Source organism: Bradyrhizobium sp. CSA207 (assembly GCF_029051685.1).
Lineage (GTDB): Bacteria > Pseudomonadota > Alphaproteobacteria > Rhizobiales > Xanthobacteraceae > Bradyrhizobium.
In genome coordinates this window covers 166676-217684 of record NZ_JAACFT010000013.1, presented here as the reverse complement: position 1 = coordinate 217684, position 51009 = coordinate 166676, and the positions used below count along the sequence as shown (strand labels likewise).

Here is a 51009-nt window from a genome sequence, read left to right as displayed (position 1 = left end):
GCAAAGGTCGGATCGATCGAGGACTTCTTCGAGCCGGGTCCGTTCGAGCTCGGTCAGATACCCGCAACGGCGAAGTCTTGAGGAATGAGGTTACGTCATGCGACGTTCGACTCTGGCAGACAGCGTTGCTCTATGAACCTCTGCGCAAGTCATCAGCGGCCGCTCCAGCGGCGGAGCCACACTGGCCGCAGGCAGACCTGCTGAAGGTCAGCTAAGGGTCAAGCGCGTCGATCTTACCGATGCTCGGTCAGGTCCGGTTTACCCTCGGCAGCCGACTCGCGGACGAACGCTGGGTTTCGTCGGTATGGGCCACTTGCAGCCATCGAACGAGCGGGCTCTCAAGTCGCCTTCGGGCCATGCGCAGAGCTTTCAGCGCGCCAAGCGAACTACCTGCGTACAATCAATCTGCGGATTAGGACACCTGTTATCCAGCCAACACCCAAGCCGCCAATTCCGATATATAGAAGCAATGTCGAACCGATCTCAGAGCTGGTCATAGTGGCGCCGGTATGGACACTCCAACTTAGCCAGTATGAGATGGCTGGCAAATTCAACAGTAAGGCTAGGCTTCCATCGAGCCATCGTCTTGAAGACAGCAGTGAGCTCAGTGCCATTGCCAATATAAATCCGACTATGCCGGGCGGACTGAAAACGCTAACTGCAAAGAGGAAAGCTGCTTCACGCATGGACCGGCTATGTTCGCTCAAAGATAGCAAAGGATTGATGACCCGACACTCGCGAGCGACGAAGCGGTCTTCGGCGACGGAGTTATCGTTTCCGGTTAGCGAGGCATTAACGGGCGGTTCCGTTCGTCGGAGGCGGCGGTCTGCTTTGGGTCATTCGCGTCGATTTGCCCGCGTCTTCTCGATGTCCGCTCTGGCCCCGACTGCCGACGTTCCGGACGCGATGGCGATCTTCGCCTTGGGGCCAGGAGCGATCGTTTGACCGCACGCATGGCTCATGTGCTGCGAACCCTGAGACCGGTTGACGATCCGATTCCTTTGATCACCAGCCGTCGGAACATCTCGTCGACCGCAGTCGGCGCCAGCTCGGGCTTCCGCTCGAGCCACCACGTCAGCACGGTAAGAAATGCGCTCACGATGAATTGTAGTGCAAGTTCCCGCGGGATTGCACCATTCCGCTCCACGGTCGACAGTTCTTGTCTCACGAATTCGGACAACACACGGCGGATCTCGCTCACCGCGACGGCGCCGCCACGTCGCCCCACGAGAGCGCGGTAGACATCTTTATAGCCGTCCGCGTGCTGAAACATCGCAAGGCTGAATACTAGAGGCTCGCTCCGCCGCGCCCTCCGACGAGGAGAGTAACTGTCTCGCGCCTCCGTCAAGTCGGTGCGAAGTCTTTCAAAGCCGCCACGCAGGAGGTCCTCCTTGCCCGTATAGTGGGCATAGAAGGTCGAGCGGCCGACATCCGCCTCGTCAATAATGTCCTGGATTGTCGTGGCTTCGTAGCCTTTGCGCAGGATCAGCGAAATCATCGCATCATGAAGCGCCCGCCGTGTACGGGCCGCACGGCGATCTATCGCTTTTTTCATCGGTCCTCCCGCTATTTCCGAACAAATGGGACCAATCGTCCGGTAGTGAACATCTCAGCCCTTATTGTCCTTTGGTCCCGAACATCCTGTTCCCTATCTTATGTCAAGTTCTCTGGCGCACCGATAGGAAGGCGGGTGCCGCGCGAACATGGCGATCGAGAGCCATCGAGGTTCCGCCATTAGCGGGCGCAGTTGCATAGGAGATGGCTATGCTCGACCTTATCGCCACAATTTTTGCTACAGCACTGTACGCGACAGTAGTGGGGGTGCTGATCGGCTTATCGCCGGCTCGAGCCATGACTAGGCTCGTCATCTTTGCGGCCGCCGCCGCGTGGCTCGCACTCATTTCCGCCGCCGCTGCCTTCGGCAGTTTGGCACCAGGTGCACTCGGCCCGCTTCCAGCAACGTTATTGCCGTTCACGGGATTGCTCGTGCTGCTGTTTGGAAGCTGGTATTTTTCGCAAGTCCGTAGCGCGCTTTTGTCGGTGTCCCTACCGGCCCTCGTGGCGGTGCATGCCGGGCGCCTGGGTGGCCTTTTCTTCCTACTACTTTATTGGGATGGACGATTGTCGGCGCCATTTGCGCCGTCCGCTGGTATAGGGGACATGATCACGGGTGCTTTGGCGCTTCCGCTTGCGGCGATGCTTGCGTTAGGCTTCCAGATTCCTAAGCCATGGATTGTTCTTTGGAACGCGTTCGGCACCCTCGATCTGGTCGTGGCGATCGTGCTCGGCCTGCTCTCGGCGCCAGGTACACCGTTCCGCGTTTTCACTGAGGGGCCAGGCACGCTGGCAATGTCTACGTTGCCATGGGCCTTCGTGCCGTCGATGCTCGTTCCGATCTATCTCTTCATTCACTTTGCGATTGCAGTGAAGCTCAAATCGTTGCCGGGCGCGGCTCAAGCCACAGCTATGGGCGCACTGAGGTAAGGCCAAGGACCGATAATCGTCGGTTGGCGTCCGCGCGACCCACATCGGTGGCGGTGGCGAAGGAGAAAGCATGGCCGCAGCGTTGGCGATCCACATTCTGGCGGCCATTATCTGGCTTGGTGGCCTTTTCTTGTTGTGTGTCGTGCTGCAGCCAAGTGTCCGTCCGCTGGACCCGGCGACCGCGCTGTCATTGTGGCATCGCGTTCTGTCACGCTTCCTTGTCTGGGGTTGGATTAGTCTTGTGTTGATCCTCACCACTGGCATCACCATGGTGTTCCTGGAGTTCGGCGGATTCGCTAACATTCCGAGCATTCATCGCGCGAATATGGTGATCGGGATCCCTGCAATTGCGCTCTACGGCTACCTCTATTTCGCACCGTGGCAACGCTTTCGCCGTGCGCTGTCGAGTAATGGTTTGATGGCCACGGAAGGAAGCATCAGGCAAGTCCGAATCCTCATGGCGACGATCCTGGCTCTTGGCCTAGTCGCCTCGGTCGTTTCCGCAGGAGCGCGCTATTACGGATAGATGTCCGGATGGGCGAAACGTGTGCCCGCACGATCGAGAGAGATCCTCATCAGGGCTCCTGAATGTCCGGAAGGGGTCAGAAGGAGCGGTAGATGCCAGGCTGAACTTCCTTCCGGTTTGCTACCGACAGCCGACATTACGCCGGTTCAAGAGATCTTCGCCTTGGGGCCACTTACGGACCAAATGACTACCTCGTCTGCATGCGCGGAAATGCCGGGCATCGAGTCCCGGTGGGACGAATTCCTAGACGCCCGCTTCGCGTAGAGTGCGCGCATCATCGCGTGGAACGCACCGATCGTGATCCGCGGCATTAATCGCGCATCATTGTTCGAAGATCGCCGCAGCGTTTGCCGCAAGCCGGAAATTGGAACTCCCTACGGTGTTACCCATACGCATTTTGCAATTGTGTCTCGTGGCGCTTGGATTTAGTCGTCAATGATCCTGCAAGATAAAAACTCGCCTCGCGGTCGCGTGTGTTTGGAGCTTTATTTTTGAGATTGAGAGCTTCCGCAGCTGAATTGGATTTCGAAGCGCGAAGCGTAGGTGGATTTAAACAAAGTTTGAAGCTGCCGCCCTATGCCGCTCGAAATGCGATGCGGCGGATGTTTCGCGGGGGGCTACAGTGACGCTTCCCAGCGGAATTGGTAACCGACTTCTGGCGGCACTACCGCCGGCAGACCTCGATCTGCTGGCACCCGAGCTCGAGATCGTCGCGCTCGATCGGGACGCGGTCGTCTCGCGGGCGGGTGACCAGACCGAGCACGTCCTCTTTCCTCACAGTGGCGCCATTTCGGTCATGATCGACATGGCGAACGGGCAGACGGTCGCCAGCGCCGCAATAGGGCGCGAGGGAGCCGTAGGCACTCTTTCCGTGCTGGGGCCGTCCCCTGCGGCCGTTACCGCCATCGTTCGTGCCGCGGGCACCGCCTCGCGGATTCCCGCATCGCGATTCCACGCCGCTTTCAACCAGAGCCCCGCGATCCGCCATGCAATCCAGATTCACTTCAAGGCCATGGTGATTCAGTTTCAAGTCGGCGGGGCCTGCAATGCGCTGCATCCGGTCCAAGCCCGCATGGCACGCTGGCTGCTCCATCTTCGCGACCGCGTCGACCACGACGTCCTCCCGCTCACCCAGGAGGCGCTTTCGCAAATACTGGGAGTGCGACGAACGACGGTGACGCTCCTGATGCGCAATCTGCGCGCTTCCGGAGCGATCAAATCTGAACGGCGATGTGAAATCGAGATCGACCCATCGCGGCTCGCAGCGGTGGCGTGCGAATGCCGCGAGACCATGCGTTCCGAAGTCGAGGAGATCTTCTCTAGGAATGTAGCCCCACCTCGTGCTTTGGTTCTGCCGACGCAGTAACGAAACGGGCGATGCTAGTCGTTTCGGCACGGCCCAGTTAAGCAACCACGACGGTGCTGAAATCACTCCGAATTACGGTGACAGTGCATTCAATCCAAGCGGCACCGCGGCCAGGGAGCGAAAAGTCAATAAGTGCACTGTCACTGTAATTCTGTAATTCCTACTCGAACCGCGTGAATCCATCGTCGCTCCAACCCTCGCTGCCGACGCCATGATGGACGAAGAAAAGCCCGTCGGGGTCGTAGCGGCGCTTGATCGCGAGCAGCCGCGCGTAATTGTCGCCCCAGAACGCTTTCTGCCAATCTGTTTGGAAGTAATCGCATTCGTTGACGTAACAGCCGGTTTCGGGCGCGGCCGAGCGCAAACGCGCCATGGCCTCCTTGACGTGCGCGCGGTGATCGATGCCCCCGGGAAGGTTCGGCGCCGGCAAGCCGTCGAAGGCCGGAGGCCCGGCGGCCGCAATGATCGCGAGCGCAAAAGCATCGGTCACATCGGCGTTCATAGGAGAGTCCTTCGCCGCCGCGATCGCTTCGCTCGGCGCGCCGGCGAGCCCCTTGTTGAAGTGGAACGCGACCGCCCACTGCCGACTTGCCGCAAACCAGGCGTCGAGGAGGCGCGGCCGGTTCTCCGGCCCGAGCAGCGAAAACGGAAGCCATGCCGAGGTGTAGGCCTGCCAGAAGGCGCCGACCTGCTCGCCGTCGCCGGCCCACCAGAAGTCGGTCCATGACGCTTGCCGCCGGCTATCGAAATTGACAACTGATCGCGCGAACAGGCGATAAAGCCAGCCGTTCCAGAAATAGCGCGCCGGCACGCTCGCGACGGCGAATGAGGTTTGGCCCTCGTAGTCGGCAGGATTGGCGTCGGCGAAGTCGAGCAATGGCTTGAAAGCCGCCCGGGCCTCGTCCTTGGTGATGCCCTGAAAGGTCATCGCCACCTGGAGGCGATTGTCCGGACGCGCGCGCACCTGCTCACCCCAATGTGGATTGCAAAGCGCGCTCGCATAGAGCTCGAGGAAGCGCCCAAGCAGCCGACGGTAGGCCTCGTCGGAATGGGCACGTAGGGTGAGGCTCACGGCGCCGACCGTGTCGGGGAGCGGATGGGTCGCAAGCGTCAGGCGCGTCACGACACCGAACGTGCCGCCGCCTCCACCCTTCAGGGCCCAGAACAGGTCGGGTTCGCGCTCGGCATTGACGGTGCGGACGGCGCCGTCCGCCGTCACGATCTCGGCCTCGAGAAGGCTCGTGGCTGCCGTCCCGAATTTCTTGGAAAAGCTGCCGAACCCGCCACCTTGAACGAGCCCTGCCACGCCCACGGTGGTGCAGCCGCCGCCCTGCACATAACGTGCCGCGCCGCCAGTCACCGCCTGGTAGACGTGCAGCCACATGGCACCGGCGCCGACCGAGACCGCGGGGACGGCCGCAGCGCCCGATCCGGCCGGGCTAAAGGCGTCGTGGACGGTGATGTTGTCCATCCCGCGCGTCCAGAGCAGGAGGGAATCCGGCGCGCACGATGCTCCGAAATAGCTGTGGCCGCGCCCCTTAACGACGAGACGCAAATTGTGGGCGGCAGCAAAGCGCACGGCGGCGGCCACGTCGGCTGCGGTCTCGGCCGCCACCATGTAGGCACTGGGGGCTGATCGCCACGCATCGAGCCAGCCGGAACTTTGGGTCAAGCCGGCTTGGTCGCCGATCGCGAAGGGGTTTGCGAGCAGCTCTTTACCGTCCGGCCCATCCAGCCTCGGCATCACGACCTTCGATAGCCGGCCTCCGGTGGCCGTGTTCAGCGTGGCCCAGTCGGAATCGCCAGGCCAACCAGGCATTCCCGGCCGGACGCGACCCGGCGTCACATTCGCAATGGCCCTGCGCGGGAACCACGGCTGGAGGTCGGTTTGAAGTGCAATCATCGTCGCAATCCCGCCCTGTAGCAGACGTCTTCGGTGCATGCGTCATCTCCTTAAGGTCTGCGCGCGGTCCGCAACGATCAGCCGAGTGCCAATCCGAGAGATCGACTTGTCCGGACCCGCCGACACCGGAAGTCTGCCCGACACGTTCTGCCGCCGGAAAGCACGTCGTGACGGGAGGTGAAGTGTCGGGGATCAATGGCGACGGGGTGGGACGAACGGCAAGACCCCAGGGACGAGTCGCCTGGCACACGCGGCCGTTCGGCTGCACGGTGACGGCGGCAGGAGCCGTCGCCGCTCCGTCTGACGCATTTGACAACCGTATCAAGACACAACCGTATCAAGGCTTGGGACGACGCAGGCGCACGATCTTCGGCTTAGGGCGTGTACTCATAAATCTGACCAGACTGCGAGTAGTCCATGTCCGTTTTGCATTTAAGACCGGAGATGCCTGGTTCGCCCTAGCGGGTCAGCCATGGGGCCACTGACGGACGTGATCCCGCTGTGTGCGCATCCTCTAGTCAGAAGCGCCGAGTCGCAAGAGACGCTGGGTCTGATTATTTCTTGCGCGGATCGTCCGCTGGGTTGATGTAATCGATGCCTCCGGGACCGACGAACTGAACTTGGAGAATCCCCTCCTCATTTCCGGTCCAAGCGAAGTGAGAGTGCTTTGCTGGATAGACCCATAACGAGCCCGGCTTTAACAATTCGCCCTTTTTCTCAAATTTGTCGCCGTGGCTAGTCCCGATGTTGCCGCTGATGATAGTCACAACTTCGGAATAGGGATGAGTGTGCGGTGGCATTTGAAAGTTAGGAGGAAACTTTATCCGTAAGACGACCACATCCCCTGCTTTCGTCGGGTCGCCGACGAGAGTTGCAATTTGGACGCCCTTCGGAAAAGCCGGGTTCTCCGCCCACGCAAGTGCCTCCGGCGTGACTCGCGTCGGCGTGTCTTGTGCAGTCGCCGGGAGTGAGAATGCGAGCAAGCCTGCTATCACCAAGAGTTCTCTCATGTGAGTTCCTCCTATCGTGATGTGGAGCAAGACACATATTAGAGCTCTATGAGTTACCGGAGTCTAGCTAATACCTAGCGCGGCGAGACGACTATCAGGCAGTTGATTTCATTCGTGAACGGCAAGGTCAAAAGATAGGGCAGCGGTTCAGTCGCTCGCCACATGACAGCTCTAGCCCGCAATGGGTCACATGCGGTCATGGCGGAAAAGAGCGACGACGTTCGCTTCGCATTGAACGGCCGACGTCGGACTTATGGCGCGACAGAGTCTGCGGACTTTTGGGGGGAGGATCCGAACCTGAGCAGGCTGCACCCAGCAAGCCAGCCGGCGCCGCATGCGGCGCCGGCTGTCCCCTGCTCCTACTGCGAGCGGTCCGAGGTCCAACCCTTGTACTCCTTGACGTTGTCGCGCGTCACGAGTTTCGACGGCAGCAGTTCGACGGTGGATGCCGACTTCTGGCCGTTGAGGATGCCGACGCCGACCTGCACGGCGCGGCGGGCCATGAAGAACGGGTCCTGCGAGGCGGAGGCCTGAATCTGCGCAGACTGCGCGTCCTTCAGGGCGGCTTCGATGTCGGGCGCGCCGTCGACGGCGGTGATGATGATGCCGGTGCGCTGCTGCTGGCGCGCCGCAAGATCGGTGCCGATCGCCTGCGGATCGTTGATGGCGAAGACGGCGTCGATCTTGGCAAAGCGGGTCAGATAGCCCTGCGCCACCGTCAGGCCGCCTTCGCGCGAGCCCTTGCCGTCCTGGTCGTTGGACAAGACCTTGATGCCGGGGTTCTTGCCGAGCACGTTCTTGCAGCCGACGACGCGGTCGATCACCGCGGAGACCTGCGGGCCGTTCTCGATGATCACATCGCCTTTGCCGCCCAGCTTGTCGACGATGTACTGGCAGGAGATCTCGCCGGCCTGGACGTTGTTGGTGGTCACCGTGGCGTCGGCGCCTTCGGCGGCGGTGTCGACCGCCACGACGACGATGCCGGCGGCTTGCGCCTTCTTGATCGCAGGGCCAACCGCCTTGGGATCGCCGGGATTGAGCAGGATCAGGTCGACGCCGGCGGCAATGAAATTGTCGATCTGCGTGACCTGCTTGCCGAGGTCATACTCGAAGCCGACGGTGGTGATCTTGACGTTGGGGTTGGTCTTCCTGGCCTCGAACTCCGCGCCCTTCGACAGCGCGACGAAGAACGGATTGCCGAGCGAGCCCAGCGAAATGCCGATCGACTTGAGCTCCTTGGCTGAGGTCGGTGCTGAGCTCAGGACGAGCGCCATCGCGGCGCCGGCAAACGAGATCGTCTTCAACATTGGCTTCCTCCCTGGTCTGTTTGAATCTCCGCCACGGCGACCAGTTGCCGTGACGGAATAGATATGACGGCGCCGCGCGTTTCTTCGCGCTTCTTATTTGAGCATGATCTTTTCGGAAAACCGCTTCACACTTTTCCGGATCATGCTTTCAAGTCCGCGCCGAGCCCTGCAGCCGATAGCGGTCCAGCGCCACCGCGCCGATGATCACCAGGCCCTTGATGACATATTGCCAGACATCGGACACGCCGATCAGGATCAGGCCGTTCGACAACACCGCAATGATCAGCGCGCCGACCAGCGTTCCCCAGATCGAGCCGATGCCGCCGACAAAAGAAGTGCCGCCCAGGATCACGGCGGTGATGGCGTCGAGCTCGTAGGACTGGCCGAGCTGCAGGCCATTGGCCGCGTAGAGACGTGCCGCCTGCATGGCGCCGCCGAGGCCCGCGAGCAGGCCGGAGACGCCGTAGACGAAGATCAGCACGGCCCAGACCTTGATGCCGGCCAGCCGCGCCGCGCTCTCGTTGCCGCCGACCGCATAGATGTGGACCCCGAGCACGGTGCGCTTGAGCACCAGCCACGATACCAGGATGACCAGCAGCGCGATCACCCAGAGCCAGGGAATCGAGACGACGCCGGGAATAAGCGTCAGCGCGCCGTTGCCGATGAAGGCATAGGGTATCGACGGATTGAACACCGTGGTGTCGGCGCCGAGCAGGCGCGCGGCGCCGCGCACCGCGGTCAACGACCCCAGCGTGACGATGAAGGGTGGCAGCCGCAACAGTGCGATCAAGGCGCCATTGAGGATGCCGAACACCGCGCCGGTGAGCACCGCGACCGGCAGCCACAGCGCCCCGAGATCGGGGAATTTGGAGATGATCAGCCCGGCCATCGCCGAGGCCGCGAGGATGGAGCCGACCGACAGATCGATGCCGCCAGTGAGGATGACGAAGGTCATGCCTGCGGCCAGCACGGTGTTGACCGCGGACTGCTGCACCACGATGCCGATGTTCTGGCCGGTGAAGAAGCGGCCGTCCGACAGGACATGAAAGCCGATGCACAGCAGCAGCAGCACCGGCAGCATGCCGACCGCACGAATGATCATCCGCGTGCGCTGCCGCTTGGTCTCCTGTGCGGCCGCAAGGCCGGACCCGGCGGGGGCGGCCTTGGCGGGGGCGGCTTTGGCGGAAGCGCCGTTCTCAGGCATCGAGCTGCTCCGTTCCGGTGGCAAGTGCCATGATCTCCTCCTGGCTGAGCGGCGTCGCACCGCGCCGCATCTGGCCGGCAATGTGCCCTGCGCGCATCACGATGACGCGGTCGCAGATGCCGATGATCTCGGGCAGGTCTGACGAGATGACGAGCACCGCGGTGCCTGCTTTTGCGAGGTTGTCGATGATCGAGTAGATCTCGGACTTGGCGCCGACGTCGACGCCGCGCGTCGGCTCGTCCAGGATCAGGATTTTCGGGCCGATCGCCAGCAGCCGCGACAGCAGCACCTTCTGCTGGTTGCCGCCGGAGAGCCCGCCGGCGGGAACGCCGACATTCGCCGCGCGGATGCCGAGCCCAGCGAACGCGCGCTTGGCGCGCTCGCGCGCCTTGTCGCGGTCGAGGATGCCGCCAAACTTCGCATCGCGGCCGAGCACCGCCAGATTGATGTTGTCGAGGCAGGACATGTCGAGGAACAGGCCGAGCGCCTTCCTGTCCTCGGTGAGGTAGGCGATGCCCGCGTCCAGCGCCTCGCCGGGCGTGCGAATCAAGATCGTGCGGCCCTCGATCTCGACATGGCCGGAGGTCATGGGCGCGGCGCCGATGATGAGATGTGCAAGCTCGGTGCGGCCGGCGCCGATCAGGCCGGCAAGGCCGACGACCTCGCCCGCATGCACCGTCAGCGAACATCCCTTGACGCGCCGCCCGTCGCCGATGTCGACGGCCGCGAGCACCGGCGCGCCCGGTCGCGCCTGGGGATCATGATCCTTCTTGTAGAAGGACGAGACGTCGCGTCCCACCATCATCCGCACGATGGCGTCGGCGCGGATCTCGCCCTTGTCGAGCGAGCCGACCAGCGTGCCATCGCGCAGCACCGTGACGCGGTCGCCGAGCGCGTAGACCTCGTCCATGCGATGCGAGATATAGATGATGGCAAGACCTTCGGCGCGCAGCTGGCGGATCAGGGCGAACAGCCGTTCGCTCTCGCCGGCCGACAGCGCCGTGGTCGGCTCGTCCATGATCAGGATTCTTGAGCGGGCGTGCAGCGCACGGGCGATCTCGACCAGCTGGCGCTGGCCCATCGAGAGATTGGCAACCAGCGTCTGCGGCGTGAAATCGGCACCAAGCCGCGCCAGGATCGGACCGACGCCGGCCTGCATCGCCTCGCGCGCCAGCAAGCCGCCGCGGGAGACCTCGCGGCCGAGGTAAATATTCTCGGCGACGCTCAGATTGGGGGCGAGCGAGAGCTCCTGATAGATGATCGCAATCCCGGCGGCGCGGCCGCCGTGCGGGCCGTTGATCTGCACCGGCTGGCCGTCGATGCGGATTTCGCTGCCGGGATCGGGCCGGTAGGCGCCCGACAGGATCTTCATCAGCGTGGATTTGCCGGCGCCGTTCTCGCCCATCAAGGCATGGATCTCGCCCGGATAGACGGTGAGGTCGACGTCGCGCAACGCCTTGATGCTGAAGAAAGACTTGGAGACCCGGCGCATCTCGAGGATGGGCTCGCTCATCACACCTCCCCGACGCGCCGACGGCGGCATCGCATCTCACCCGCGTCTCGTTCTGTCCCTGGCGCGAGTGCGCGCATTAAACAAAAGGCTGCGGCGCAGGGCAATAGCTCTCGCGAGCCGACCAACGGTCGGGGGCGGATTTATCTTTGTCGGACGGAACCGATCTTCGGACGTCATGCCTTTTCTTCGCCACATCGTCGCGCACCATCCTTGCGCCCGATCGCGATGCTTTGCGTATCGCGGTCAGTGCGGCGGCCGGTACAGGCGGCGCCATTGCGCAAGCCGCGCCGCATAGGCTTGCGCGAGCGCGGGCTCGGGCTGGAACGTCTCGACGCGCTGCGGCGCGGTGCAGATGGCCTCGATCGCCTCCCCGGTGACCGCGAGCCGCCCGAGCCTCGCTGCGCCGAACGCGGCGCCGGTCTCGCCCTCGGCAAAGCGATGCACGGGGATGTTCAGGACATTGGCCAGCACCGCAAGCCAGAACCGCGACCGCGAGCCGCCGCCGATGACATCCGCCTCCGCGATCGCAAGGTCAGTCTCGGCAAGCACGTCGCGGCAATCCGCAAGCGCGAAGGCAACGCCTTCGAGCACGGCTTGCACGATCACGTCACGATCGGTGGCGTGACTGAGCCCGTCGAGCATGCCGCGTACATCCGGGTCATCATGCGGGGTGCGTTCGCCCGCGAGATAAGGCAGGAAGCTGACGGGCGACGGCGCCTTCGGGCACAGCCCGAGCGGCGCCAGCAGGTCAGATTCGGACGCTCGCAGCAGCCGCGCGATCCAGGCCAGGCACGAGGCCGCCGAGAGGATCGCGCCGGCTTGTATCCACCTGCCCGGGACGGCGTGACAAAAGGTGTGGACGACCCGCTCCGGATTGGCCGCGATCGTCTCGCTCGGCACCAGCAGCGCGCCGGAGGTTCCGAGCGAAATGAAGGCTGCGCTGCGGCTGATGGCGCCGATACCGATCGCTCCCGCCGGATTGTCGCCAGCGCCGCCGGCGATCATCGGCCGCCGCCTCATGCCCCAGCGCTGCGCCATTTCGCTGCGCAGCCGTGCCGCCGGCGCGCAGCCCTCGACCAGACGCGGCATCTGGCGGCGCGACAGCGCGGTTGCGGCAAGCCCCTCGTCCGACCAATCGCGCCTGATAACATCGAGCCACAATGATCCCGAGGCATCCGAGACATCCTCGATCGCCTCGCCGGTCAGCACCAGGCGCAGATAGGCCTTGGGTTGCAGCACAAGCGTCGTGGCGGCGAAGATCTCCGGCTCGTGCCTGGCGACCCACAGCAGTTTTGGCGCGGTGAATCCCGGCATCGCCTTGTTGCCTGTGGTCGCCCGCAATGCTGGCCAGAGCCGCTCCAGCTCGGCGCATTCGGCGACAGAGCGTCCGTCATTCCAGAGAATGCAGGGCCGTAGCGGCCTCTGACCGGCATCCAGCAGCGTTGCGCCGTGCATCTGGCCCGACAGGCCGATGCCCTCGACCTCGGCCAGTTCGCGCGCGTGATCGGCCTTGAGTGCATCCAGTGCCGCGAATGTGGCCTCGATCCACTGCGCCGGGTCCTGCTCGCAATGGCCGGGATGTGGCGAAGAGACCGTCAGCGGCCGGCTGCGGCTCGCCACCACGCGCTGGGCGTCGTCGACGAGAACGATCTTGACGGCAGACGTGCCGAGGTCAATGCCGAGATACATGATGCCGCTTGATGCCACTTGCGCTTTCCGCGCCGGCGACATTGCGAGCATCGCGCGATCATTTCAAGCCTTCGCTTCTAGGGATTCCAGCCGCCGCTTCCATAGGGACGCGTGATGATTTCGAGCAGGTGTCCGTTCAGATCCTCGAAGTAGAGACCGCGGCCGCCGTCATGATGGTTGATTTCGCCGGCCTTCTGCCGACCGGGATCGGCCCAGTAGCGCAGGTTCCTGTCTCGAATCCGATTGAAGATCGCGTCGAACTCGGCGTCACCGACCAGGAAGGCGTAGTGCTGATGCGCAATGTCGCCTTTGGTCTCCATGTAGTCGAGATTGGCGTCATTGTCGGTCTTGACCATGTGGAACGGTCCCCAACACCGCGGCGCCGGCAACCCCAGCATCTCGGCAAGGAAGTCAGCCGAGGCCTTGCTGTCGTGCGCGGACAAAATCGTATGATTGAAGTCGACGGTCATGGCGGCATCTCCTCGCAGCAGGGATCGGCACTTTCGCGGCGCATTTGCCAAACGAGATTAGGCCAAACAAGGTTGCACGCCGCACGTTCCAATCAGAACGCTCGCGTCACTTTCGCACACGCGCTTGCTGTCGCCCATGCCTGGCCTGTCGGAACGACAGGAACTGGTCCGACCTCCATCCGCTGTGCGGCGAGCGACCGCCTCCGCCTATGCCATGGAGCCCAACTGTGCGTCGTTGACGAGCCCGAAGAGCCCGCTGCAACTGGCGAGCTCTCGGGGTCGACGCTGAGGGCCAGCATGGCGCGGGATCAACCCTTCCCGAACATCGGATGCGCGTGGTTGCACGCTTCGACCGCCGCGTCGTTTATCTTGCGATCATTGCGATACTGCGGCAGCAGCTGCGAGTGCACATTGCGGATGCACTTCGTATATTCGGGGTTCATGTGATTGAGGAAGCTCAAGTCGATCGCCGCAGCCGGGCGCGTGCCGACGACAGAGCCGAGCCCAACGACGAGGACGGAGGCAAGAAGAGTGGTGCGATAGGCAGACATGGCGATGTCCCTTTTTCCGGCTGCCCAATCGCAGCGTGGAGGCACCATGCATGAACCCGCGAATAGGGTCGGTGACGGAGATCACAGGGCGGTTTGAGGTCGCTAATACCGCCTTCAGCATGGCGGCGGCGCGAACCAAGGACGCGAGGTTCTGCGACCATGCGTGGATAGCAACGCAACGCCGCGATTCATGCGTTGAGGCAGCCTTGCGAAACAACCTACAGCAGGAGATGCTGACACGTACCGTGCATCACAAGGAACAACTCATGCCCGTCGACACCAAAGCCGCCACCGACCGCCTCATGCGCTTTCTCGCCGTCGAGGGCATCACCGGACAGGAGGCGGCGATCGGGCGCGAGCTTTCGGCCGCGCTGACGGAGGTCGGCGTGCCGGCGGGCGCAATCCGGCTCGACGACGCCAACACGCGCATTCCCGTGCCGACCGAAACCGGCAACCTCATTGTCGACCTGCCCGGCCGCGGCGCGCTGCACAACCAGCCGCGCATCATGTTCATGACCCACATGGACACCGTGCCGCTATGCGCCGGCGCGAGGCCGAAACTCTCCGGGCGCAAGGTCGTCAACGAGGCCAAGACCGCGCTCGGCGGCGACAACCGCACCGGCTGCGGCGTGCTGGTGACGCTGGCGGCCGAGCTTGCCAAGCAGAAGCTCGATCATCCGCCGATCACGCTGCTGTTCTGCGTGCGCGAGGAGAGCGGGCTCTATGGCGCGCGCCACGTCAATACCGATGAGCTCGGCTCGCCGGTGATGGCCTTCAACTATGACGGCGGCTCCGCCTCCAACGTCATCATCGGCGCCGTCGGCGCGGATCGCTGGACTGTCGAGATCTTCGGCCGCGCCTCGCACGCCGGCGTCGCGCCGGAGCGCGGCATCTCCTCGACCATGATCCTCGCGCTTGCACTCGCCGAGGTGAAGGCCGGCGGCTGGTTCGGCAAGGTCGTGAAGGGCAAGCGGCAGGGCACCAGCAATGTCGGTCCCGTCACCGGCGGCGAGGGCCGCCCCGCGGGCGACGCCACCAACGTCGTCACCGACTACGTGCACGTGCGCGGCGAAAGCCGCAGTCACGACGGAAAGTTCTTCAAGGAGATCACCAAGGCCTACAAGGCCGCTTTCGAGAAAGCGGCCAGGAAGGTCACCAACGCGCAAGGAAAATCCGGCCGAGTCAAGTTCAAGGCCGAGACCGACTATTTTCCATTCCGCATGAAGGACAATCTGCCGGTGGTCAAACGCGCCATCGAAGCGGTCTCCGCCGTCGGCGGAACGCCGAACGTCCGCGCCGCCAATGGCGGCCTCGATGCGAACTGGATGGTCCGCCACGGGGTTCCGACCGTGACCTTCGGCGCCGGCCAGAACGAGGCGCACACCATCGACGAATGGATCAATCTCGACGAATATGAGCGCGGCTGCGCGCTGGCATTGCAGCTTGCAACGATGCGGTGAGCTGTCGAGATGCACTCGTAGGGTGGGGTTAGCCGAAGGCGTAACCCACCACTTTGGTTGCCGCGAGGCGAGAAGTGGTGGGTTACGCTTCGCTAACCACCCTACGAATTCGCTCGCGAAAGAGGAGTCAGGGTTGCCGCAAACGCGGTTGCCGAGCGACACCCCGCGGCCTAGCCTGCAAAGAAAAAGCAGGAAGGAAACATGCCACGCATCGCGACCATCGAGACCGGATTCTACCGGATCCCCCTCCCCGTCACGCTCTCCGACTCGACCCATGGCGCGATCGCGGCGTTCGAGCTGATCACCTGCCGCATTCGCGATGCCGATGGCACCGAAGGCGTGGGCTACACCTACACCGTCGGCCGCAATGGCGGCGCTGTCGCCGACATCCTCACGCGCGAGATTCCGCCGCTGGTCGAGGGACGCGAGGCCGGCGACACCGAGGCGATCTGGCATCATGTCTGGTGGGGCCTGCATTATGGCGGGCGCGGCGGGCCTGTGGTGCTGGCGCTCTCTGCGCTCGACATCGCGCTGTGGGATTTGAAGGCGCGGTGCGCGGGGCTGCCGCTGTTCCGGCTGCTCGGCGGCTACGATTCGCGCGTGCCCTGCTATGCCGGCGGCATCGACCTCGATCTCTCGGTGGAGGCGCTTCTGAAGCAGACCGACGGCAATCTCGCAAAGGGCTTTCGCGCCATCAAGATGAAGGTCGGCCGGCCCGACCTCAAATCCGATGCTACGCGTGTCGCTGCCATGCGAAAACATCTCGGCGACGGCTTTCCGCTGATGGCGGATGCCAACATGAAGTGGACGGTCGAGGAAGCCATCCGCGCCGCCCGTGCGTTCGTGCCGTTCGACCTCACCTGGCTCGAGGAGCCGATCATTCCCGACGACGTCGCGGGACACGCGCGCATCATGCAGGCCGGCGGCGTGCCGATCGCGGCCGGCGAGAATTTGCGCTCGCTGTGGGAGTTCAAGAACTACATCGCCAGTGGCGCGGTGTCCTATCCCGAGCCCGACGTCACCAATTGCGGCGGCGTCACCGCCTTCATGAAGATCGCGCGGCTCGCCGAAGCGTTCAACCTGCCCGTCACCAGCCACGGCGCGCACGACATCACCGTGCATTTGCTCGCTGCGTGTCCGAACCGTTCCTATCTGGAGGCCCACGGCTTCGGGCTCGACACCTATATCGAGCACCCGCTGGTGCTCGAAGACGGCATGGCACTCGCCCCCGTGTGGCCGGGCCACGGCATCAGCTTCGACTGGAAGGGGCTGGCGAAGCTGGCGCCGTAGCGCGTGGCCTCCTCCTTACCTCTTCCGCTTGCGCGAGGGCTATCGCATTTGAGAGCGGCATCCCTGCGGCTCATCCTTCGAGACGCCCGCTTTAGGCGGGCTCCGCAGGATGAGGACGGAGTGCGCGGCAGCAGTATTCAACGAGCACCAATGCCGCTAAGCCTCATCCTGAGGAGACCGCAGAGCGGTCGTCTCGAAGGACGAGGCGCGCGCTCAGGCTGCGCCAAAAGGCCATATGTGATTGCCCTGCCGTTGGGAGGGGAGCGACCCTCGTGGCAGCTATCACGGGGCGCATATTCCGCTATGGTGGCGAGAACCGACACCAGAGGTTCAAAACCTTGACACCCGAACTGCACCAGAAACTGACCACGTGGCGCCGGCATTTGCATGCGCATCCCGAACTCTCGCTCCAGGAGAAGGCCACCGCCGCCTTCGTGCAGGAGAAGCTGACCGAGCTCGGCATTCCCTTCGAGGCCGGCATCGGCGGGCACGGCATCGTCGCGACGCTGACGCGCGGGTCTGCGCAGGGCCGCGTTGGCCTGCGCGCCGACATGGACGCCCTGCCGATCACCGAAGACACCGGCCTGCCCCATGCCTCACGCCATCCCGGCGTGATGCATGCCTGCGGGCATGACGGGCATACGGCCTCGCTGCTCGGCGCGGCGGCGCTGCTGGTGGACGACACGGACTGGAGCGGCACCGTCGATTTCATCTTCCAGCCCGCCGAGGAAGGCTTTGGCGGCTCGCGCGCGATGGTCGCAGCCGGCCTGTTCGAGCGCTTTCCGATGGACCGGGTGTTCGGCTTTCACAACTGGCCGGGGCTCGAGGCCGGCACCATCGCGGTCCATGACGGCGTCGTCATGGCCTCCGGCGGACGCGTCACCATCACCATCGACGGCCATGCCGGACACGCCGGCATGCCGCATTTGACGCGCGATCCGGTGATGGCGGCCGGCCACCTCATCGTCGCGCTGCAATCGATCGTTTCGCGCAGCGTCGATCCGCTCGACACCGCCGTGCTCTCGCTGTCCACGATCGAGGGCGGCACGGCGGCGAACCAGATCGCCGGGCGTGTGGTGATCCGCGGCACGCTGCGGTTTCATCGCGACGGCGTCAAGGACGTCATCCTGAGCGGAATCGAACGGACCTGCGCCGGCATCGCGACGAGCTTTGGCGTCAAGGTCACGCCCGAGATCGTCATGGGTGTCGGCGTCGTCATCAACACGCCGGCCGAAGCGGCCCTCGCGCGGATGGCTGCGGAGAAAGTGCAAGCCGAAGTGCGGCGCGATCTCGCGCCCAGCATGGCCGGCGAGGACTTTGCCTTCTACCTCCAGCAGCGGCCCGGCGCCTTCGTCTGGATCGGCAACGGGGAATTGCGCGACGGCGCCGAGCTGCACGGCCCGCGCTACGATTTCAACGATGCGATTTTGCCGGTCGCATCCACCTGGATGGCCGAGGTCGCAAAGACGGCGCTGTCGGCGAATAATCAATGATGAAACAAGTTCGGTCGGCTGTCCGCGGTTCACCTCTCCCCAGCGGGAAGAGGTCGGATTGCGCCTGGCGATGCGAAGCATCGTCCAGTGCAATCCGGGTGAGGGGCCGCAGCGCTCAGTGAGGCCGTAACCCCTCACCCGGATCGCATCTTTCGATGCGATCCGACCTCTCCCTACGGGAGAGGTGATTCGCCGCGCCCGCATCGATTCAGCCAAAACTTATCCCGCTCTAACAAATGTGCGCCAGCACTCGAAGCCGCTCACGATATCTCGCGGGGCAGCTTCCAGTCCGGCCGCGGCTCGCAGACCTCGTCCACCCGCTCGACGTGATAGCCGGCCGGGAGAAGCCGACCGCCCTCCTCGTCCGCAACGGGAACGTCGGTCACCAGTCCTTCGATCAGCGCCGCCTCCCACACCTCTTTCTCGGAGGAAAACGGACTGCCGATCTGCTTGTTGCCTTCGAACAGCGCATACATCGATTGGCTCCTGGGTTGGTTCCTGCCTGCATGTCCATCCCGACAAGAAACGTATCCGCCCCATGGACGTTCCCCTTCCGGGAAAGCGCGGCCTACCCGAGTAGCGCAACCAGTGACGGCAACGGACGGGCACGTGAAAAATGGCGCGCGTTCTGATCGGCACCTCCGGCTGGCACTACGCATCCTGGCGCGGCCCGTTCTTTCCCGAGGGCTTACGGCTCAAGGAGCAGCTTCGCTATTACGCCAGCCAATTCGATACCACCGAGCTGAACGGCGTATTCTATCGCACACCGACGCCGGAGGCCGTCAAAGGATGGCGCGAGCAGACCGGCGGCGACTTCGTCTTCGCCTGGAAGGCGTCGAAATTCATCACCCATTGGAAGCGTCTGTCCGACCGCTCCGTCAACAGCCTCGAACTGCTGGAGGACCGCATTTCGTTGCTGCGCGGCAAGGTCGGGCCGATCCTGTTCCAGCTGCCGCCGCAATTCGAGGCGGACGCCGACCGCCTCGCCTCGTTCTTCAAGCTGCTGTCGAAGAAGCGCCGCTACAGTTTCGAATTCCGCCATCCGAGCTGGTATCAGCCCCGCATCCTGCGGATGCTGGCCGACGAGAACATCTCGCTCTGCCTGTCGGACCACCATGACGCGCCGGCGCCGTGGAAGCGCACGGCAGAATTCGTCTATGTTCGCGGCCATGGCCCCGGCGGCCGCTATCACGGCCACTATTCGCGGCCGACGCTCGCGCAGTGGGCGCGCCGCATCAAGTCGTGGAAACGACAGGGTTGCGACGTCTATGTCTATTTCGACAACGACCAGAAGAGCGCAGCGCCGGCCGACGCGCTGAAGCTGAAAGCCCTGCTTTAATTCTGCTGCGTCAACCCACTCTTCTCCTCATCCTGGGGAGCGCGGAACGCGCGTCTCGAGGGATGGCCCCGGGTGAGATCCGGGCCTGCATGGTTCGCCCGGCGATGCGAAGCATCGTCCGGAGACGCGCGGAGCCTGTCATCGGGCCGCGCTTTGCGCGGACCCGGTGGCGCTCCTCACCATGAGGGTCTTATGACGCAGCAAGATGAGAACGCGCTACGGCCCGCCGGCAACCGAGCCCGCGATCACCATGACCAGAACGGCAAGATCGATCTTGCCGTTGACGACCAACTCTTCCGAGGAGCCTTCGACCTTCAGCGATTGTGGCCTGTTGGCGGCCTGCCGCTTCAGCTCGCCGATGATGGCTTCCTTGAGTTTCTCTTCCAGCATCTACTGTCCTTTCACGCCGGTCATTTGGGGTTGGGATCTTCGAGGTCTGCGCCAGGCTCATGCAGCCGTCCGCATCCCGACCAACCGGGGGCACTGCGTGCGGTTCCCGAGCGCGAAGAAGTCGCGGTGCGGTCTCCGCTGCGCGTCCTATCCCGCTGCCGCCATCACGTGTCGTCGAGAAGGTCGAGCAATTCCTCGACCCGCTCGAACGAGGCATCCCGCATCGGACTGTGGTAGACGACGCGATCGCCATCGCGCTGCAGCGATCGTCCCCTGGATTTCCGTAACCGTCCCGGCAGGAACGTCGCGGCCACCGCCTCGGGGCCGACATCAAGACGGACGATGCCTCTGCGCTTGCATTCAAGCCTCAGCCTGGCTGCTGCAAAGAAGTCGCGCGCCATCGGCGGCAGCGGCCCGAAACGGCGGGAGGTTTCCTCCTCCAGATCGTCGACATCGTCCTCGCTCAGGCACCTTGCGGCACGGGCATAGAGTTCGAGCCGCACGGGCTCCGACTGCACATAGGTTTCCGGAAGCATGTCGGCGACCGGCAGATTGAGGTCGGGCACCCACATCTCGATTCGTCCGTCATCGGCCTTTTCCGATGCCATTTTCAGGAGGTGGCTGTAGAGCACGGGTCCGAAGACCTGGACATGGCCGGATTGCGCTTCCGAAAACAGATCCCCCGCACCTCGCAGATCCAGATCGCGCTCGCTGATGGCAAAGCCCGCGCCCGGCCGGCTGAACTCCTCGAGAACTGCAAGCCGTTTCTCGGACTGACCGGACGCCGTCTCGGTCAGCAAATATGCGAAGGCGCGTATGCCGCTGCGGCCCACCCGCCCGCGCAACTGGTGAAGCTGGGCAAGACCGAATTTTTCAGGCCAGCACACCACGATCGTGTTCGCGCGCGGGATATCGAGGCCGCTCTCCACGATGTTGGTCGCAAGCAAAACGTCGGCTCCCCCTTCGACGAAGCTCATCATCCGGTCGTCGATCTCGTCGGCAGGCAATCTGCCATGGAGGCAGACGATGCGAAGATCGGGCGCCACCGCCTGCACGCGTGCCAGCAGTGGATCGAGATCCTGGATGCGTGGACAGATCAGGAAGCTCTGCCCGTGGCGCCTTTGCTCGCGCAGCAACGCCGAGGCGATGGCGGCATCCGACAACGGAGCGATTCTGGTTGCGACCGGAAGCCGATGAACCGGAGGCGAGGCGATGATGCTCAAATCCCTGAAGCCGGCAAGACCGGCGGCGAGAGTCCGCGGGATCGGCGTCGCGCTCATCCAAAGCGCGTGGAGATTCTTGGCCAGTGCCGACAGCTTCGCTTTCTCGGCTGCGCCAAAATGCTGCTCCTCGTCGACGATGACGAGGCCAAGATCGTCGAACTTCACGTCCTTCGAAGCGAGCGCCTGCGTGCCGACCACGATATTCATCCGGCCGCTGCGCAAGCGCTCTTTCGTCGCCCGCACCTCCGCGCCTGACGCGGCCCGCGATAGGCTGCCCACTTCGATGCCGAACGGAGCGAAGCGCTTGCTGAACGTTGCGACGTGCTGCCGTGCCAGCACGGTCGTCGGCACCGCAATCGCCACCTGCTTGCCCGACAGCACCACGGCGGCCGCCGCCCGCAGCGCCACCTCGGTCTTGCCGAATCCCACGTCGCCGCAAACCACGCGGTCCATCGGGTGGCCGGATGCAAGATCATCCAGCACATCGCGGATGGCTGCCGCCTGGCCGCTCGTCGTGAAATAGGGAAAGCGCGCGACGAATTTCTCGTAGACGGGGCCCGGCGGAACCAGCTTCGCAGCGCGCCGCCGGCGGCGCTGACTGATGTGCTTGGCGAGCACCTTGCCGGCGATCTGAATCTCCCGCTCAGCCTCGGTGCGGCGAGCCCACCACGTGCTGCCATCCGCCTTGTCGAGAGCCACTTTGCCGCGCTCGGCCGCATAGGGCCACATCAAGGCCAGATCAGGCGGCGGGACGAGAGCCGCGTTGTCGCCAGTGAACCCAAGCCTGACCATCTCGCGCCACGCGCCGCCCCCCGTGTTCACGGTCTGCAAGCCATCGAGCACGGCAAGGCCCCGCTGGAGATGGACCACCACCGTGCCCTGCTCCGGCACGTCGGCATGATCGAAGGCTGCGCTGCCGCTTCTGGCCATCGGCTGCGGATGATGCGCCCGGCTGCCGAGCACGTCGGCAGCCGTCACGACGACGAGAGCCTTCTTGCCGGCGACGACGAAGCCCGCATCGAAATCGGCCAGCAGCGCCGCTTCGCGATCGCGTCCGCTCGTCACCTCGTTCCAATCCGCCAGACGCTCCGCCCTGACGCCGCTCATCCGCTCCATCGCACGCAGATCCTCCTCCTGCGCTGCAACGAAGATCAGCCGCGAACCGGCTCGCCGCGTCTCTTCGACGAAGCCGCGAAGGGCTTTCCTGGAGGACGTCAGCTTTGAAAACTCCGGCGTCGGTTGGAATCGGGCAGCCTGCGGCAACACCTTCATGCCCCTGCTCGCCTGCTTCCATTCGCGCGGGCCCAAATATTCGCGCTCCCTGTCGGCGCGGCCCGCCGCCTCCTCGATCGTGCTCAGCCAGCCATCGGCATGCAGCGGGACCCCTGCATCCGCAATCCATTTGGCTCGTCCGCAATATTCGAACAGCGTCGCGCGCTTGCCGCGTTTGCCGGCGAAGCCGAGCCGCTCCGACATCGGATCGACCAGAAGCTCCCGGGTCTCGAAAATGATGTCGTGCTGTTTCGGGTCGAACGCCACGATGCGGCGTATCGCGCGAGCCGAATGCTCTATCCGGAACGGACCAAGCGCGCCGGCGGGAAATATCTCGAATGTCTGGCCATGAAACAGGCCGCCGCCCGGATAATCCGGCTCCTCGTCCAGATCGTATCCAAGGCTTTCGAGACGCGCGCGAAGCTCCTGCTCGGCGAACGCGCCGCCGACCTTCAAGCTGATATTCAGGCGTGAGAGACTCGCCGGCGGCGGCAGGCGCTCCATCACGGCTTCGGCAGTCGAGATGAGAAAGATCGGGCGTTTGGATTTCGCAAGACGTCTCAGCACCGAGGCGCGGCGCCCTGCGATCTCGCGCGACGGCTCCAATTGATCGAACGGCAAGGTGTTCAATCGCGGAAACACCAGCACCTCGCAGGACGGGTCGAGCGCATGAATGACGCTGCCGAGCCGCTCCGCCCTGCTCTCATTCTCGGCGAGAAACACGAGGCCGCTGCGGCCGGACTGCTTCCATTGGGCGAGCAGATGAAGCGCCATCATGCCAAGCGGCGACGACGATGAGATCGCAGCGCGTTGCACCGCCTTGCTTGTCTTTGGCGACCTCTTGTTCGGCGAGCGCCTGTTTGGCGAACGCTTCTTTGGCAGGCTCTTGGTTCGCGAGCTGGTTCGCGAAGTTTTGGCCGGCCGAGCTTTTGGGGAATGCCGCACGTTAATCCGTTTCTGGTCGTCAACGATCGTCAATTGCACGCGAGCCGAACTAAATTCGATTCGGCGGTCCATCGCCATGCATATGGGATTTGCCGTGCGAACGCACGCGTCCTATCAAGTCTAGCGCGAAGTGACGGTTGCAGGCAAACGCGAGAAATAGCGCGAGAAACGACCCTCTCCATCCAGGGCGTTTCCCAGAGACCGCCACGGGCGAAGATGTTCTGCATGTCGATGCAGAGGTGAACGGCATTGCTGATGTCGGCGACATCCGACTTGCTGTCCCTCATGGTCTTCCACCGTCAGATGCTTGCACGGCCGACGCCGCACGCCTGCGGTAGAATTCCGCCGGCCGTGGTTTCGTTCCTGCTGAACGGGTGACGAGCAGCGCCGGCGCGCAGCGGTGCATTCCCGCTATATGATCCCGCCTTGCCGAAGCGCCGCAATCGCGGCCGCGTCATAGCCGAGTTCGGCGAGGACAAGATCGGTATGCTCGCCGAGCAGCGGCGGACGGTTTGCGATTTCTCCCGGCGTTTCAGACAGCCGGACGGCCGCGCGCGCGACCGGTGCGGGTTTCGGCAGGCCCGGATAATCGACATCCTGCATGAATCCGGCGGCGCGAATATGCGGATGATCCAGCGCCTGTTGCGGGCTGAGGACCGGACCGGCCGGAATCATCGCAGCTCCCAGCGTGTCGACAGCCTCCTGTGTGGTGCGCTCGGCGCACCAGCGCGCCATCCGCGCGCTGATAACGGGACCGTTGTCACCGCGTTTGAGATCGTCGGCAAAGCGCGGATCGTTCAGCCACTGCGCCTCCTCACCCATCAATCTGGCCCAGCGAATGAACAGCGGATGCCCCGTGACCTGGCACAGCACCCAGCCGTCCTTGGTGCGATAAAGATCGGCTGGAGCTGCGGTCTGGCCGAGATTGCCGGTCGGAACGCGATTGACTGATATCACCGCCTGCTCGATCAGCGTGGCGTTGGTGAAGGACAGCGCGGTCGCAAGCAACGCGCCCTCGACGATCTGCCCGCGCCCGGATTTGCCGCGCTCGATCAGCGCGGCGAGCGTCCCGAACGCGCAGTGCAGCGCGGTTCCGAAATCGACCCAGTTCACCGCGGCCCTGTAAGGCGGATCCCCAGTTCCGGTCATGTACACCGAACCCGACATCACCTGCCCGACGCCGTCGAAGCCGACGCGGTCGGACCAGGGCCCCGGCCCGCCGAATGCGGTCGCCGTCGTCAGGATGATGTCGCGCTTGATTGCCTTGAGCGAGTCGTAATCGAGCTTCATCGCGCGCAAGGTCTGCGGCGGCAGATTGGCGACGACCACGTCGGCGGTCTTGACCAGGGCGCGCACCACCTCCTGGCCCTCCGGCCTCATCGGATCGAGCGTGATGCACTTCTTGTTGCGGTTGATCTGCAGGAACAGCGCGCCTTCGCCGCCTTCGCCGACCGGCGCGACGAAGCGATCCTCGCTGCCGTCGCGCTTTTCCACGCGAATGACCTCGGCGCCGAACTCGGCCAGCAATGTCGCGCAATACGGCCCGGCGATATAGCGCCCGAAATCGAGGACGCGCACGCCCTCCAGAACTCCCCCCATCGATCTCTTTCCCTTATAATTTCGGCCAGATTACAGGGAATGATTGCCACGGCAAGATGGCCGGCAGCATGCCTCGACCGGCAGATGTGATCGCGCTACGGTTCAACTGCTCGACGTTCTGCTCTAGTGTAACCTATCCGTCATCCCTACCCAGAGCCGCATCCATGCCGCAACAATTCGACCGATCCAAAGAAGATCTCGGCAACGCGATTCATTTCGAGCATGTCAACATCCAGGTTCCGGATCAGCGCCTGGCAAGCTTATTCTACGTCACGGGACTTGGACTCACCCGCGATCCCTATCTGATGGTGTCCGACACCAACATGTGGATCAATGCCGGACGGAGCCAGTTTCACCTGCCGAGCGGCAGGCCGCAGGTGCTGCGCGGTCATATCGGGCTGGTCATCAAAGGCCGCGAGGCGCTGCTACAGCGGCTGGCGTCGGTCGCAAGCAAGCTCGAGGGCACGGCGTTCGCATTCGCCGAGCACAACGGCTATGTCGAGGCGACCTGTCCGTGGGGCAACCGCCTGCGCTGCTATGAGCCGGACGCGGCGCGTTTCGGACGCATCGCGCTCGGCATCCCCTATGTCGAATTCGAGGTGCCGGTTGGTACGGCGCCTGGAATTTGCGCGTTTTATCCGGAGATCATGGGCATGCCGGCCGAATTGTGGAATGGCGATGGCACGGTTGCGGCAGTGAAGACGGGCCGCGACCAGCACCTCTTGTTCCGCGAGACCGATCGGCCCCAGCGCGACTATGACGGGCACCATGTGCAAATGTACATCACCGATTTCTCAGGTCCCTACCGCAGGCTAAAGGCGCGCAACCTGATCTCCCGCGAGGACAACCAATACCAGTACCGGTTTTGCGACATCGTCGATCTCGGCAGCGGCAGGCCGCTGTTCACGCTCGAGCACGAAGTGCGCAGTGCGACGCACCCGATGTTCATGCGGCCGATGGTCAATCGCAATCCGGCGCTCACCAACCGCAATTACGCATTCGGCCACGATCAGACATCATGGGCGATGGGGCCGGAGCAGTACGAGGGATAGGGAACGGCGCGGTTCACCTCTCCCCAGCGAGGAGAGGTCGGATTGCGCCTGGCGATGCGAAGCATCGTCCAGTGCAATCCGGGTGAGGGGCCGCAGCGCTCAGTGAGCCTGTAACCCCTCACCTGAATCGCATCTTGCGATGCGATCCGACCTCTCCCTTCGGGAGAGGTGACGAATGCCGCGCCTGCATCGATATAACCAAAACTCAGCTTACTCTAAGGCATTCGCTCGCACTGGTCTTCGTCAGGCAACGGCGCGCGTGGCCACAGTCGAGACCGTACCGTCGAGGAATCCGGTCAGCCGCTGCCGGATGATCTGCTCGGCTTCCATCATGATGCGGTCGATCAGCTCCTTCACCGTCGGGATATCGTTGATCAGCCCGACCACCATGCCGCAGCTCCAGGCGCCGGCGTCCATCTCGCCGTCGACCATCACCCTGGGGTAGACGCCCGCGACCTGCTCATGGATGTCCTCGATCTTGAGGCTCGCCCCCTTCTCCCGCTCGACTTCGAGCAGGTGATCGACACCCTTGTTCTTCAGCACGCGCTCGGTGTTGCGCAGCGCGCGCATCACCAGCACGGTGTCGAGTTCGGTGGCTTTGACCAGGGCCTGCTTCACGTTGGCATGAACGGGGGCTTCCTTGGTTGCGACGAAGCGGGTGCCCATGTTCATGCCGGCGGCGCCCATCGACAGCGCGGCAACGAGGCTGCGCGCATCCGCCATGCCTCCCGAGGCCACGAACGGAATCTTCAGTTCATCCGCCGCGCGCGGCAGCAGGATCATGTTCGGAATATCGTCCTCGCCGGGATGGCCGCCGCATTCGAAACCGTCGACGCTGACGGCGTCGCAACCGATCCGCTCGGCTTTCAGCGAATGCCGCACCGAGGTGCATTTGTGGATCACCTTGATGCCGGCCGCCTTCAGCGCCGGCATGTACGCTTCCGGGCTGCGGCCGGCGGTCTCCACCGCCTTGACGCCGCCTTCCTTGATGGCGGCGATATATTCCGGATAGGGCGGCGCGGTGAAGCTCGGCAGGAAGGTCAGGTTCACACCGAACGGCTTGTCGGTCATGTCGCGGCAGCGCGCGATTTCCTTCGCCAGCAACTCCGGCGTCCGCTGGGTCAGGCCGGTGATGATGCCGAGACCGCCGGCGTCCGACACCGCAGCTGCCAGCTCGGCGAAGCCGACATAATGCATGCCGCCCTGGATGATCGGATGCTGGATGCCGAACAGTTCAGTAATTGCTGTCTTCACGTGCGCTTCTCCGCTTTCCGATCAGTTGACGATTTCGAACAGGCCCGCCGCGCCCATGCCGCCGCCGATGCACATAGTCACCACGCCGTACTTCGCCTTGCGCCGCCGCCCCTCGATCAGGATGTGCCCCGCAAGCCGGCTGCCGGTCATGCCATAGGGATGGCCGATCGCGATCGAGCCGCCATTGACGTTCAGTTTGTCCGGATCGATGCCGAGCTTGTCGCGGCAGTAGATCACCTGGACAGCATAGGCTTCGTTCAGCTCCCAGAGATCGATGTCATCGATCTTCAGTCCGTGCCGCTTGAGAAGGCGCGGGATCGCCGCGACCGGACCGATGCCCATTTCGTCCGGCTCGACACCGGCGGCGACGAAGCCGCGGAAGATGCCGAGCGGCTTCAGGCCCTTCTTGGCGGCGATCTTGTCGCTCATGATCACGCAAGCCGATGCGCCGTCGGAGAGCTGGCTGGCATTGCCCGCCGTGATGGTCTTGCCTTCGAACACCGGCTTGATCTTCGCGAGTGCTTCCGCCGTGGTCTCGGGGCGCGGACCTTCATCCTTCGACAGCGTCACCTGCTGATAGGTAATCTCCTTGGTGTCCTTGTTGACGACAGCCATCCTGGTCGTGATCGGGACGATCTCGTCATTGAAGCGACCAGCCTGCACCGCGGCACCGATGCGGCGCTGACATTCGAGGCTGTATTCGTCCTGCCGGTCGCGGCCGATCTTGTAGCGCTCGGCGACGATCTCGGCGGTGTCGAGCATCGGCATGTACATCTCCGGCTTCATCGCCATCAGCTCGTCGTCGACCGCATGGAATCTGTTCATGTGCTCGTTCTGCACCAGGCTGATCGATTCGATACCGCCTCCGATTGCGACCTCGACGCCATCCAGCATGATCGAGCGTGCCGCGACCGCTATCGCTTGCAGGCCGGAGGCACACTGCCGATCGATCGTGGTGCCGGCGACGGTGACCGGCAGGCCGGCACGAATCGCTCCCTTGCGGGCGACGTTCATCACCATGGTGCCCTGTTGCATCGCGCAACCCATCACCACGTCCTCGACCTCGCCGGGCTCGATGCCTGCGCGCCTGACCGCTTCGGCCATCACGTGGCCGGCCATGGTCGGCCCCTCGGTGTTGTTCAGCGCACCGCGATAGGCCTTGCCGACGCCGGTGCGCGCGGTGGAAACGATAACTGCCTCTGTCGTCATGCTTGCCTCTTTTGCTACGCAGCCGCGTCGAGCTGCACATAACGCAGCAAGTGGTGAGCGGGATCGCCGAACTGGATGTTGATGGAGGAGATTCGCTTGAAGTAATGGCCGACATTCAATTCGTCGGTCATGCCCATGCCACCGTGGAGCTGCACCGCCTGGTCGGCGATGAACTTGCCGGCATAGCCGACTTTCGACTTGGCGCCGGAGGCGAGACGCGAGATACCGCTCTCGCCGGCGCCGAGGCTGAGGTTGAGATGCTGCATCAGGGAAAGCGCCTCCTGATGGGCGATGAACATGTCGACCATCCGGTGCTGCAGCACCTGGAAGCTGCCGATGGTGACGCCGAACTGCTTTCGGGCCTTGGAGTATTCCAGCGTCGCGGAGTTCAACTCGGCCATCGCGCCGACCGCCTCGGCGCACAGCGCGCCGATGGCCCGATCCCGGCAGGCTTCCAGCAGGGCGACGCCCTCGCTGCCGAGCAACTCGCCGCGAACGTCGCGGAATGTGATTTCCGCGGCGCGGCGGCCGTCGATGGTCTTGAAGCTCCGCAGATCGAGATTGGCCGCCCGGGCATCAACGACGAACAGGCTGACCCCGCCGCGATCGTCGCGCTTGCCGGCGGTACGCGCCGAGACGATGAGATAGTCCGCCCAGGGCGCGGCGATGACGGCGGTCTTCTCACCACTGAGCATGTAGTCGTCGCCCTCGCGCCGCGCCGTGGTCGCGACATTGGCGAGATCGAAGCGCGAGCCTTTTTCGGTCCAGGCCAGCGCCCAGATCTTCTGTCCGGCGATGATATCGGGAATGAAAGCCTGCTTCTGCTCTTTGGACCCTGCATGCTCGATCAAGCCGCCAGCCAGCACGACCGTCTCGACATACGGCTCCACGACAAGGTGACGGCCGAACTCCTGGGCAACGATCATGGTGGACAGCGGGCCGCCACCGAGTCCGCCGCTCTCCTCGGAGAAAGGCGCGCCGAGCAGGCCGAGCTCCGCAAAGGCGCCCCACTGCCTGCGGCTCCAGCCGTCTTCGCTGGCGACGATCTTGCGGCGCGTCTCGAAGCTGTACTGGTCGCGTAGCATGCGCTGTACGCTGGAGCGCAACAGTTCCTGCTCTTCCGTGAACTGGATATCCATCCGATCCTCTCGTTGCGCTGTTGCTAGAGACCGAGCACCGCTTTGGCTATGATGTTGCGCTGGATCTCGTTCGATCCGCCGTAGATGCTGAGCTTGCGCGCGTTCAGGTACTTTTCCGACGCGGTGTGGATGTAATCAGGACCCGGCATGAACTGGTTTGCGCTCAACGGTTGCTCGCGAAGCGCGAGGCCATAATTGCCGATGGCACGATGCGTCAGCTCGGTAATCCCCTGAAAGATCTCGGTGCCGCGGATCTTGAACAGCGAGGCCGCAGGACCCGGATCGATGCCGCGTGCCATCTGGGCAATGACCCGCAGCTCGGTGGCCTCGAGCGCAAGCACGTCGAGCTCGATCCGGCCGATCTCCTTGCTGAGTTCGAGATGCGCCGGATCATCCGCAGGGATCTCCGCCTTCACGATCTTCTTCAGCCGGTCGAGATAGCGCGTCGACCGGCCGATCCCGGCCATGCTGGTGCGCTCGTTGCCGAGCAGGAATTTTGCGTAGGTCCAGCCCTTGTTCTCCTCGCCGATCAGGTTCTCGACGGGCACGCGGACGTCTTCGAGGAAAACGTCATTGACCTCGTGCGATCCGTCGATCGTGATGATCGGACGCACGCTGACGCCGGGCGATTTCATGTCGATGAGGAGGAACGAGATGCCGGCCTGAGGCTTGGCCGAGGGATCGGTGCGCACCAGGCAGAAGATCCAGTCGGCGTGCTGCGCCAGCGTCGTCCAGGTCTTGTGGCCGTTGACGATGTAGTGGTCGCCGTCGCGCACGGCCTTGGTCCGGACCGTGGCGAGGTCCGAGCCCGAGCCCGGCTCGGAATAGCCCTGACACCACCAATCTTCGCCCGAGAGGATCCGCGGCAAGAACTTCTGCTTCTGCGCGTCGTTGCCGAAGCTGTAGATGACGGGACCCACCATGGTTACGCTGAACGCCAATGGCGGCAGCGTCCCGGCCCGGCTGGTTTCCTGCTCGAAGATGAAACGCCGGGTGATCGACCAACCGGGTCCGCCATATTCCTTGGGCCAGAGCGGCGCGATCCAACCCTTCTTGTAGAGAATGCGGTGCCAGAGCAACGATTGCTCTTTGGTCAGATCGGTCTCCGGATTGGGGACCCGCATTTCCTTCGGATAGTTCTCGGCAATGAAGGCGCGCACCTCATCACGGAAGGCCGCGTCTTCAGGAGACAGTGCGAGTTCCATCGGGCGCGTCCTACCACTTCTCACCGAAGGGGCGGATTTCCATCTCGAAGGTCCAGGCGCTCTTCGGCTGCTGATAGAGCTGCCAATAGGACGTCGCGACCGAGGCCGGCGGCATCAGCAGATCCGGATCGTCGAGCGCATTGGGGCCGAGCGCTTCCAGGCGCCGCTGCCGGACCCATTCGGTGTCGACGCCGGAATCGATAATGAGGTGGGCGACATGGATATTCTTCGGGCCGAGTTCGCGCGCCATCGCCTGCGCCACAGCGCGCAGTCCGAATTTGGCGCTGGCAAAGGCCGCATAGCCGCTGCCGCCACGCAAGGACGCGGTCGCGCCGGTGAAGAAAATGTTGCCCTGACCGCGCGGCAGCATCAGCCGGGCCGCCTCGCGCCCAGCGAGAAAGCCGGAGTAGCAGGCCATCTCCCAGACCTTGCGGAACACGCGCTCGGTCGTGTCGAGGATCGGGAAGTTGACGTTGGCGCCAATGTTGAAGATGCAGACATCCAGAGGCGCGTGCTTGTCGGCGTCATTCAGGAAGGAGATGATCTCCTCCTCTTTGCGCGCGTCGAGCGAGCGCGCCTGGATCTCGCCGCCGGCGGCCTCGATCTCCTTGACCAGCGGCGCCAGCTTGTCGCCGTTGCGGCGGCCGACGAGGACGGTGAAGCCCTCGGAGGCGAACTTCTTGGCGATCTCGCCGCCGATGAAATCGCCCGCGCCGATCACGGCGACGGTTGCATTTCTCTTTTTCAAGGATCTTCTCCCGGTTAGGTTAGGCTCGCTGTGTGCGAAGCTGTTCTGTCGGACCTGGAATGTGGGCCGCAATTTTCGCGGCCGATGACGATGCGCTCATCCGCTCTCACCGCGCCAGCGCGCTGACGGAGGGTACCATGGCCGGCGGCGCAGTCCTCGACCGGCGTGGTTCGCTCCAGGGCTTTGCGCTCCAGGGCTTTGGTAGGCTGGTGGCGAGTTGATTGATCGATGCGGCTCGGCAAACCGATTGCAGTCTGATCAAGACCAAGCGCTTGCGACAGTTTCGCCACGACCAACCGCCTCCCGACTGAAGAACATCGACGCTTTTCAACGTTGCGCCTCCCTGCGAACATGCGTTCTTTTTTAGAACTCGTCAATCGCTATTTTGCTGCCACGGCCGGATCAGGAAACGGCAACTTCGCTGCCATATTCCTGGACTCTCGAGAACTCGGTTTACAACGCGACTTTCAGCCGATACCCATAGCGTATCAAATAAGAACTTATGGGAGAGACGAGCATGGGAGAAAGTCGCGGAGTCGCGATGCTGGTCGGCGCGGGTGATGCCATCGGCGCTGCCGTTGCGCGGCGGTTTGCAAGCGGCGGCTACACTGTTTGCATCTGCAGACGCGATGCGGCCAAATCCCAGGCGCTTGTCGATGAGCTCAGGGGGAAAGGCCACAGCATCCATGCCTTCAGTGTCGATGCCCGGCAGGAAGCGGAGGTGCAGAAGCTGTTCGCGGACGTCGAACGCGACATCGGCCCGATCGAGATCTGCCTTTTCAATGCCGGATCGAACGTCAACAAGCCGCTGCTGGAGACCACGGAGAAGCTCTTCTTCAAGGCCTGGGAGCTAGCCTGCTACGCCGGTTTTCTGGTCGGACGCGAAGCCACGCGCGTCATGCTGCCGCGCGGGCGCGGCACCATCTTTTTTACCGGTGCGACCGCAAGCATCCGCGGCAGCAAGGGGTTTGCCGCGTTCTCATCGGCAAAATTCGGCCTTCGCGCGCTGGCCCAGGCCATGGCGCGCGAGCTCGGGCCCAAGAACATTCACGTCGTCCATCTCATTATCGACGCCGGCGTCGATAGCGAAGCCATTCATCAGCGCATGAAGGCGGCCAGGGGGATCGAGGCCAGCGAGATCCCTCCCGACAGCCTGACCAAGACCTCCTCGATTGCCGAAGCGTATTGGTTTGCCCATCAGCAAAGCCGCGACGGCTGGACCCATGAACTCGATCTTCGCCCCGCTGCAGAGAAATGGTGACATGAGCGACAATCCAGACCTCACTTTGTGGGGCGTCGGGACAAGCCGCACCGTTCGACCACACTGGGCGATGCACGAGCTGGGTCTGGCCTACAAGGTCAAACCGATCGGCCCGCGGACCGGCGAGACCAAGACCGCCGAATATACCAGGCTCAATCCGCGCCAGAAGATTCCGCTGCTGCAGGACGGCGACTTCCGCATCGGCGAAAGTGCCGCGATCGTCGCATATTTGTCGCGCATGTACTCCACGCCGGAGCGTGCATTGATTCCGGAATCCACCCGCGATTATGCCGCGTGGCTGGAATGGTGCTTCTTTATCGTCACCGAACTCGACTCCACCAGCCTGTACGTGATGCGCCGTCACAGCGCCGATGCGCTCGGTCCGATCTACGGCGTCGCGCCGGAGGTGGTCGCTCAAGCCGCGGAATATTTTCGGGCACAGTTGCGCCATGTGGAGGTCGCGCTGTCCGATGGCCGACAGTTCCTCATGGGCGACCGCTTCAGCAGCGCCGATATCCTGCTGACGACGTGCCTGGACTGGGCGGTCGCATACGGTGTCGGCATTTGCGACAATGCGCAGCCTTATCTCGAGCGTATGCGAAGTCGGGAGGCTTACCAGCGCGCGGCTGCGGCGAATGTTCCGACGGCACCGATTACGCCGATGCCTGCCAAGGCCTGAGAGCCGATCGCCGGTCGCGCGAAGCGCTTCGCCCTACACGGCGACGCGCAACGTGCGCGCGGCGACCATGCTGTCGATCGCGTCATCGTCGTAACCCAGCTCGCGCAGCACCTCGCGCGAGTGCTCGCCGACGCGAGGGGCCGGTCCGCCGATTGCGGCCTGGTTGACCTCGAAGCGGGCTGCGGGCTTGGGCTGCCGCACCCGGCCGACCTTCGGCTGATCGAATTCCGCGATGATGCCGCGCGCCACCACCTGTTCATTGTGAATGATTTCGCCGCGCCGCAGGATAGGCGCGCAAGGGACATCCGCAGCATCCAGACGCTCCAGCCATTCGGCGGTGGTGTGCTGGCCGATATATTCCGCCATCTTGTTGATGCGCGCCGTGGCGTTGACCGAACGCGCTGACGGGGTCGCAAACCGGGTATCCTTGGCAAGCTCGGGATCGCCGGACGCACGACAGAAGCCCTGCCATTCGGAATCGGAGATGGTGCCGGCGGTGATGTAGCCGTCGCTGGTCTTGAACACGAGATCCGGCCGGTCATTGGGATCGGCCGCGGCGGCCGCGGCTCCGACCACCGTGTACTGCATCATGCCTTCCGGCCAGAGGTAGGAGATCATGGCATCCAGCATCGCGACCTGGATATGATCGCCCTGCCCGGTCTTCTCACGCGCGTAGAGCGCCGCCGCCACCGCCTGCGCGGTAAACACGGCGGTCGTCTTGTCGCACACGATGGTGCGGATCATCTGCGGGCGATTGGTGACCGGCTGCGACTGGATATCGGCAAAGCCCGACAGGCCCTGAATGATCGGGTCGTAGACGCGCTTCTTCACATACGGTCCGCTCTCGCCGACGCCGCTGATCGAGACGTAGATCAGGCGCGGATGGCGCCGGCGCAATTCTTCGACGCCAAGGCCGAGGCGCTCCATGGTGCCGGGCCGGAAGTTCTGCACCAGCACATCGGCCTGCGCGACCAGTTTGGCCAGCACCTCACAGCCGGCCGGGCTCTTGACGTCGATCGAGAGCGAACGCTTGCCGCGGTTCGACGAGATGAACAGCGCGGAGAACTCGCCGTCCTTGTCGATGGTGGCTCGGCTGCGACGGGTGATATCGCCGCCGATCGGCTCGATCTTGAGCACGTCGGCGCCCTGATCTGCCAGAAACATGGTCGCAAACGGGCCCGACACTACGCCGGTCAGATCGAGGACACGAACGCCGCCAAGCGGACCAGCCATTTCACTCTCCCTGGATCTTTTTTTTCTGCCAACGGGCTGAGGGTAAACTCTAGCTTCCCGCCAGCCCCTTCGCCACAACACGCCCGGACCGCAAGTCGGTAACTAGCCGGTTTTGGAAACTGGCTGCCGGCTCTGTTCGACGATCGATTCCTCGACGTCCCGGAGCTGATCCTTGCCGAAAAACATCTCCTTGCCGACGAAGAACGTCGGCGAACCGAAAGCACCGCGGCTGACGGCGTCATTGGTCGAGTCGATCAGCTTCTTCTTGACGTCATCCTGTTGTGCACGCGCGACCAGCCTGTCGATGTCGATCCCCGAGGAAGCAAATGCGCTCCGGAACACTTCGGGATCGTCCATCTTCTTGGGCTCTTCCCACATGTGATGATAGGCGGCGCGGAAATAGGGTTCGAACACGCCCTCGAACTGGGCCGCGACGGCGCCGCGCATCAGCATCAAGGTGTTGACTGGAAAGAAGGAGTTCTGACGAAATTTCGTGATGTTGTGACGCCGGATAAACCGCTGGGTCTCGAGCGCCTGGTATTCCGGCTTGTTCTTGATCCCGCGAAGCGAGTCGAACGGCGACATGTTGCCAGTCGCCTTGTAGATGCCGCCAAGCAGGACCGGGACGTACTCGAATTTCACGCCGGTCCGCCGCTCGATCCCGGGAATGGCGACTTCCGCCAGATAGGCGTTCGGGCTGCCGAAATCGAACTGGAATTCAACCTTGGGGGTCATGACCGCTTTCTCCCGCAGAGCGCATTGGATGATCTGAGACCGGCGATCCAATCGCATGGCTTGCCTGATCTCGTCTTTACAGTTCTAAAATTGAACTGTCAAATTTGGCCGGATTTATGCTGGTTTGGCCTAGTGATCGGGTATTGTTTGGAATTCAGTACCTATCTAGAATGCAAGGGAATGGAACAGCCTCCGCGACGATTCGAGGCGGCCATGCCGGGACGACTGGAGAGTACGGATGAAGTGGAAGGAACTCGAGGAAGAGCCGTGTTCGATGGCCCGGACCATTGGCGTGATCGGCGACCGCTGGACGCTTCTGATCCTGCGCGAATGCTTTCTGCGTACGCGGCGCTTCGAAGGATTTCAGTCGGCGCTCGGAATCACCCGCCATTTGCTTGCTGAACGGCTGAAGAAGCTGGTTCGGCTGGGCATCCTGCGCCGCATTCCCTACCAGGAAGCGCCCAAGCGTCACGAATATATCCTGACCCAAAAGGGCCTCGATCTCTATCCGATCATGATGGCGCTGGTGCATTGGGGCGACACTCACATGGTCGACGAGCGCGGCCGGCCGCTGCTACACCAGCATCGCAAGTGCGGAAAGGACTTCGACCCGGTCATGGTATGCTCTGAATGCGGCGAGCCGCTCCTCGCCAAGGAGGTTCATACCCATCCAGGCCCAGGCGCCCAAAGCCCGCTGACGATAGAGGCACCTGACAAGCCGAAGGCAAAGGCGCGCCGCAGCGCCGCTTGAGCCGGCCACCGGCATCACGCACTGAACGCATCCTCAGACTCGAATCACAGCTGCGTCGGGTTCGTTGCAGTGGAGACGGTCCGCCTGTTCAGCCCGGTGTTTGAGCACGGCACGTTGATTGACATAGGCCTTGTCGGTGATTTCTCCCGCGGCCAATGAAGGCGGATCCTTCAGCAGGGTGAATGAGCAGATTCTTTCGCTGCTTCCAACGGCCTCATTATATTCCCGCAAACGATGCCTCAGGAATTCGATCACCCGGGGGTCGCAGGTCAAATCCGCAGCCGGCGCGTTCGAAATCCGCGCAGCCTCGGTCGGATTCAGCCAGCACAGCAGCGCGCAGGCTTCACGATTTTCTCCGGCAACGACGACGTCCAGCAAGACGCCGCGCGTTGCGGCCAGGATGGCGGCACGCATAGTCCCGATCGCAACCCAGGTACCGTTCGCGAGCTTGAAGTTCTCGGAAATTCTGCCGGTGAAACGCAGACCGAGCTCCGGCTTCTCGGGATCGAGAAACGACACGGTATCGCCGATGCGGTAGAAACCCTCCTCGTCGAAGGCTTTCTCCGTCAGATCGGCCCTCCCGAGGTAACCGGGGGTGACGTTGGGACCCTTTACCCTGGCCTCGTACGTATCGGAAACAGGGATCAGTTTCAGCTGCACGCCCGGCGCGGGAAGACCAATCTCCCCGGGCCGATCCGTTGCCCAGTGGGTCGTGCTGATTGTCGGCGCGGTTTCGGTCGTCCCGTAGCCCGACATCACTGGAATCCGCCGGCCCGTGATCGATGATGTCAGCCGATAGAGTCTTTCAAGCGTGCCCTGCGAAATTGCAGCCCCCGCGTAGCTCAATCGATCCAGCCGCTTGAAGATGCTCGCGCCGAGGGCGGCATCGTTCTCGATGGCATCACACAAGAGATTATAACCGGCAGGAACGTTGAACATGGCCGTCGGCGAGATCTCCTTGAGGTTCGCCACCGATTTGTGAAAGAGCTGAGGCAGCGGCCGGCCGTCATCGATGTAGAGCGTCCCGCCGTTCTTGAGAATGCCGTGAAGAATGACGTTGCTGCCCATCGTATGGTGCCACGGCAGCCACTCGACCTGGACCGGCGCCTCCGGAGGCGACACCAGCAGGCTTCCCATTTGCAGGGAGCTCGCCATCATGCGGTGCGTGTTCAGAACGCCTTTTGGCAGACCGGTCGAACCGGACGTGAAGAGAATTTTTGCAACGGCGTCGCTGGGTATTGCACCCGACGCACGCGCGAACCCGTCGCAGTCCGTTCGATCCGTCAGGACGCGGAAGGGGGTCGTCTCCGGCGCGCCATCGACGCTGATCCAGGCCGCGTCTGCCAATTCGGGAATGGAGCGGGCTGCGGCAAAGTCCCGTCCGCTCTGAACGAAAACGAAGTTCGGCCGCAGCACCTGCGCGATGTCCTTGAGGCGCGCAAGGCCGCCGGGCATCAGCGTGTAGTTCGGCGATATCGGCGCCAGAATGACGCCTATCGACATCGCAGCAAAGGAGATCACCGCGTTCTCGATGGAGTTGCCCGAAAGCACCGCCAGCTTGTCAGCCGGCTTTGCGCCCATGTCGATCAGGCTTTGGCCGACCGCCTGGACCTGCGACCACGCCTGGCGATAGCTGATCTCGTCCCATCCCCCCTTGGCATTGCGTTGCGCGAGGAATATTCGCTCTGGAGCCGCGTTTGCCCAGCGCGGGAGAAAGTCGGTGACGCGCCAGTCGCATGGCCCCAATTCAAGCGGCGACCTCAATATGAGCGTGCCGTCGCTCCGGCGCTCGATGGACAGCTCCCTCGGCGCAAACCTCAGTGGCTTCGTCGACATCGAAAACGATCTCCTGAATTGCCGCGGGTGGATAGAGCGAGCGGGCTACGCCGGGTCACTCGGACCTGGCGTCCAGGACTTCTCCGAAGGCTTGCCACGTCGTGCCGGTCCAGCGCTGCAGCCGCATCTGCGTCCAGATCATGTTCTCGGTCTCGCTGGTGTTGACCTTGATCCCGGGCAGCGCAGTCGGAACGACGACATCTTTCAGGTTCTTGGCCTGCGCCAGAATGTTCTTCCGCGACAGATCATCACCGCATTGCTTGAGAATCTGCTCGAGCAGGACGCCTTGCTGATAGCCGGTCAGATAGCTGCCGTTGGTGATGTCGGCGCCCGGCAGATATTTGTCGAAAAATGCCCGGTAGGCCTGCATGCCCGGATCGTTTTTCCATGTCTCATCCAGGATATCCTTGTTGATCGTCCCGACCATCACGCCGACCGATTTGTCGAGGCCGGCCGGTGCAAGCGTGCCTCCGACCGATCCGGACGGGAAATTGATGATCACGGTCGCCTTCCAGCCGATCACCGAGGCTTGCCGGATGGCCTGAGCCGCGAACTTCGGCGTCCCCGCGATCACCAGGGCTTCGGCACCCGAGCTCTTCAGATTGGTAACCTGCGAGTCGATCGTCGGTTCGGTGACCTCATAGGACGCGCTGACGACCTTGCGGTCGAAATCCTTGCCGAGAAACGCCTTGAAGGCACCGAGGTAATCTTTGCCGAGATCGTCGTTCTGATAAAGGATGGCATATTTGGCGTTCGGCAACGTCCTCGTCAGGTATTTGGCGTAGATCTTTCCTTCGGTGTCGTAGCTGACAAGACCCGTGGTGATCAGCGGGTAGTTGGCGACGTCCGTGAACTTGGACGAGCCACTGACGATGGCGACACTCGGTACGCCCTTGGCCTTGAGGTATTTTGCAGTGGCCGAAATGCCGGGCGTGCCGAGCTGGCCGAACATGAACGACACTTCGTCGCTTTCGACCAGCTTGCGGACGTGCTCCACCGCCTTGGGAGGACTGTATCCGTCATCATAGGCGATGTAGTTGATCTTGCGTCCGTTGACGCCGCCGCGGTCATTCAAGGCCTGAATGTAGGCCATGAGTCCCTTGCCCACGAGACCGATCGATGACGCCGGTCCGCTGAAGGGAAAAACCCCGCCGATCTTGATCTCGGTGGCCGAGATTCCCGGCTCTTCGGCGGCGAATGCCGGCCCGCTCAAAAACAGAGTCAGAGCCGCAACGATCTTCCATCTCACCAACATTGCTCGTCCTCCCAAACGTGCACCCTTTTCGGGTACGTGGCTTTGTTTTGTTGCGCCGGTGGCTGCGCGATTGCAAAACGCATCCGCGCTGAACGGGTCCGCCGTAATCCGGCACGTCGCGGCCGTTGCGTCGGCCATCTTCCTTGCAGCCTACAGTTCTTTTTTTGAACTCGTCAAGCGATTAGATGATCATGCGCCGGGGGCCGTGAACGACAGGCCCGCGCTGGTGCGCAGACCCGCAGGCGCATTTGCGCGCTGGTGAACATGCCTTTTATACATTCTATTTTAGAACTATGCGCTACCCGAGCTCGCGCGGAGCGACGTGGCGCTCGCTTCACCTATTTAACGCCTACTACGAAGTAGTTGGGGGAGGATTCACCGAGCCCTACTCTGCGGCCATTGCTGTTCGCAATTCCGGTTCGTTCGCAAAATGGGCATGGAGCTCGTCCGAGGCCGGCTTGATTCGAAACCAGGCGACGTAGAGCGCAGGAAGGAACAGAAGGATCAGGACCGTGCCGACCGCCGTTCCGCCGATCAGCGTATAGGCCATCGATCCCCAGAACACGGAATGCGTCAGTGGGATGAATGCCAGCACGGCGGCGAGTGCGGTCAGGATCACCGGCCTCGTGCGCTGCACGGTGGCTTCGATAACAGCGTGATAGTCATCGAGGCCGGCAGCACGGTTCTCCTTGATCTGTTCGGTCAGGATCAGGGTGTTGCGCATCAGGATTCCCGCCAGTCCTATCAGGCCGAGAATGGCGTTGAACCCGAATGGCTGGTTGAAGGCGAGCAGCATCGGCACGACGCCGACGAGGCCGAGCGGTGCCGTCAGCATGACCATCGCCATCGTCGAGAACGACCGCACCTGCAGCATGATGACGATCAGCATGGCGGCGATCATGGCCGGAAAGACCTTCCCCAAGGCGTCGTTGGCCTTGGTTGCTTCCTCGATCGATCCGCCGAGTTCGATGCGATAGCCGGCCGGAAGGGATGCGATCAGCGGCTGAAGCGCCGTCATGATCTCCTTGGAAACCTCTGGCGGCTGGGTTGCCTCATTGATGTCCGAGCGGATCGTGACGACCGGGATGCGATCGCGGCGCTTGAGGATAGGCTCTTCCAGGCGCACCTCCGAATGGCCGATCTGATCGAGCGGAATCGCCCGGCCATCCCGGCTCATCAGCGAGAAATCCGCCAGACGCGTCGGATCCATCCGCTCGCCGCCTGCGCTGCGGGCCACGATGGGGACATTGCGGATGTCTTCCCGGACCTGCGTAACGGCGATGCCGGTCAGGAGCAGTTGCAGCTGCCGGCCGACCTCCGCGGGCGAGAGGCCGATGAGGTTCAGTCGATCCTGATCCGGGATGAAGCGGAGCACGGGTGTGCGATTGCCCCAATCGCGGTTCGCTTGCCGCGCGTCAGGAACGCTGCGCATGATATCGAGCGCTTTATCGGAGATCGCGTACAATTGCGCGGGATCAGGCCCCGTCACCCGAAACTCGACCGGGAACGGCGTATAGGGTCCGAACACGAGCTGCGTGACGCGCAGATGCGCCTCGGGTGCAAGCCCTTCCGACACGGCCTGTCTGAGCCGGTGCTTCAAATCCTCGCGCGCCTCCGCGTCGGGCGTAAGCACGACGATCTTGGCGAAGGCCGGATTGGGCAATTCCGGCGCCATCGCGAAGAAGAAGCGTGGAGCACCCTGCCCGATATAGCTCGTGACGATCTTGGCTTCCGATTGCTGGCCCAGCCAGCGCTCGAGCTTCTCGACCGTGGCGGCCGTTGTCTCGATGCTGGTGCCTTCCGGCAGGCGAACCTCCACCAGCACTTCGGGACGGTCGGACGTCGGGAAGAACTGCTGCTTGACGGCGCCCATGCCGACGCCGGACAGCGCGAAGGCAATGGCGACGATTCCGCAGGTTACGAATTTGTGGCGCACGGCGAAGGTGATGAGCGCTCGCAGGCGCCGATAATTCGGTGTGCCGTAGATCGCGTCGTGACCGCCTTCGATCGGTTTGATCGCCGGCAGCATCTTGACGCCAAGATAGGGCGTAAAGATCACCGCGATGATCCAGGAGACGATCAGGGCAAAGCCCACGACCCAGAAGATGTTGCCGGCGTACTCGCCGGCGGTCGAGCGCGCGAAGCCCACCGGCAGGAACCCGGCGATCGTCACCAGTGTTCCGGACAGCATGGGCGCCGCCGTGTGGCTCCACGCGTAGGCTGCCGCCGCGATGCGGTCCATGCCCTCTTCCATTTTCACCACCATCACCTCGATGGCGATGATGGCGTCATCCACGAGCAGACCAAGCGCCAGGATGAGGGCACCGAGCGTGATGCGATCGAAGAACCGCCCGGTTTCCAGCATGATGAGAAACACGACGGCAAGCGTCAGAGGGACTGCAGCCGACACGACGATACCGACCCGCCAGCCGAGGCTGAGCAGGCTGACCAGCAGCACCACGCCGAGCGCCATCGCGAACTTCATCATGAATTCGTCAACGGCCGAGGTGATGTTGACGGCCTGGTCGGACACCTTGTCGAGCGTCATCCCGAGTGGGAGTGTCTTTGCGATGGACGCCGCCTTGTCCTTCAGCGCCCTGCCGAGCGCGAGCCCGTCCCAGCCCTCCTGCATCACCGCCGCGAGCACGATCGTGGGCTCACCCTGATGTCGGATCAGGTAGGTGGGAGGATCCTCATAGCCGCGGCGGACCGCTGCGATGTCGGATAGCTTCAGTGTCCGTCCCGAAGCGACAATAGGCGTGTCGCCGATCGCCTCGACACTGTCATAGGCGCCGTCGATCCGGATGAAGACCTGCGGCCCCTGAGTGTCGATCGAACCCGCCGGCGTGACGGTGTTCTGCCGCTGCAAGGCGCCGATGATATCCTGTGCCGATACGCCGAGGGTTGCGAGCTTGGCGTAGGAAAACTCGATGAATATCTGTTCGGGACGTTCACCGAGGATGTTGATCTTCTTGACGCCGGGCACATGCAGAAGATCCTGGCGAATGGTCTCGGCTTGCCTCGCAAGCTCCCGCATCGGCATGCCCTTCGCCTTGAGGGCATAAAGGGCGAAACTCACGTCCGAATATTCGTCGTTGACGAACGGGCCGAGCACCCCGGCCGGCAGGTTGCGCGCTTCATCTGCGAGCTTCTTGCGGGCCTGATAAAACTCCTCCTGCACGCTGGATGGCGGGGTGCTGTCCTTCAATGTAACCGTCATATACGCGTAACCCGGCCGCGTGGTCGTCTCCACCCGGTCGTACCAGGTCAATTCCTGAATCCGCTTCTCGAGCGGTTCGGCGACGAGGTCCTGCATCTCGCGCGCCGTTGCGCCCGGCCATACCGTCGTCACCGTCAGGGTCTTGATGGTGAAGGAGGGATCCTCCGCCCGTCCGAGCATGAAAAAGGCGTAGGCGCCTGCGGCCGCCAGCAGGATAATGAAGAACAGGGTGACGGCCCGTTCGCGAACGGCGATCGCGGAAAGATTGAGGTTCATCTGCTAACTCACAATTGGTTCGGCGACAGCTTCTGTGAGGCCAGCTGCCGCTTGGATACCAAGCCCACGGGCGGCTTGCTGTGAATCTTGAAATTCCTCGAGTGCTTGGACTTTGCCCCACCGCAGGGTGAACACGTGGAGACCGCGGTTGACGTAGGAGCTGTCGCCGTCGAGCAGCGTTGCGGTGCCGTCCCACTCGACAAAGACTGTGGTGTTCCAGGGCCAGCCCTTCACCCAGACATTGTTGACCGTGAGATGGAGAGTGGGCAGGACGCGTCCGAGCCGCTCAAACCAGCGGCGCACGGCCTGTTTGTCGTGGCGCTCGCCGCCAAGCGCGTGGGCGCCGGAAACGCGGTGATGGACATGCGGCGCAACCGCTTTCACCGCTTCATCCCAGCGATGGTTGTTGACATGGTCGAAGGTCTTTCGGATTTCTTGCTCGACAATGTAGCTGTACAGCATGTGGCTTCTCCAACGGCCAGCGCGGAAAGATTGAGACGCTTCAGTTGCTCCGGCTGTCAGCGGCGGTCCTGACGCGGGCGCCCTCCTGCAGGAGATGAGCGCCGAGCGAAACAATCGCATCACCAGAGCGCAATCCGGAGATCACGGCGGTTTCGTCGGTCACCCGAACAAGCCTGACCGGCCGAAAGCGTACCGTGGAGGTGGCGCTATCCAGGATCCAAACACCGGTCTTGCTGCCATCATCGAGCACGGCGCCGAGCGGCACCTGGACTTCCGGCTCGCTCGTCTGGCTTGCCAGCCGAATGGTCACCGTCGCGCCTAGTGGCGCGCCTGCGGCCTCACCGTCGAGGACATAACGGGCCTCGTAGGTGCGGGTCTGGGCATCGGCGGCGTCCGACAATTGCCGCAGATGCGCCGTATAGCGCCGCCCATCGGCTGCCCCATACACGCTGGCCTCGGCCACGGAGTCGATCGCCGGCCGGATCGTTTCGGGAAGCGCGACCACCGCTTCGCGAGGACCGGCCTTTGCAATCCGAACCACCGTCTGGCCGGCAGAAACGACCTGCCCGGGCTCGCCAAGCGTTTCAACCACCGTTCCGTCCGCGTCCGCGACCAGGACCGAGTATGTCGCCTCGTTCTCGGCAACCCGCGCATCGGCTTCGGCGGTCGCGAGTTGCGCCTCGGCCGTATCCAGCGCGGCCTTCGCTTGCTCGTAGCGCTGTCGGGAAGCCCATCCGTTGCTCACCAGCTTTGCGTATCGCTCCTCATCCGCTTCGGTCTGAACAACGGACGCACGCGCGGCAGCAACGGCGTTGCGCTTGGCCGTGACCGCAAGACGAAGGTCGGTTTCATCGATCCGCATCAGCGGCTGACCGGCCTTGACCTGCTCACCGGTATTCACAAGCCGCTCCACGATCTTGCCGGGAACGCGAAAACCGAGGCTGCTCTGCACCCTCGCCCCGATGATGCCCGTGAAGCCACGCTCCGATCCGGTCACCCGTGCCGCGGCCGCGACCCTGACGATCGGGGCTTCCTGCCTCGGATCGCTCACGGCCGAGGCTGCCGGCGTGCGGAGCGCGACAAATGCGGCCACCGCGCCCCCCGCGGTCAGGATGCTCCCCAGCACGATAATCCGTCGCTTTTTCATGCCATCGCCTCTTGCCAGATAGATTGCGTTCGAGCTCTATATCGGATATTAGATGTCGGACGCAATCTAAATGTGGAGATCGATGATGCGAGTGAGCCGCATTCAGGCTGAGGAAAACCGGCAAAACGTCATCAATGTCGCAAGCCGCCTGTTTCGGTCGCATGGATTTGACGGCATCGGCCTCAAGGACCTGATGAAGGCTGCCGGGCTGACCCAAGGCGCTTTTTACAAGCAGTTCGCGTCAAAAGAGGATTTGGCCGCGCAGGCGTCGGCGCGCGCGTTGGAGAGCGCCACGCTGCGATGGTCGGCCGCCACCGCCGCAGAACCCGAGGATCCGCTGGGCGCGGTGATGGGGTTCTACCTCAGCACGGACCATCGCGACGAAAAGATGGACGGCTGCCCGATCGTGGCGCTCGGCTCGGATGTGGCCAGACAGAGCAGCGAGGTGAAAGCATCGTTCGAAGGCGGGATCAAAGCGCATATCGAGATCCTCAGCCGCCTGATTGCCGAGACGAGCGACGAGGAATCCAGGAGCAAAGCCATGGCCATTCTCTCGACGATGGTCGGGGCATTGACGCTCTCACGCGTGGTCAACGATCCCGATCTGGCTCAGGCCTTTCTGGAAACGGCATCCCGGCAGATTCGCGACGCCGTCGCCGCTTGAGGATCGGTGCTTCATAACTCACAGGGAGGAACGAAATGCGTAAAGCAGGGATACACAATTTTCCGGCAATCGATCGTGTCGTCTACGGCAAAGCTGCGGCTGACGCTTTGAACGATGAAGCGGTGCGACTTGAGGCCAAGCGCGTCTTCCTGATCGTCAGCCGCACCTTGAACACCAAGACCAACGAGATCGAGAAGATCCGGCGCGCGCTCGGCGGCAGGCATGTCGCCACCTTCGACGGAATTGCCGAGCACACCACGCGCAAGCAAGCTGCCGAGGTTGCCCGCCAAGCCGATGACGCAGGAGCTGATCTGGTCGTCGCGGTCGGCGGCGGCTCGGCGATCGACCTCGCCAAGATCGTCATTATGGCGATGGAACACGACATCCGCGATGAAGCGGGTTTCGATCCATTCCCGATGGGCCCGGGCGTCACCGTTTCTCCGTTCCGATCGCCCAAGATTCGACAGATTGCGGTACCGTCCACGCTGAACGGCGGCGAATACAATGCAGCAGCGCTCGTCACCGATGAACGCAATCGGCTGAAGCAGATTTTCTTCCATCCCCGGATGATGCCGGTGGCGATCATTCTCGACCCTGAGCTCACCGTTCATACGCCTTCCAAGCTGTGGATGGGATCGGGAACGCGCTCGATGGACCATGGCATCGAAGCATTGTGCTCGCCCGCCGGCACCCCGCTCGCCGACGAGGTCGTCCTGGCAGGCATCCGCACCCTGCGCGAGGGAATGCTCCGGACCTTGCAGCAACCTGATGATCTGGAGGCGCGCCGACTGTCTCAATACGGCGCGTGGCTCGCCGCTTTCGGCCTCCAGGCGCGGGTCCCGATGGGCGCCAGTCACGGCATCGGCCATGTCCTTGGCGGGACCTTCGGCGTTCCCCACTACTATTGCACACCTGTCATCATGCCGAGCCTGCTCCGCTACAACAAGCCGTTCACCGAGGATGCGCAGCAGCGCCTGGCGTCGGCTCTTGGCGAGCCGGGTATGGAAGCCGCAGCTGCCTTCGCAGAATTCACCAAGAAACTTGGATTGCCCGGCCGCCTTGCCGACGTCGGTATCGGCGAAGACAAGTTCGACCAGATCAGCAAGATTGCGATCAATCATCGCTTCGTCCAGGCCAATCCGCGGCCTTTCAAAAGCGAAGCCGACATCGTCGATCTGCTGCGAATGGCCGCTTAGCCGAATTCGCACGGAAAAATTTGGCCATGACAATCAGCTCGGTTTGCGGAGCTGTGGTCCGGTCGGGCGCTTGCCACGTTGCGCTGATCTGCCAAGGACCCCATTTCGGTTCGTGCGCGAGCTTTCGGTCGAGCCGAACGGCGTAGTTCATGGGCAACTCAAAGAGGTAGTCTTTATGCGTCGCGTTGTCGTTACAGGATTGGGTTTGGTGTCGCCGCTGGGCTGCGGCAGTGACTTGGTATGGTCGCGCTTGTGCGCGGCCCGTTCAGGACTGGTTGTCCTTCCCGAATGGTCAGCCGCCCTCCCCGCACGGGTCGGTGGGCTCGTGCCGACAAAGGTCGACGATCCGGATGGAGGCTTCGATCCGGATCTCATTGTGCCGGCGAAGGATCAGCGCAGGATGGATCGCTTCATCCTGTTCGCATTGGCCGCCAGCGCCGAGGCAATTGCACAAGCGGCATGGACTCCTTCCGACGCACAGTCGCTGGCGCGCACGGCAACCGTGATCGCATCGGGCATCGGCGGATTTCCGGCCATCGTCGAGGCGGTTCGGACCACCGATCAGCGCGGGATCAGGCGGCTCTCGCCTTTCACCGTGCCGTCCTTTCTGGCAAATCTCGCAGCCGGTCACGTCTCGATCCGCTACGGCTTCAAGGGTCCGATCGGTACGCCGGTCACCGCTTGCGCCGCGAGCGTGCAGGCGATCGGCGATGCCGCGCGCCTCATACGATCCGAAGAAGCGGATGTTGCGATTTGCGGCGGCTCGGAAGCCTGCATCCACCTGGTGAGTCTCGGCGGCTTCGCGGCCGCCAGGGCACTGTCGACCGGCTTCAACGAAACGCCGGCGCGTGCGTCCCGCCCCTTCGACCGCGACCGCGACGGCTTCGTCATGGGCGAAGGTGCCGGCATCCTCGTCATCGAGGAGTTACAACATGCGCTGCGCCGCGGCGCCCAACCGATCGCCGAAATCGCCGGCTATGGCACGACGGCAGACGCCTATCACATCACCTCGGGACCCGAGGACGGCGACGGCGCCCGCCGCGCCATGGAAGCTGCCCTGCGGCAGGCCGGTCTCGAGCCCGGCGATATCCAGCATCTCAACGCCCATTCCACTTCGACGCCGGTTGGCGACCTTTCCGAACTGGAAGCGATCAAGGCCGTGTTCGGCCGCGAGGGGCGAATTGCCGTGAGCGCCACCAAATCGGCGACCGGTCATCTGCTCGGCGCGGCCGGGGGAGTGGAAGCGATCTTCACGATACTCGCGTTACGCGACCAGGTCGCGCCGCCCACTCTCAATCTCGACAACCGTGACGCCGCGGCGGAAGGCGTCGACATCGTCGCCCGCGAGGCCAGGCCGATGACGATGGAGCATGCGATTTCGAATGGGTTCGGCTTCGGAGGCGTCAACGCCAGCGTCATCTTCCGGCGCTGGCAATGAAGAACCCGGCCCGGTTTCGTACGGCGTACTCGACCAGGCACGACATGCCCGGAAGATCGCCGCAATTTGACAAATCATCCGACGTGCCATCGCCCCTTATGGATATCGAACTTCACCAGGCCTTCATCCCGCATTTTCAGCAGCAGGGTCTGGCAAGCTTCCTCATTCGCGACATTGGCGCGTTTCATGACCTCGTACACTTTGAGCGGCTTCTCTCGAAGGGCAACCAGGATCTTTTCTCGTTCATTCAACACGGCGAAACTCCGACGCTCATCAAGCGCGCCAATCACTGAAAATACGACAGCTGATCTTCCGTTACGACCCGCTCGACATTATCCGACTTGCTCTTGATACGGTACCGAAGACGTCCATCTGCCTCGATCGGCATACATTGAACGATGGTGTAAATCATCGGCGGATCAGTTGCCGCACGTCCTTGTGGACCCTGGGGCTGGTGGCGAACGTCTTCATTCAGCTTATAAGCATATGACATGTGCTCACCTCTAAAATTCATCTCCGGCTGGTCTAGCGTGGAGCATGCTGCGACGCAATGCGTCGGGGCGCTGGAGCCGCTGGTTTCGACGCACCGCACTTTCAAGTCGCCGCCTGCGCGACAAACGTCTATCATAGACGCCAGAAATGATTTGGGTAGCCAATGATTTGGGTAGCCCTGAACCAATCATGGGTGCAAGGATCTGGCAATGACCAAACGGAAGCGCTCCGCCGAGCAGCAGGTCGCGGATGAAGCGGACCGAAAGGCGCAAAACCCCGTTGGGGCGCGGCAAACGATAGCGGACAGCCACGCCGATCCAGAGTTCCAGGAAAACCATAAACGTCTCAGGGCCGAGCGCCTGGCGCGAGATGCCGGGCTCAAGAGCAAGAATTGACCCTTAGAGCAAGAATTGACCCTTAGAGAAGCATCAGATCGGAAAAGATGACAAAAGAAGTTGGTGAATACGAACCGCCGAAACCAATCAGCAAGGCGGAGCGTGAAGCACGCAAGGCCTTCCGCCAGGTCGACGCGGAGAAGGCCATGTCCGAGCATGCGCTCGCCGAGAAGGCCTTTGCTCAGAATCGAGAGCGGCTGAAGGCAGAGCGACTGGCGCGGGAAGCCGCAGCGGGCCCGGTGCCAAAGAAGCAACCCAAGGCGAAGAAGAAGTGAACCCGCACGGACAACTACGCAGGTTGGCCTTGCCGGAGTCGCGCTAACGCTTTCGGCAACTCGGCCCGATGGCATCCGGGTACCCCCCGGGCGAATGATGGAAAGTTACCGATCAATACAGCAAAGGCCCGGACATTGCTGCCGGGCCTCTGTGGCGAGCGCTGAGGGTTGGACCTAGAAGTCCATGCCTCCCATGCCGCCTCCGCCAGGAGGCATGCCGCCAGCCGCGTTCTTCTTTGGGGTTTCAGCAACCATCGCTTCGGTGGTGATCAGGAGCGCTGCAACAGACGCGGCGTTCTGGATCGCCACACGCACCACCTTTGTCGGATCGATGATGCCCTTCGAGATAAGGTTGACGTACTCGCCTGTCTGAGAGTCGAATCCGTAGGCGTAGGTTTTGCTCTCAAGGATCTTGCCGACGATGACGGAGCCGTCTTCGCCGGCATTGATCGCGATCTGGCGAGCGGGGTAGGACAGTGCCTTGCGCACGATCTCGACGCCCGTCTTTTGATCGTCGTTCTTGGTGCGCAGGCCCTTGAGCTGCTCGGAGGCGCGCAGCAGGGCGACGCCGCCGCCCGGGACGATACCCTCCTCAACCGCCGCGCGGGTTGCATGCATCGCGTCATCAACGCGATCCTTGCGCTCCTTCACCTCGACCTCGGTCGCGCCGCCGACGCGGATCACCGCGACGCCGCCCGCGAGCTTGGCGAGACGCTCCTGCAGCTTCTCCCGATCGTAGTCCGAGGTGGTTTCGTCGATCTGCGCCTTGATTTGATTGACGCGCGCCTCGATGTCAGCCTTCTTGCCGGCGCCACTGACGATCGTGGTGTTTTCCTTGTCGATCATCACCTTCTTGACGCGACCGAGCATTGCAAGCGTCACGTTCTCCATCTTGATACCGAGATCTTCCGAGATCGCCTGGCCGCCGGTCAGGATCGCGATATCCTGCAGCATGGCCTTGCGGCGATCGCCGAAGCCCGGCGCCTTGACGGCCGCGACTTTCAACCCGCCACGCAGGCGGTTGACGACGAGGGTGGCAAGCGCCTCGCCTTCCACATCCTCGGCGATGATAACCAATGGCTTGCCGCTCTGAACAACTGCTTCGAGCAGCGGAAGCAGCTCGTTGAGCTGAGACAGCTTCTTTTCGTTGATGAGGACGTAAGCATCATCCATTTCAACGCGCATCTTGTCGGCGTTGGTTATGAAGTAGGGCGAGATGTAGCCGCGATCGAACTGCATGCCCTCGACCACCTCAAGTTCGGTCTCCAGCGACTTGGCTTCTTCGACGGTGATCACACCCTCGTTGCCGACCTTCTTCATGGCATCGGCCAGGAACTTGCCGATCTCGGAGTCTCCATTCGAGGAGATGGTGCCGACTTGAGCGATTTCCTCGTTCGACGTCACCTTCTTGGAGTTCTTGACGAGGTCGGCGACCACCGCTTCCACCGCGAGGTCGATGCCGCGCTTGAGGTCCATCGGGTTCATGCCGGCCGCAACCGACTTGGCGCCCTCGCGGACAATCGCGGCCGCTAGAACCGTCGCCGTCGTCGTGCCGTCACCGGCCGCGTCAGCGGACTTGGAGGCGACTTCGCGCACCATCTGCGCGCCCATGTTTTCGAACTTGTCCTCGAGCTCGATCTCCTTGGCGACGGTGACGCCGTCCTTGGTGATGCGCGGCGCGCCGAACGACTTGTCGAGAACGACGTTGCGGCCCTTGGGGCCAAGGGTCACCCTGACAGCGTTTGCGAGAATGTCGACACCGCGAAGCATGCGATCGCGCGCGTCGACGCCGAATTTGACTTCTTTGGCGGACATTATGATTTCCCTTGGGAACGGATGCTCATGCGGCTGGCCCGGAGGGCGTCTGGGCAATGAGATCATCAGGTAGGCTTGAACCTCGTCCTGCGAGAGGCCGACTGCGCCGGCTGCTCAGGACGGGATCGGACAACGGCAGATTACGCCGCCTTCTTCTGGACGTGTGACACGCCCGTGAGAACGCCCATGATGTCGCTCTCCTTCATGATCAGGAGGTCTTCGCCATCAAGCACGACTT

Annotated in this window: 46 protein-coding genes and 1 pseudogene (1 of these 47 running past the window's edge); 19 read left to right on the top strand and 28 right to left on the bottom strand. The window is 63.0% G+C overall.

The window, feature by feature from the left end:
• Positions 1–958: 958 nt before the first annotated feature.
• Entirely contained in the window at positions 959–1555 is a 597-nt protein-coding gene (locus tag GWG65_RS17115) for a TetR/AcrR family transcriptional regulator (protein ID WP_275196727.1), read from the bottom strand.
• Positions 1556–1764: 209 nt separating this feature from the next.
• On the opposite strand from GWG65_RS17115, the gene GWG65_RS17110 reads away from it, so the two are divergent.
• The 3 genes from GWG65_RS17110 to GWG65_RS17100 all read left to right on the top strand — a co-directional run bounded on the left by GWG65_RS17110 (position 1765) and on the right by GWG65_RS17100 (position 4376).
• The gene (locus GWG65_RS17110) at positions 1765–2484 is read left to right on the top strand and encodes a hypothetical protein (RefSeq protein ID WP_275196726.1); all 720 of its coding nucleotides are present in this window, start codon (positions 1765–1767) and stop codon (positions 2482–2484) included.
• A 70-nt stretch (positions 2485–2554) separates the two neighbouring features.
• Complete coding sequence (locus tag GWG65_RS17105) at positions 2555–3010, top strand: hypothetical protein (protein WP_275196725.1); 456 nt, start codon at positions 2555–2557, stop codon at positions 3008–3010.
• Positions 3011–3632: 622 nt separating this feature from the next.
• Positions 3633–4376: a Crp/Fnr family transcriptional regulator gene (locus tag GWG65_RS17100; protein ID WP_275196724.1), complete on the top strand. Its 744-nt coding sequence runs from the start codon at positions 3633–3635 to the stop codon at positions 4374–4376.
• A gap of 160 nt (positions 4377–4536) precedes the next feature.
• On the opposite strand, the gene GWG65_RS17095 is transcribed toward GWG65_RS17100, so the two are convergent.
• From GWG65_RS17095 to GWG65_RS17060, 8 genes are all read right to left on the bottom strand, one after another.
• Positions 4537–6279, bottom strand: a complete 1743-nt coding sequence (locus tag GWG65_RS17095; protein WP_275196723.1) for an FAD-binding protein — start codon at positions 6277–6279, stop codon at positions 4537–4539.
• 554 nt (positions 6280–6833) lie between these two features.
• Positions 6834–7289 carry a cupin domain-containing protein gene (locus GWG65_RS17090; RefSeq protein WP_275196722.1) on the bottom strand — a complete coding sequence of 152 codons (456 nt, stop codon included), beginning with the start codon at positions 7287–7289 and terminating at the stop codon, positions 6834–6836.
• 359 nt (positions 7290–7648) lie between these two features.
• On the bottom strand, positions 7649–8596 hold the full coding sequence (locus GWG65_RS17085) for an ABC transporter substrate-binding protein (protein ID WP_275196721.1): 948 nt from the start codon (positions 8594–8596) through the stop codon (positions 7649–7651).
• Positions 8597–8744: 148 nt separating this feature from the next.
• Positions 8745–9800: a ribose ABC transporter permease gene (locus tag GWG65_RS17080; RefSeq protein WP_275196720.1), complete on the bottom strand. Its 1056-nt coding sequence runs from the start codon at positions 9798–9800 to the stop codon at positions 8745–8747.
• Positions 9793–11313: a sugar ABC transporter ATP-binding protein gene (locus GWG65_RS17075; RefSeq protein WP_275196719.1), complete on the bottom strand. Its 1521-nt coding sequence runs from the start codon at positions 11311–11313 to the stop codon at positions 9793–9795. The genes GWG65_RS17080 and GWG65_RS17075 overlap by 8 nt, the downstream gene beginning before the upstream one ends.
• A 243-nt stretch (positions 11314–11556) precedes the next feature.
• A complete protein-coding gene (gene xylB, locus GWG65_RS17070; protein WP_275196731.1) occupies positions 11557–13002 on the bottom strand; it encodes a xylulokinase in 1446 nt (481 codons plus the stop codon).
• A 77-nt stretch (positions 13003–13079) separates the two neighbouring features.
• Entirely contained in the window at positions 13080–13472 is a 393-nt protein-coding gene (locus GWG65_RS17065) for a VOC family protein (protein ID WP_275196718.1), read from the bottom strand.
• Positions 13473–13780: 308 nt separating this feature from the next.
• Entirely contained in the window at positions 13781–14023 is a 243-nt protein-coding gene (locus tag GWG65_RS17060) for a hypothetical protein (protein WP_148741738.1), read from the bottom strand.
• Positions 14024–14289: 266 nt separating this feature from the next.
• Between GWG65_RS17060 and GWG65_RS17055 the strand changes: the two genes are divergently transcribed.
• The 3 genes from GWG65_RS17055 (at position 14290) to GWG65_RS17045 (ending at position 18266) form a co-directional block, all read left to right on the top strand.
• A complete protein-coding gene (locus GWG65_RS17055) occupies positions 14290–15483 on the top strand; it encodes a M20/M25/M40 family metallo-hydrolase (protein ID WP_275196717.1) in 1194 nt (397 codons plus the stop codon).
• Positions 15484–15684: 201 nt separating this feature from the next.
• Positions 15685–16773: a mandelate racemase/muconate lactonizing enzyme family protein gene (locus tag GWG65_RS17050; RefSeq protein WP_275196716.1), complete on the top strand. Its 1089-nt coding sequence runs from the start codon at positions 15685–15687 to the stop codon at positions 16771–16773.
• Between the two features lie 338 nt (positions 16774–17111).
• Complete coding sequence (locus tag GWG65_RS17045; RefSeq protein ID WP_275196715.1) at positions 17112–18266, top strand: amidohydrolase; 1155 nt, start codon at positions 17112–17114, stop codon at positions 18264–18266.
• Between the two features lie 260 nt (positions 18267–18526).
• Here the strand turns inward: GWG65_RS17045 and GWG65_RS17040 are convergent, their stop codons facing one another.
• A complete protein-coding gene (locus GWG65_RS17040; protein ID WP_275196714.1) occupies positions 18527–18742 on the bottom strand; it encodes a hypothetical protein in 216 nt (71 codons plus the stop codon).
• Positions 18743–18882: 140 nt separating this feature from the next.
• On the opposite strand from GWG65_RS17040, the gene GWG65_RS17035 reads away from it, so the two are divergent.
• Complete coding sequence (locus GWG65_RS17035; protein WP_275196713.1) at positions 18883–19605, top strand: DUF72 domain-containing protein; 723 nt, start codon at positions 18883–18885, stop codon at positions 19603–19605.
• 216 nt (positions 19606–19821) lie between these two features.
• Here GWG65_RS17035 and GWG65_RS17030 read toward each other — a convergent pair whose 3' ends face one another.
• Positions 19822–19995, bottom strand: coding sequence for a hypothetical protein (locus GWG65_RS17030; protein ID WP_275196712.1), 174 nt, complete (start codon positions 19993–19995; stop codon positions 19822–19824).
• Between the two features lie 164 nt (positions 19996–20159).
• A complete protein-coding gene (locus tag GWG65_RS17025) occupies positions 20160–23267 on the bottom strand; it encodes a DEAD/DEAH box helicase (protein WP_275196711.1) in 3108 nt (1035 codons plus the stop codon).
• Between GWG65_RS17025 and GWG65_RS17020 the strand changes: the two genes are divergently transcribed.
• Positions 23266–23559 carry a hypothetical protein gene (locus GWG65_RS17020; RefSeq protein WP_275196733.1) on the top strand — a complete coding sequence of 98 codons (294 nt, stop codon included), beginning with the start codon at positions 23266–23268 and terminating at the stop codon, positions 23557–23559. The genes GWG65_RS17025 and GWG65_RS17020 overlap by 2 nt on opposite strands.
• Before the next feature lie 43 nt (positions 23560–23602).
• Here the strand turns inward: GWG65_RS17020 and GWG65_RS17015 are convergent.
• Together GWG65_RS17015 and GWG65_RS17010 are read right to left on the bottom strand one after the other, a co-directional pair.
• Positions 23603–23722: pseudogene (locus GWG65_RS17015) on the bottom strand (cysteine hydrolase); the annotation flags it as partial.
• Between the two features lie 124 nt (positions 23723–23846).
• Positions 23847–25034, bottom strand: a complete 1188-nt coding sequence (locus tag GWG65_RS17010) for a CoA transferase (protein ID WP_275196710.1) — start codon at positions 25032–25034, stop codon at positions 23847–23849.
• Positions 25035–25198: 164 nt separating this feature from the next.
• Between GWG65_RS17010 and GWG65_RS17005 the strand changes: the two genes are divergently transcribed.
• Entirely contained in the window at positions 25199–26086 is an 888-nt protein-coding gene (locus GWG65_RS17005; RefSeq protein ID WP_275196709.1) for a hypothetical protein, read from the top strand.
• A gap of 243 nt (positions 26087–26329) precedes the next feature.
• On the opposite strand, the gene GWG65_RS17000 is transcribed toward GWG65_RS17005, so the two are convergent.
• From GWG65_RS17000 to GWG65_RS16980, 5 genes are read right to left on the bottom strand one after another with little or no spacing between them, the layout of a single operon-like run.
• Complete coding sequence (locus GWG65_RS17000) at positions 26330–27340, bottom strand: nitronate monooxygenase family protein (protein WP_275196708.1); 1011 nt, start codon at positions 27338–27340, stop codon at positions 26330–26332.
• A 21-nt stretch (positions 27341–27361) separates the two neighbouring features.
• Positions 27362–28549 (bottom strand): acetyl-CoA C-acyltransferase, encoded by a 1188-nt coding sequence (locus tag GWG65_RS16995; RefSeq protein WP_275196707.1) that lies wholly within the window; start codon positions 28547–28549, stop codon positions 27362–27364.
• Positions 28550–28563: 14 nt separating this feature from the next.
• Entirely contained in the window at positions 28564–29688 is a 1125-nt protein-coding gene (locus tag GWG65_RS16990; protein ID WP_275196706.1) for an acyl-CoA dehydrogenase family protein, read from the bottom strand.
• A 23-nt stretch (positions 29689–29711) separates the two neighbouring features.
• The gene (locus GWG65_RS16985) at positions 29712–30893 is read right to left on the bottom strand and encodes an acyl-CoA dehydrogenase family protein (protein WP_275196705.1); all 1182 of its coding nucleotides are present in this window, start codon (positions 30891–30893) and stop codon (positions 29712–29714) included.
• 10 nt (positions 30894–30903) lie between these two features.
• Entirely contained in the window at positions 30904–31641 is a 738-nt protein-coding gene (locus GWG65_RS16980) for an SDR family oxidoreductase (protein WP_275196704.1), read from the bottom strand.
• Between the two features lie 59 nt (positions 31642–31700).
• Here GWG65_RS16980 and GWG65_RS16975 point away from each other — a divergent pair, with 59 nt between their 5' ends.
• The 3 genes from GWG65_RS16975 (at position 31701) to GWG65_RS16965 (ending at position 33581) form a co-directional block, all read left to right on the top strand.
• Positions 31701–31862, top strand: a complete 162-nt coding sequence (locus tag GWG65_RS16975) for a hypothetical protein (protein WP_275196703.1) — start codon at positions 31701–31703, stop codon at positions 31860–31862.
• A gap of 296 nt (positions 31863–32158) precedes the next feature.
• Positions 32159–32902, top strand: coding sequence for an SDR family NAD(P)-dependent oxidoreductase (locus GWG65_RS16970; RefSeq protein ID WP_275196702.1), 744 nt, complete (start codon positions 32159–32161; stop codon positions 32900–32902).
• Between the two features lies 1 nt (position 32903).
• Positions 32904–33581 (top strand): glutathione S-transferase family protein, encoded by a 678-nt coding sequence (locus tag GWG65_RS16965; RefSeq protein WP_275196730.1) that lies wholly within the window; start codon positions 32904–32906, stop codon positions 33579–33581.
• A 33-nt stretch (positions 33582–33614) separates the two neighbouring features.
• On the opposite strand, the gene GWG65_RS16960 is transcribed toward GWG65_RS16965, so the two are convergent.
• Positions 33615–34814 carry a CaiB/BaiF CoA-transferase family protein gene (locus GWG65_RS16960; RefSeq protein WP_275196701.1) on the bottom strand — a complete coding sequence of 400 codons (1200 nt, stop codon included), beginning with the start codon at positions 34812–34814 and terminating at the stop codon, positions 33615–33617.
• A gap of 102 nt (positions 34815–34916) precedes the next feature.
• Complete coding sequence (locus tag GWG65_RS16955) at positions 34917–35549, bottom strand: 2-hydroxychromene-2-carboxylate isomerase (protein WP_275196700.1); 633 nt, start codon at positions 35547–35549, stop codon at positions 34917–34919.
• A 238-nt stretch (positions 35550–35787) separates the two neighbouring features.
• Between GWG65_RS16955 and GWG65_RS16950 the strand changes: the two genes are divergently transcribed.
• Complete coding sequence (locus GWG65_RS16950) at positions 35788–36300, top strand: helix-turn-helix domain-containing protein (protein ID WP_275196699.1); 513 nt, start codon at positions 35788–35790, stop codon at positions 36298–36300.
• A 33-nt stretch (positions 36301–36333) separates the two neighbouring features.
• Here the strand turns inward: GWG65_RS16950 and GWG65_RS16945 are convergent, their stop codons facing one another.
• From GWG65_RS16945 to GWG65_RS16925, 5 genes are all read right to left on the bottom strand, one after another.
• A complete protein-coding gene (locus GWG65_RS16945; protein WP_275196698.1) occupies positions 36334–38136 on the bottom strand; it encodes an AMP-binding protein in 1803 nt (600 codons plus the stop codon).
• 55 nt (positions 38137–38191) lie between these two features.
• A complete protein-coding gene (locus GWG65_RS16940) occupies positions 38192–39391 on the bottom strand; it encodes an ABC transporter substrate-binding protein (RefSeq protein ID WP_275196697.1) in 1200 nt (399 codons plus the stop codon).
• Positions 39392–39776: 385 nt separating this feature from the next.
• A complete protein-coding gene (locus GWG65_RS16935; RefSeq protein ID WP_275196696.1) occupies positions 39777–42887 on the bottom strand; it encodes an efflux RND transporter permease subunit in 3111 nt (1036 codons plus the stop codon).
• Positions 42888–42890: 3 nt separating this feature from the next.
• Positions 42891–43349, bottom strand: a complete 459-nt coding sequence (locus GWG65_RS16930; RefSeq protein WP_275196695.1) for a nuclear transport factor 2 family protein — start codon at positions 43347–43349, stop codon at positions 42891–42893.
• A 40-nt stretch (positions 43350–43389) separates the two neighbouring features.
• A complete protein-coding gene (locus GWG65_RS16925; RefSeq protein ID WP_275196694.1) occupies positions 43390–44496 on the bottom strand; it encodes an efflux RND transporter periplasmic adaptor subunit in 1107 nt (368 codons plus the stop codon).
• A gap of 85 nt (positions 44497–44581) precedes the next feature.
• Between GWG65_RS16925 and GWG65_RS16920 the strand changes: the two genes are divergently transcribed.
• The 6 genes from GWG65_RS16920 (at position 44582) to GWG65_RS16895 (ending at position 48956) form a co-directional block, all read left to right on the top strand.
• Positions 44582–45160, top strand: a complete 579-nt coding sequence (locus GWG65_RS16920) for a TetR/AcrR family transcriptional regulator (RefSeq protein WP_275196693.1) — start codon at positions 44582–44584, stop codon at positions 45158–45160.
• 35 nt (positions 45161–45195) lie between these two features.
• Complete coding sequence (locus tag GWG65_RS16915; RefSeq protein ID WP_275196692.1) at positions 45196–46356, top strand: iron-containing alcohol dehydrogenase; 1161 nt, start codon at positions 45196–45198, stop codon at positions 46354–46356.
• Positions 46357–46531: 175 nt separating this feature from the next.
• Positions 46532–47794: a beta-ketoacyl-ACP synthase II gene (gene fabF / locus GWG65_RS16910; protein ID WP_275196691.1), complete on the top strand. Its 1263-nt coding sequence runs from the start codon at positions 46532–46534 to the stop codon at positions 47792–47794.
• Entirely contained in the window at positions 47791–48087 is a 297-nt protein-coding gene (locus GWG65_RS16905; RefSeq protein ID WP_275196690.1) for a hypothetical protein, read from the top strand. The genes fabF and GWG65_RS16905 overlap by 4 nt, the downstream gene beginning before the upstream one ends.
• A 408-nt stretch (positions 48088–48495) precedes the next feature.
• The gene (locus GWG65_RS16900; protein ID WP_148741710.1) at positions 48496–48681 is read left to right on the top strand and encodes a hypothetical protein; all 186 of its coding nucleotides are present in this window, start codon (positions 48496–48498) and stop codon (positions 48679–48681) included.
• A gap of 47 nt (positions 48682–48728) precedes the next feature.
• Positions 48729–48956 (top strand): hypothetical protein, encoded by a 228-nt coding sequence (locus GWG65_RS16895; RefSeq protein ID WP_247382916.1) that lies wholly within the window; start codon positions 48729–48731, stop codon positions 48954–48956.
• Between the two features lie 174 nt (positions 48957–49130).
• Here the strand turns inward: GWG65_RS16895 and groL are convergent, their stop codons facing one another.
• Both groL and GWG65_RS16885 read right to left on the bottom strand, forming a co-directional pair.
• Entirely contained in the window at positions 49131–50771 is a 1641-nt protein-coding gene (gene groL, locus GWG65_RS16890; RefSeq protein WP_275196689.1) for a chaperonin GroEL, read from the bottom strand.
• Between the two features lie 140 nt (positions 50772–50911).
• Positions 50912–51009, bottom strand: the final stretch of a protein-coding gene (locus GWG65_RS16885; protein ID WP_275196688.1) for a co-chaperone GroES. 220 nt of this gene lie beyond the right edge of the window; only the last 98 of its 318 coding nucleotides appear in the window; the start codon falls outside the window, past its right edge; its stop codon occupies positions 50912–50914.

Coding starts and splice junctions, on each gene's coding strand:
- GWG65_RS17115 (WP_275196727.1), bottom strand. CDS start 1,555: ATGAAAAAAGCGATAGATCGCCGTGCGGCCCGTACACGGCGGGCGCTT.
- GWG65_RS17110 (WP_275196726.1), top strand. CDS start 1,765: ATGCTCGACCTTATCGCCACAATTTTTGCTACAGCACTGTACGCGACA.
- GWG65_RS17105 (WP_275196725.1), top strand. CDS start 2,555: ATGGCCGCAGCGTTGGCGATCCACATTCTGGCGGCCATTATCTGGCTT.
- GWG65_RS17095 (WP_275196723.1), bottom strand. CDS start 6,279: ATGATTGCACTTCAAACCGACCTCCAGCCGTGGTTCCCGCGCAGGGCC.
- GWG65_RS17090 (WP_275196722.1), bottom strand. CDS start 7,289: ATGAGAGAACTCTTGGTGATAGCAGGCTTGCTCGCATTCTCACTCCCG.
- GWG65_RS17085 (WP_275196721.1), bottom strand. CDS start 8,596: ATGTTGAAGACGATCTCGTTTGCCGGCGCCGCGATGGCGCTCGTCCTG.
- GWG65_RS17080 (WP_275196720.1), bottom strand. CDS start 9,800: ATGCCTGAGAACGGCGCTTCCGCCAAAGCCGCCCCCGCCAAGGCCGCC.
- GWG65_RS17075 (WP_275196719.1), bottom strand. CDS start 11,313: ATGAGCGAGCCCATCCTCGAGATGCGCCGGGTCTCCAAGTCTTTCTTC.
- xylB (WP_275196731.1), bottom strand. CDS start 13,002: ATGTATCTCGGCATTGACCTCGGCACGTCTGCCGTCAAGATCGTTCTC.
- GWG65_RS17065 (WP_275196718.1), bottom strand. CDS start 13,472: ATGACCGTCGACTTCAATCATACGATTTTGTCCGCGCACGACAGCAAG.
- GWG65_RS17060 (WP_148741738.1), bottom strand. CDS start 14,023: ATGTCTGCCTATCGCACCACTCTTCTTGCCTCCGTCCTCGTCGTTGGG.
- GWG65_RS17055 (WP_275196717.1), top strand. CDS start 14,290: ATGCCCGTCGACACCAAAGCCGCCACCGACCGCCTCATGCGCTTTCTC.
- GWG65_RS17050 (WP_275196716.1), top strand. CDS start 15,685: ATGCCACGCATCGCGACCATCGAGACCGGATTCTACCGGATCCCCCTC.
- GWG65_RS17040 (WP_275196714.1), bottom strand. CDS start 18,742: ATGTATGCGCTGTTCGAAGGCAACAAGCAGATCGGCAGTCCGTTTTCC.
- GWG65_RS17035 (WP_275196713.1), top strand. CDS start 18,883: ATGGCGCGCGTTCTGATCGGCACCTCCGGCTGGCACTACGCATCCTGG.
- GWG65_RS17030 (WP_275196712.1), bottom strand. CDS start 19,995: ATGCTGGAAGAGAAACTCAAGGAAGCCATCATCGGCGAGCTGAAGCGG.
- GWG65_RS17020 (WP_275196733.1), top strand. CDS start 23,266: ATGCCAAGCGGCGACGACGATGAGATCGCAGCGCGTTGCACCGCCTTG.
- GWG65_RS17025 (WP_275196711.1), bottom strand. CDS start 23,267: ATGATGGCGCTTCATCTGCTCGCCCAATGGAAGCAGTCCGGCCGCAGC.
- GWG65_RS17010 (WP_275196710.1), bottom strand. CDS start 25,034: ATGGGGGGAGTTCTGGAGGGCGTGCGCGTCCTCGATTTCGGGCGCTAT.
- GWG65_RS17005 (WP_275196709.1), top strand. CDS start 25,199: ATGCCGCAACAATTCGACCGATCCAAAGAAGATCTCGGCAACGCGATT.
- GWG65_RS16995 (WP_275196707.1), bottom strand. CDS start 28,549: ATGACGACAGAGGCAGTTATCGTTTCCACCGCGCGCACCGGCGTCGGC.
- GWG65_RS16990 (WP_275196706.1), bottom strand. CDS start 29,688: ATGGATATCCAGTTCACGGAAGAGCAGGAACTGTTGCGCTCCAGCGTA.
- GWG65_RS16985 (WP_275196705.1), bottom strand. CDS start 30,893: ATGGAACTCGCACTGTCTCCTGAAGACGCGGCCTTCCGTGATGAGGTG.
- GWG65_RS16975 (WP_275196703.1), top strand. CDS start 31,701: ATGTGGGCCGCAATTTTCGCGGCCGATGACGATGCGCTCATCCGCTCT.
- GWG65_RS16970 (WP_275196702.1), top strand. CDS start 32,159: ATGGGAGAAAGTCGCGGAGTCGCGATGCTGGTCGGCGCGGGTGATGCC.
- GWG65_RS16965 (WP_275196730.1), top strand. CDS start 32,904: ATGAGCGACAATCCAGACCTCACTTTGTGGGGCGTCGGGACAAGCCGC.
- GWG65_RS16960 (WP_275196701.1), bottom strand. CDS start 34,814: ATGGCTGGTCCGCTTGGCGGCGTTCGTGTCCTCGATCTGACCGGCGTA.
- GWG65_RS16955 (WP_275196700.1), bottom strand. CDS start 35,549: ATGACCCCCAAGGTTGAATTCCAGTTCGATTTCGGCAGCCCGAACGCC.
- GWG65_RS16950 (WP_275196699.1), top strand. CDS start 35,788: ATGAAGTGGAAGGAACTCGAGGAAGAGCCGTGTTCGATGGCCCGGACC.
- GWG65_RS16945 (WP_275196698.1), bottom strand. CDS start 38,136: ATGTCGACGAAGCCACTGAGGTTTGCGCCGAGGGAGCTGTCCATCGAG.
- GWG65_RS16940 (WP_275196697.1), bottom strand. CDS start 39,391: ATGTTGGTGAGATGGAAGATCGTTGCGGCTCTGACTCTGTTTTTGAGC.
- GWG65_RS16935 (WP_275196696.1), bottom strand. CDS start 42,887: ATGAACCTCAATCTTTCCGCGATCGCCGTTCGCGAACGGGCCGTCACC.
- GWG65_RS16930 (WP_275196695.1), bottom strand. CDS start 43,349: ATGCTGTACAGCTACATTGTCGAGCAAGAAATCCGAAAGACCTTCGAC.
- GWG65_RS16925 (WP_275196694.1), bottom strand. CDS start 44,496: ATGAAAAAGCGACGGATTATCGTGCTGGGGAGCATCCTGACCGCGGGG.
- GWG65_RS16920 (WP_275196693.1), top strand. CDS start 44,582: ATGCGAGTGAGCCGCATTCAGGCTGAGGAAAACCGGCAAAACGTCATC.
- GWG65_RS16915 (WP_275196692.1), top strand. CDS start 45,196: ATGCGTAAAGCAGGGATACACAATTTTCCGGCAATCGATCGTGTCGTC.
- fabF (WP_275196691.1), top strand. CDS start 46,532: ATGCGTCGCGTTGTCGTTACAGGATTGGGTTTGGTGTCGCCGCTGGGC.
- GWG65_RS16905 (WP_275196690.1), top strand. CDS start 47,791: ATGAAGAACCCGGCCCGGTTTCGTACGGCGTACTCGACCAGGCACGAC.
- GWG65_RS16900 (WP_148741710.1), top strand. CDS start 48,496: ATGACCAAACGGAAGCGCTCCGCCGAGCAGCAGGTCGCGGATGAAGCG.
- GWG65_RS16895 (WP_247382916.1), top strand. CDS start 48,729: ATGACAAAAGAAGTTGGTGAATACGAACCGCCGAAACCAATCAGCAAG.
- groL (WP_275196689.1), bottom strand. CDS start 50,771: ATGTCCGCCAAAGAAGTCAAATTCGGCGTCGACGCGCGCGATCGCATG.